The 57,671-nt window shown below is 74.9% G+C and carries 47 protein-coding genes and 2 pseudogenes (1 of these 49 running past the window's edge); 29 read left to right on the top strand and 20 right to left on the bottom strand.

Annotated elements, in window-relative coordinates:
• Both CUT44_RS23170 and CUT44_RS23175 read right to left on the bottom strand, forming a co-directional pair.
• Positions 1-1,620, bottom strand: a 1,620-nt coding sequence (locus CUT44_RS23170; RefSeq protein ID WP_158239653.1) for a PAS domain-containing protein, incomplete at its 3' end; no start/stop codon positions are given.
• 191 nt (positions 1,621-1,811) lie between these two features.
• Positions 1,812-3,305, bottom strand: a complete 1,494-nt coding sequence (locus CUT44_RS23175) for a GntP family permease (RefSeq protein WP_100203878.1) — start codon at positions 3,303-3,305, stop codon at positions 1,812-1,814.
• A 982-nt stretch (positions 3,306-4,287) separates the two neighbouring features.
• Between CUT44_RS23175 and CUT44_RS23180 the strand changes: the two genes are divergently transcribed.
• Together CUT44_RS23180 and CUT44_RS23185 are read left to right on the top strand one after the other, a co-directional pair.
• Positions 4,288-5,280 carry a glycoside hydrolase family 6 protein gene (locus tag CUT44_RS23180; RefSeq protein ID WP_100203879.1) on the top strand — a complete coding sequence of 331 codons (993 nt, stop codon included), beginning with the start codon at positions 4,288-4,290 and terminating at the stop codon, positions 5,278-5,280.
• Positions 5,281-5,324: 44 nt separating this feature from the next.
• Entirely contained in the window at positions 5,325-5,768 is a 444-nt protein-coding gene (locus tag CUT44_RS23185) for a DoxX family protein (protein ID WP_100203880.1), read from the top strand.
• Between the two features lie 89 nt (positions 5,769-5,857).
• On the opposite strand, the gene CUT44_RS23190 is transcribed toward CUT44_RS23185, so the two are convergent.
• The gene (locus CUT44_RS23190; RefSeq protein WP_100203881.1) at positions 5,858-7,141 is read right to left on the bottom strand and encodes an ROK family transcriptional regulator; all 1,284 of its coding nucleotides are present in this window, start codon (positions 7,139-7,141) and stop codon (positions 5,858-5,860) included.
• A gap of 371 nt (positions 7,142-7,512) precedes the next feature.
• Between CUT44_RS23190 and CUT44_RS23195 the strand changes: the two genes are divergently transcribed.
• The 4 genes from CUT44_RS23195 to CUT44_RS23210 all read left to right on the top strand — a co-directional run bounded on the left by CUT44_RS23195 (position 7,513) and on the right by CUT44_RS23210 (position 13,296).
• Positions 7,513-9,195 carry an ABC transporter substrate-binding protein gene (locus CUT44_RS23195; RefSeq protein ID WP_100203882.1) on the top strand — a complete coding sequence of 561 codons (1,683 nt, stop codon included), beginning with the start codon at positions 7,513-7,515 and terminating at the stop codon, positions 9,193-9,195.
• A gap of 85 nt (positions 9,196-9,280) precedes the next feature.
• A complete protein-coding gene (locus CUT44_RS23200; RefSeq protein WP_100203883.1) occupies positions 9,281-10,270 on the top strand; it encodes an ABC transporter permease in 990 nt (329 codons plus the stop codon).
• Positions 10,271-10,300: 30 nt separating this feature from the next.
• Positions 10,301-12,238: a dipeptide/oligopeptide/nickel ABC transporter permease/ATP-binding protein gene (locus tag CUT44_RS34930; RefSeq protein WP_408646782.1), complete on the top strand. Its 1,938-nt coding sequence runs from the start codon at positions 10,301-10,303 to the stop codon at positions 12,236-12,238.
• Positions 12,235-13,296 carry an ABC transporter ATP-binding protein gene (locus tag CUT44_RS23210; RefSeq protein ID WP_100203884.1) on the top strand — a complete coding sequence of 354 codons (1,062 nt, stop codon included), beginning with the start codon at positions 12,235-12,237 and terminating at the stop codon, positions 13,294-13,296. Before CUT44_RS34930 ends, CUT44_RS23210 begins: the two co-directional genes overlap by 4 nt.
• A gap of 115 nt (positions 13,297-13,411) precedes the next feature.
• Here CUT44_RS23210 and CUT44_RS23215 read toward each other — a convergent pair whose 3' ends face one another.
• Positions 13,412-15,568: an alpha-galactosidase gene (locus tag CUT44_RS23215; RefSeq protein ID WP_100203885.1), complete on the bottom strand. Its 2,157-nt coding sequence runs from the start codon at positions 15,566-15,568 to the stop codon at positions 13,412-13,414.
• A gap of 356 nt (positions 15,569-15,924) precedes the next feature.
• Between CUT44_RS23215 and CUT44_RS34585 the strand changes: the two genes are divergently transcribed.
• The 4 genes from CUT44_RS34585 to CUT44_RS23235 all read left to right on the top strand — a co-directional run bounded on the left by CUT44_RS34585 (position 15,925) and on the right by CUT44_RS23235 (position 21,379).
• Positions 15,925-18,426, top strand: coding sequence for a glycoside hydrolase family 2 protein (locus CUT44_RS34585; protein WP_100203886.1), 2,502 nt, complete (start codon positions 15,925-15,927; stop codon positions 18,424-18,426).
• Between the two features lie 104 nt (positions 18,427-18,530).
• Complete coding sequence (locus CUT44_RS23225) at positions 18,531-19,427, top strand: LacI family DNA-binding transcriptional regulator (RefSeq protein ID WP_100203887.1); 897 nt, start codon at positions 18,531-18,533, stop codon at positions 19,425-19,427.
• 193 nt (positions 19,428-19,620) lie between these two features.
• The gene (locus tag CUT44_RS23230; RefSeq protein WP_100203888.1) at positions 19,621-20,430 is read left to right on the top strand and encodes an SDR family oxidoreductase; all 810 of its coding nucleotides are present in this window, start codon (positions 19,621-19,623) and stop codon (positions 20,428-20,430) included.
• A 160-nt stretch (positions 20,431-20,590) separates the two neighbouring features.
• Positions 20,591-21,379, top strand: a complete 789-nt coding sequence (locus CUT44_RS23235; RefSeq protein WP_233221593.1) for a VOC family protein — start codon at positions 20,591-20,593, stop codon at positions 21,377-21,379.
• A 238-nt stretch (positions 21,380-21,617) separates the two neighbouring features.
• On the opposite strand, the gene CUT44_RS23240 is transcribed toward CUT44_RS23235, so the two are convergent.
• The 6 genes from CUT44_RS23240 to CUT44_RS23265 form a co-directional block, all read right to left on the bottom strand.
• Positions 21,618-23,378 (bottom strand): RecQ family ATP-dependent DNA helicase, encoded by a 1,761-nt coding sequence (locus CUT44_RS23240; RefSeq protein WP_269846212.1) that lies wholly within the window; start codon positions 23,376-23,378, stop codon positions 21,618-21,620.
• A 125-nt stretch (positions 23,379-23,503) separates the two neighbouring features.
• Positions 23,504-24,277, bottom strand: a complete 774-nt coding sequence (locus CUT44_RS23245; protein ID WP_100203889.1) for a metallophosphoesterase family protein — start codon at positions 24,275-24,277, stop codon at positions 23,504-23,506.
• Positions 24,274-24,579: a BON domain-containing protein gene (locus CUT44_RS23250; RefSeq protein WP_233221594.1), complete on the bottom strand. Its 306-nt coding sequence runs from the start codon at positions 24,577-24,579 to the stop codon at positions 24,274-24,276. Before CUT44_RS23250 ends, CUT44_RS23245 begins: the two co-directional genes overlap by 4 nt.
• Positions 24,566-25,276, bottom strand: coding sequence for a nucleotidyltransferase family protein (locus CUT44_RS23255; RefSeq protein WP_408646786.1), 711 nt, complete (start codon positions 25,274-25,276; stop codon positions 24,566-24,568). Before CUT44_RS23255 ends, CUT44_RS23250 begins: the two co-directional genes overlap by 14 nt.
• 549 nt (positions 25,277-25,825) lie before the next feature.
• Entirely contained in the window at positions 25,826-26,506 is a 681-nt protein-coding gene (locus CUT44_RS23260; RefSeq protein WP_100203891.1) for a DUF4360 domain-containing protein, read from the bottom strand.
• A 479-nt stretch (positions 26,507-26,985) separates the two neighbouring features.
• Complete coding sequence (locus tag CUT44_RS23265) at positions 26,986-27,639, bottom strand: DUF4360 domain-containing protein (RefSeq protein WP_100203892.1); 654 nt, start codon at positions 27,637-27,639, stop codon at positions 26,986-26,988.
• A gap of 1,130 nt (positions 27,640-28,769) precedes the next feature.
• Here CUT44_RS23265 and CUT44_RS23270 point away from each other — a divergent pair.
• The 3 genes from CUT44_RS23270 to CUT44_RS23280 all read left to right on the top strand — a co-directional run bounded on the left by CUT44_RS23270 (position 28,770) and on the right by CUT44_RS23280 (position 31,338).
• Positions 28,770-29,459: a DUF4230 domain-containing protein gene (locus CUT44_RS23270; RefSeq protein ID WP_100203893.1), complete on the top strand. Its 690-nt coding sequence runs from the start codon at positions 28,770-28,772 to the stop codon at positions 29,457-29,459.
• 193 nt (positions 29,460-29,652) lie between these two features.
• The gene (locus CUT44_RS23275) at positions 29,653-30,477 is read left to right on the top strand and encodes a MerR family transcriptional regulator (RefSeq protein WP_100203894.1); all 825 of its coding nucleotides are present in this window, start codon (positions 29,653-29,655) and stop codon (positions 30,475-30,477) included.
• 324 nt (positions 30,478-30,801) lie between these two features.
• Positions 30,802-31,338 carry an STAS domain-containing protein gene (locus CUT44_RS23280; protein WP_100203895.1) on the top strand — a complete coding sequence of 179 codons (537 nt, stop codon included), beginning with the start codon at positions 30,802-30,804 and terminating at the stop codon, positions 31,336-31,338.
• On the opposite strand, the gene CUT44_RS23285 is transcribed toward CUT44_RS23280, so the two are convergent.
• Both CUT44_RS23285 and CUT44_RS23290 read right to left on the bottom strand, forming a co-directional pair.
• Positions 31,246-32,253, bottom strand: a complete 1,008-nt coding sequence (locus tag CUT44_RS23285; RefSeq protein WP_100203896.1) for a sigma-70 family RNA polymerase sigma factor — start codon at positions 32,251-32,253, stop codon at positions 31,246-31,248. The genes CUT44_RS23280 and CUT44_RS23285 overlap by 93 nt on opposite strands.
• Before the next feature lie 154 nt (positions 32,254-32,407).
• Positions 32,408-33,655 (bottom strand): FUSC family protein, encoded by a 1,248-nt coding sequence (locus CUT44_RS23290; protein WP_100203897.1) that lies wholly within the window; start codon positions 33,653-33,655, stop codon positions 32,408-32,410.
• 221 nt (positions 33,656-33,876) lie between these two features.
• On the opposite strand from CUT44_RS23290, the gene CUT44_RS23295 reads away from it, so the two are divergent.
• From CUT44_RS23295 to CUT44_RS23350, 12 genes are all read left to right on the top strand, one after another.
• Positions 33,877-34,692, top strand: coding sequence for an SAM-dependent methyltransferase (locus CUT44_RS23295; RefSeq protein WP_100203898.1), 816 nt, complete (start codon positions 33,877-33,879; stop codon positions 34,690-34,692).
• A 226-nt stretch (positions 34,693-34,918) separates the two neighbouring features.
• Positions 34,919-36,787 carry a GAF domain-containing SpoIIE family protein phosphatase gene (locus CUT44_RS23300; protein WP_100203899.1) on the top strand — a complete coding sequence of 623 codons (1,869 nt, stop codon included), beginning with the start codon at positions 34,919-34,921 and terminating at the stop codon, positions 36,785-36,787.
• A gap of 205 nt (positions 36,788-36,992) precedes the next feature.
• A complete protein-coding gene (locus tag CUT44_RS23305) occupies positions 36,993-37,547 on the top strand; it encodes a hypothetical protein (protein ID WP_100203900.1) in 555 nt (184 codons plus the stop codon).
• An 80-nt stretch (positions 37,548-37,627) separates the two neighbouring features.
• Positions 37,628-38,848 (top strand): inositol-3-phosphate synthase, encoded by a 1,221-nt coding sequence (locus CUT44_RS23310; protein ID WP_100203901.1) that lies wholly within the window; start codon positions 37,628-37,630, stop codon positions 38,846-38,848.
• Complete coding sequence (locus CUT44_RS23315; protein ID WP_199185809.1) at positions 38,845-39,858, top strand: HD domain-containing protein; 1,014 nt, start codon at positions 38,845-38,847, stop codon at positions 39,856-39,858. Before CUT44_RS23310 ends, CUT44_RS23315 begins: the two co-directional genes overlap by 4 nt.
• Entirely contained in the window at positions 39,855-41,093 is a 1,239-nt protein-coding gene (locus CUT44_RS23320) for a class I SAM-dependent methyltransferase (RefSeq protein ID WP_107488063.1), read from the top strand. Before CUT44_RS23315 ends, CUT44_RS23320 begins: the two co-directional genes overlap by 4 nt.
• Positions 41,090-42,289 carry a Gfo/Idh/MocA family protein gene (locus CUT44_RS23325; RefSeq protein WP_199185810.1) on the top strand — a complete coding sequence of 400 codons (1,200 nt, stop codon included), beginning with the start codon at positions 41,090-41,092 and terminating at the stop codon, positions 42,287-42,289. Before CUT44_RS23320 ends, CUT44_RS23325 begins: the two co-directional genes overlap by 4 nt.
• The gene (locus CUT44_RS23330) at positions 42,286-43,116 is read left to right on the top strand and encodes an MBL fold metallo-hydrolase (RefSeq protein ID WP_100203902.1); all 831 of its coding nucleotides are present in this window, start codon (positions 42,286-42,288) and stop codon (positions 43,114-43,116) included. The genes CUT44_RS23325 and CUT44_RS23330 overlap by 4 nt, the downstream gene beginning before the upstream one ends.
• Entirely contained in the window at positions 43,113-44,645 is a 1,533-nt protein-coding gene (locus CUT44_RS23335) for a YcaO-like family protein (RefSeq protein ID WP_100203903.1), read from the top strand. The genes CUT44_RS23330 and CUT44_RS23335 overlap by 4 nt, the downstream gene beginning before the upstream one ends.
• On the top strand, positions 44,642-45,589 hold the full coding sequence (locus CUT44_RS23340; RefSeq protein ID WP_233221595.1) for a sugar phosphate isomerase/epimerase family protein: 948 nt from the start codon (positions 44,642-44,644) through the stop codon (positions 45,587-45,589). Before CUT44_RS23335 ends, CUT44_RS23340 begins: the two co-directional genes overlap by 4 nt.
• Entirely contained in the window at positions 45,586-46,863 is a 1,278-nt protein-coding gene (locus tag CUT44_RS23345; protein WP_100203904.1) for a glycosyltransferase family 4 protein, read from the top strand. Before CUT44_RS23340 ends, CUT44_RS23345 begins: the two co-directional genes overlap by 4 nt.
• A gap of 26 nt (positions 46,864-46,889) precedes the next feature.
• Complete coding sequence (locus CUT44_RS23350; RefSeq protein ID WP_199185811.1) at positions 46,890-47,771, top strand: PIG-L deacetylase family protein; 882 nt, start codon at positions 46,890-46,892, stop codon at positions 47,769-47,771.
• A gap of 208 nt (positions 47,772-47,979) precedes the next feature.
• On the opposite strand, the gene CUT44_RS23355 is transcribed toward CUT44_RS23350, so the two are convergent.
• The 3 genes from CUT44_RS23355 to CUT44_RS23365 all read right to left on the bottom strand — a co-directional run bounded on the left by CUT44_RS23355 (position 47,980) and on the right by CUT44_RS23365 (position 51,473).
• The gene (locus CUT44_RS23355; RefSeq protein ID WP_100203905.1) at positions 47,980-49,092 is read right to left on the bottom strand and encodes a cobalamin B12-binding domain-containing protein; all 1,113 of its coding nucleotides are present in this window, start codon (positions 49,090-49,092) and stop codon (positions 47,980-47,982) included.
• Positions 49,089-50,852, bottom strand: coding sequence for a SpoIIE family protein phosphatase (locus tag CUT44_RS23360; protein ID WP_100203906.1), 1,764 nt, complete (start codon positions 50,850-50,852; stop codon positions 49,089-49,091). Before CUT44_RS23360 ends, CUT44_RS23355 begins: the two co-directional genes overlap by 4 nt.
• Positions 50,853-50,987: 135 nt before the next feature.
• On the bottom strand, positions 50,988-51,473 hold the full coding sequence (locus tag CUT44_RS23365; RefSeq protein ID WP_100204057.1) for an MSMEG_6728 family protein: 486 nt from the start codon (positions 51,471-51,473) through the stop codon (positions 50,988-50,990).
• 207 nt (positions 51,474-51,680) lie between these two features.
• Here CUT44_RS23365 and CUT44_RS23370 point away from each other — a divergent pair.
• Together CUT44_RS23370 and CUT44_RS23375 are read left to right on the top strand one after the other, a co-directional pair.
• Positions 51,681-52,340, top strand: a pseudogene (locus CUT44_RS23370) (3-hydroxyacyl-CoA dehydrogenase family protein); the annotation flags it as partial.
• Positions 52,341-52,497: 157 nt separating this feature from the next.
• Positions 52,498-52,695, top strand: a pseudogene (locus tag CUT44_RS23375) (3-hydroxyacyl-CoA dehydrogenase family protein); the annotation flags it as partial.
• A 55-nt stretch (positions 52,696-52,750) separates the two neighbouring features.
• On the opposite strand, the gene CUT44_RS23380 reads toward CUT44_RS23375, so the two are convergent.
• The 4 genes from CUT44_RS23380 to CUT44_RS23395 all read right to left on the bottom strand — a co-directional run bounded on the left by CUT44_RS23380 (position 52,751) and on the right by CUT44_RS23395 (position 55,501).
• Positions 52,751-53,176: an OsmC family protein gene (locus CUT44_RS23380; RefSeq protein ID WP_100203907.1), complete on the bottom strand. Its 426-nt coding sequence runs from the start codon at positions 53,174-53,176 to the stop codon at positions 52,751-52,753.
• An 83-nt stretch (positions 53,177-53,259) separates the two neighbouring features.
• Positions 53,260-53,670 carry an SRPBCC family protein gene (locus CUT44_RS23385; RefSeq protein WP_100203908.1) on the bottom strand — a complete coding sequence of 137 codons (411 nt, stop codon included), beginning with the start codon at positions 53,668-53,670 and terminating at the stop codon, positions 53,260-53,262.
• A 121-nt stretch (positions 53,671-53,791) separates the two neighbouring features.
• The gene (locus CUT44_RS23390) at positions 53,792-55,135 is read right to left on the bottom strand and encodes a 6-phospho-beta-glucosidase (RefSeq protein WP_100204058.1); all 1,344 of its coding nucleotides are present in this window, start codon (positions 55,133-55,135) and stop codon (positions 53,792-53,794) included.
• A gap of 129 nt (positions 55,136-55,264) precedes the next feature.
• The gene (locus CUT44_RS23395) at positions 55,265-55,501 is read right to left on the bottom strand and encodes a hypothetical protein (RefSeq protein WP_100203909.1); all 237 of its coding nucleotides are present in this window, start codon (positions 55,499-55,501) and stop codon (positions 55,265-55,267) included.
• A 232-nt stretch (positions 55,502-55,733) separates the two neighbouring features.
• Here CUT44_RS23395 and CUT44_RS23400 point away from each other — a divergent pair, with 232 nt between their 5' ends.
• Complete coding sequence (locus CUT44_RS23400) at positions 55,734-56,186, top strand: RrF2 family transcriptional regulator (protein WP_100203910.1); 453 nt, start codon at positions 55,734-55,736, stop codon at positions 56,184-56,186.
• A gap of 134 nt (positions 56,187-56,320) precedes the next feature.
• Positions 56,321-57,508, top strand: coding sequence for a globin domain-containing protein (locus tag CUT44_RS23405; protein ID WP_100203911.1), 1,188 nt, complete (start codon positions 56,321-56,323; stop codon positions 57,506-57,508).
• Positions 57,509-57,542: 34 nt separating this feature from the next.
• On the opposite strand, the gene CUT44_RS23410 is transcribed toward CUT44_RS23405, so the two are convergent.
• Positions 57,543-57,671, bottom strand: partial view of a phosphoribosyltransferase gene (locus tag CUT44_RS23410; protein ID WP_100203912.1) — the final stretch only. 525 nt of this gene lie beyond the right edge of the window; the window shows 129 of its 654 coding nt (coding positions 526-654); the start codon falls outside the window, past its right edge; its stop codon occupies positions 57,543-57,545.

Here is a 57,671-nt window from a genome sequence, read left to right on the forward strand (position 1 = left end):
CCGGTCCGGCTGCGGTTCGGTGGCGGAGAGGCGGACGACGAGGTCGTCCAGGTGGGTGAGGAGTTCCTCGGGGGAGAGGTCCAGGTCGGCCAGGGTCTGCACGGCGGTGCGCAGCCGGCCCATGGTGGCGGTGGCGGCCAGTCCGTGTCCGGCCACGTCGCCGATGACGAAGGCGACCCGGGCGGAGGACAGCGGGATGACGTCGTACCAGCAGCCGCCCAGTCCCGCCGCGGTGCCGGCCGGGACGTAGCTGCCCGCCGACTCGGCCGCGCCGAGGTCCGCGCCCTCCGGGGGCAGCAGGCTGCGCTGGAGGCTCTCGACGGTGCGCAGCTCGGCGGTGTAGCGCCGGGCGTTCTCCAGGCTCAGCGCGGCCCGGGAGCCGATCTCCTCGGCCAGCGGCACGTCGCTCTCGGCGAAGGGGAGGCGGTCCCGGGTGCGCCACAGGCCCAGCAGGCCCAGCACGTGGCCCCGGGCCCACAGCGGGACGATCAGCGCCGAGGCCGCCGTCTCCGGGAACGCCAGCCGGCGCCAGCTCTCGTCGATGCCGACGATCCGCTCCGCCCGGCGCAGGTCGGGCAGGAGGATGGAGCCCGTGCCGGGCATCAGCCTGTCCTCGGTCTCCCGGGCGGCGAACACCTGCCCGCGCGGGTACATCCCGGCCGGCCAGACGCCGTCGGCCGAGGCCACCGCGGTCCGGCGCTGCCGGATCCCGGCGGCGAAGGGCTTCGGCTCCTGTCCCTGGAACATCGCCTCGACCAGGTCCACGGACGCCAGGTCGGCGAAGTCCGGCACGAGGATCCCCACCAGCTCCTCGGCGTTGCGGGCGAGGTCCAGCGTCTGGCCCAGCCGGGTGGCGGCGGCGTGCAGCAGCGCCAGCCGCCGCCGGGCGGCGAACTGCTCGGTGACGTCGGTGTAGACCACGGCGATCCCGATGACCCGGTCCCGGGAGTCCTGGAGCCGGAAGGCGGACAGGGACAGCACACGCTCCCGCTCGGGGAAGCGCAGCCGCCGTGCCGAGTGCTCCCAGTCGATCAGCGGCTCGCCGGTGTCCAGCACCAGCCGCAGCCGCTCCCGGACCGCCGCGGCGTCCTCCGGAACCAGGGCCTCCTCCAGCGTCACGCGCGGCGGCCGGTCCCCGGGGACGGCCCCGGGGACACCGAAGCACTCGGGGCTGAGGTTGGTGCGGACCGCCACCAGATCGGTGCCGTGGATGCTCAGCCCGATGCGGGACTGGTTGAACAGGGCACGGATCAGCGCCCGGTCCTCGGTCCAGCGCTGTCCGACGACCGAGGGGGCGGCACAGAGCAGGAACCGCGCCTCGGGCCCGTCGGACAGCGGCAGCACCTCGGCGTCCACCTGGACCGGTGTGCCGTTCCGGTGGCGCAGGACGGTGCGGACCGTCCACGGCCCCGCGGGGGCGCCGCCGGGCGGTCTGCTCCACGGTGCCGGGCCGACGACGAGGTCCGCGGCGGGCCCGCCGCGGACCTCGTCGGCGGAGTAACCGGTCAGGTCGAGTACGGTGCCCGTGCACTGCAGCACGGTCCCCTCTCCGTCCAGCACGAACGCGACCGCACCGCCGGGCGAGGGCGCCGGGCCGGAGGGGTGCCTGGTCGGATTCACTCGGTTGCCTCGATCCGGGAAGTGCAACGCTGTTCCCGGTCATTCAACCCCGACCGGAGCCTGTACGCATGGCGGCGCCGAGGGCGTGCCGGGGTCGTACCGGAGAAGAAGCGGGTACCCCCCTCCCCGGGCGGAAACCATGCGGGAGGTCCGGCAGGGCGCTCGGGGTGCCCGGGGCGCCCGGGGAGGGGTCATGCGACCGCCCACAGGCCGAGCGCGATCACGAACGCCGACAGACCGAGGGTCGTCTCCATCACGGTCCAGGTCTTCAGGGTCGTCTTGACGTCCATCCCGAAGAAGCGGCTCACCAGCCAGAACCCCGAGTCGTTCACATGGGACAGCACGGTGGCTCCCGCCGCGATGGCCACCACCAGCAGGGTGAGCTGGAAATCGCTCAGGCCGGCCTCCGCCGCCGAGCCGGCGAGCAGCCCGGACGCGGTGGTCAGGGCGACCGTGGCCGAGCCCTGGGCGACGCGCAGCAGGGTGGCGATCACGAACGCCTGGACGATCAGCGACATGCCCAGGCCGGACAGGGAGTCGCTGAGGGCGGCGCCGATCCCGGAGAGTTCCAGCACACCGCCGAACATGCCGCCCGCGCCGGTGATCAGGATGATGGCGCAGATCGGCCCCAGGGCGCCGTCGACGATGTCGCTGACCCGGCTCATCGAAGTACGGGGCCGCCCCAGCACCAGGATGGCGACGACCACGGTGATCAGCAGGGCCACCGGGGTGAAGCCCAGCAGGCTCAGGAACTCGGCCCAGTCCTCGCCCTCGTCGATGGCGCCGGCGGTGACGAGTGTGCTCAGGACGGTGTCGAAGGAGATCAGGACCAGCGGTACCAGCAGCAGCCCCAGGACCGTGCCGAAGGCCGGGGGCCGGTCACCGAGCCGTTCGCCGGCCTCGACCGCGAGGGCCGCTCCGCTCTGCTCGTTCGCGCCACCGCCACCGTCACCGCTGCCGGCGGTGTCCCCGCGGCCCTCCTGGTCCCCGGCGGCGCGGCCGCGGTCGTCCCGTGCCTCACCGAAGACCAGGTCGGGCAGCGAGACCTGGATGCGGGCGCCGAGGAAGCGGGAGACCAGCAGGACACCGACGTACCACGCCAGCACCGCGACGGGGATGCCGACCAGCAGGGTGAGCCCGATGTCCGCGCCGAGCACCTCGGCGGCGGCGACCGGTCCCGGGTGGGGCGGGACGAGGGCGTGCATGGCCGCGAAGGCACCGGCCGCGGGCAGGGCGTAGAGCAGCAGGGAACCGCCGAAGCGCCGGGCCACGGTCAGGATGATGGGCAGGAACACCACCAGGCCGGCGTCGAAGAAGATCGGGAAGCCGAAGATGAGCGCGGCCACCCCGAGGGCGAGGGGTGCGCGGCGTTCCCCGAACCGGCCGATCAGGGTGTCGGCCAGTACCTGGGCGCCGCCGGTGATCTCCAGCAGGCGGCCGAGCATCACGCCGAACGCGACCAGCAGGGCGACCGATCCGATGGTGTCGGCGAAACCGAACATCAGTACGTCGGGGATGTCGGCCAGCGGGAAGCCGACCACGAGCGCGGTCACCACGCTCACCAGCACCAGCGACACGAAGGCGTGCAGTTTCACCCTGATGATCAGGAACAGCAGCAGAGCCACGGCACCTGCCGCGATCAGCAGCAGTACGGTGGTGCCGTACGCGGGATCGATTGCTTCCACGAATCAACCTCCATGTCCGAGTGTGGTCCCTGTACCCGGAATCGGTGAGAAATCCAGCCGGAAGGCCGGCCGACGGTGACGGCCACCCTGCACCGGCCGTATTCCCATTACAAGGGCGGTGCGGGAAACGCGGCGCGCGGCGCGCGGCCGGTGGCCTCCGCCGCGCCGGTGTCCGCCGGACACCGGGATGTCGGGAAGCGGCAGGCAGGTACGGGTTGTCCGGTGGGAGCGGTCGGCCCGGGGGCGGGGCCCGGCGAGGGCGGCCGGGGAATTCCGCCGCTGCCGGTTCGCCTCTCCCGGGGAACGGCCCGGAGAATCCGAACCACCGGACGACCCGTGATTTCGGGAACGGAATCGAATACCGCGGGTGAACCGGCCTCCGGGCCCGGAGGTCGGTTCACCCGCTCGTGACCGCCGGGGGAGCGGGGAGGTCGTCCCCGCTCCGGCGAGAATTCCCCTCTCCGGTTTCGGGGGTTCCGGGGGTTCCGGGGGTTTCGGGGCGGCGGGTGCGTTCCACGGACTCCCGTGCCCGGCCCGCCCGGTCGGTGCGCTCTTCCCGGGGATCTTTATGGAAGCGCTCCCATGGCCGGACGGGGCTGGAGTCCGCGAGGCGGCTCCCCGGCCGCGGGAGCCCCCGGCGCAGCGAGGCGGCTGTGCGTCAGGACGCCTGCCGTTCATCTACCGGCCGGTTCCTCTTGACGATGCACTCAGCGCGACTACGCTCTATGGGAGCGCTCCCATCATGTGTTCCAGATCACACACTCCGGATCGGTGGTCGGTGGCCGACGGTCGGCGTCCACTGCGGCCCCGCACCACTGGTCCGGCGGGCGTGCCCCCGGGCCTCCCGGTCGCCGCCCCGGCCCTTTGTATGACATGGACACCCCCACTGTCCGTGTCGGTGTGCGAAGGGCCGGGGCGGGGCCCGGAGGCGCGTTGCGTCGCCCTGCGGCGACGTTCAGTGACCCCCCACCGAGGAGTACGCATGCTCCGCAAGATCCTCCCCCGGGCGAGCCGGGTGTTCGCGCTGGCGGCCGCCACCACGGTGGCCGCCGTCGCGGCGACGCTGTTACCGGGAACCGTCGCCCAGGCGGCCGACTCGCCGTACTACGTCAACCCCGACACACAGGCCGCCCGCTGGGCGCTGGCCAACCCCGGCGACTCACGGGCCGACACGATCCGTGGCCGGATCGCCGCCGTGCCCCAGGGACAGTGGTTCACCACGACCAACACCGGTGAGGTCCGTGCCGAGGTGAACGCGCTCGTCACGGCCGCCGCCCAGGCCGGCAAGGTGCCGATCCTGGTGGTCTACAACATGCCCAACCGCGACTGCGGCGGTGCCAGCGGCGGCGGCGCGTCCAGCCACTCCGCGTACCGGCAGTGGATCGACGAACTCGCCGCCGGACTGGAGGGCCGCCCGGCGGCCGTCGTCGTCGAGCCGGACGTGCTGGCGCTGATGTCCAACTGCCAGAGCCCCGACCAGCAGGCCCAGACCCGGGAGTCGATGGCCTACGCGGGCCGGGCCCTCAAGGCCGCCTCCGCCGAGGCGAAGGTGTACTTCGACGCCGCACACTCGCGCTGGCTCCAGCCGGCCGAGATGGCCTCCCGGCTGGTCGCGTCGGGCATCACCGACAGCGCCGACGGCATCTCCACCAACGTCTCCAACTACAACCGCACCGAGGACGAGGTCGCCTACGCCAAGGCGGTCCTGGACGCGATCGGCTCCCCGGAACTGAACGCGGTGGTCGACACCAGCCGCAACGGCAACGGTCCCGCCTTCGACGGGGAGTGGTGCGACCCGCCCGGCCGGGCGATCGGCACCCCCACCACCGACCAGACCGGTGACGACCGGATCGACGCCTTCCTGTGGGTCAAGCTCCCCGGCGAGGCGGACGGCTGCGCGGGGCCGGCCGGGCAGTTCCTGCCGCAGCTCGCCTACGACATGGCGATGGCGGCCCCCGGGGTGAACGCCCGGTGAACAGCGGCACGGGAATCCAGGCAACCGCAGAGAGGGGACACCCCATGGGAACGACTGACAGGTACAAGGACCAGGTGCTCGGTGTCTATCGCATGGTGGTGGGACTGCTGTTCGCCTGCCACGGTGCCGCGACGCTGTTCGACGTGCTCGGTGGCCCGCACGGCGGAGCGGTCCCCGAGGTCGGTCAGTGGCCCGGCTGGTGGGCGGCGGCCATCCAGCTCGTCGGTGGCGTGCTGGTGATGCTCGGCCTCGGCACCCGGACCGCCGCGGTGATCTGCTCCGGCTCGATGGCGTACGCCTATTTCATCGAGCACCAGTCGGAGGCGCTCTTCCCCATCCAGAACGGCGGGGAGGCGGCCGCGATGTTCTCCTGGGCCTTCCTCCTGATCGCCTTCATCGGGCCCGGCGCCTGGGCGCTGGGCTCGCTGTTCGCGCGCACGCCGCAGGGCACGGCCCGCGGCGAGGAGATCAGGGTCACCGCGGTCTGAGGACCGGGGTGACCGTCGGTGCCGGGCCGGCGGGTGCGGGGCGGAAGCCCGTCCCGCCGGGCCGGCCCGGCACCGCGGGGCAGGAGGGGTCAGATGCCCGACGGCTGTACCGGGGCCGGTTCGGCGTCGGCCAGGTTCTCCGGCAGCCGCGGCCCCTGGCGCAGCGGTACGAGTTCCGACTGCAGCACCATGGCCGCACCGCCGATCGCGGGGGCGGTGGCGGCCGACCGGGAGAGCCGGACGGCCACCGGGTGCGTCGCGCGCGAGAAGGCGCGGTCGAGCTCCTCCCGTACCACCGGCAGGTACACCGAGCCCGCGATCGCCAGGCTGGGACCGGTGAGGACCAGCAGTTCGAGGTCCATGACGTTGGCGAGTGTGCGCGCGGCCGCCGCGAGGCAGCGCGCCGAACGCTCCAGCAGGGCGCGGGCCCCCGGTTCGCCGCGCCGCGCGGCCCGGGTGACCGCCGCGAAGTCCGCGATCACGGACGGCGGGCGGCCGGCGGGGGAGTCGGCGGCCAGCCCGGCCGCGCGGGCGAGTCCCGCGTCGGCGCGGGCGGCGGCCACGACCGCGGCGGGACCGGCCAGCGCCTCGACACAGCCGCGGGCCCCGCACCAGCACTCGGGGCCCTCCATGTCCAGACAGCTGTGGCCGATCTCGCCCGCGTTCCCGCCGGCGCCGCGATAGGGGATGCCGTTGATCAGCAGTCCGGAGCCGATTCCGGTCCCCATGTACAGGGCCGCGAGGGCCGAGGGGCCGCCGGTCCCGCCGGACCAGTGCTCGCCCAGGGCCGCGGCCGTGGCGTCGTTGTCGGAGATCACCGGCAGCCCGGTGGCCTCCTGCAGGGCGCGGTCGAGCGGGAAGTCTCCCCAGTGCCGCATCAGGGGCGGGGTCAGCCGCATCCCGCTGGCGGGGGAGAGGGGGCCGGGGGAGACCAGGCCCAGGCCGAGCACCCGCCCGCGCCGGACGCCGGCGCCGTCGATGAGCGCGTCCACCTCGCCGGCCATGCGCGTGACGACCGCGGAAGGGGCCTCGGCCCCCGCGCCCGCCCTGGTCATCCGGGCCAGCACCGAACCGCCCAGATTGGTCAGGACGTAGGTGAGTCCGGCGTGATCGAGATGGACTCCGACCGCGTACCGGGACGACTGGTCGAGCTGGAGCAGCACCCGGCGCTTTCCGCCGGTGGACTCCGCGCGCCCCGTCTCCACCACGAGACCGTCGTCGATCAGGCGGCGCACCACGGTCGAGATCGTCGCACCGGTGAACCCGGTCGCGTTGACGAGGCCGACCCGGCTGATGGTGCCCGCCGCGCGGATCACGTCGAGCACGGCCGCCCTGCTGTTCGCGTGAGCCGTGGCCCGTGCCGGTCCGCTCACTGGTCCCTCCGCCCGTGCCCCGCCGGGGCGTCCGCGCCGTCGCCGCGGTCCGTGCCGCACCCACCCGGAACTCAGTCTATTCGGCCGCCGAAGCCGGGCGGGCTCCCGCCGCCGTGCGGTGGCGGAGCCCCGGGACGGGCCCGGCCGCCACCGGTCCGGCGTGCTCTCCACCGCGCTCCGGCACGGACCCGGGCCGCTGTTTCCCCGGGGCACGGTCCCTCCTGTGCGGCTGTGGTGAGGGGCCGGCAGAAGTATTGACTTCCTTTCTTCGGTGACTTAACAATCACCCCCACGTCAGCGAACCCACCCGCCGGAAGGCGGGCGAACGGCACACCGACGCGCCCCTCCAGCCACGAGAGGATCCCCCCATCATGTTCCTGCAAGCAAGACGCCGCCGCGCGCGTGCGGCCGCGTCCGGGGCGGCCGTGATCGCGCTGTTAGCCACGGCCTGCTCCGGGTCGGGCGGCGGCAGTGGCGCCCAGGACGAGACCTTGGTGGTCTTCTCGGGGCAGGCGGGCGACTACCAGCGGAACTTCAACCCGTTCTCGCCGACCATGAACGAGGGACAGGGCACGATCTTCGAGTCGCTGTTCTACTTCAACCAGGTGCGCGACGAGCCCGCCAAGCCGCTGCTGGGCACCGAGTACGCCTGGAACGACGACGGCACCGAGCTGTCGGTCACCCTTCGGGACGACGTCACATGGTCGGACGGCGAGAAGTTCACCGCGGACGACGTGGTGTTCACGCTGGACATGGTCTCCCGGCACAAGACGCTCAACAACACGGGCTACAAGGGCAGGGCCGAGGCGGTCGACGACACCCACGTCAGGATCACCTTCCCGGAGCCGGCCTACATGGAGGGCCCGCAGGTCCTCGGTGAGATCTCCGTCGTCCCGGAGCACATCTGGAAGGACATCGAGAACCCCGCCAAGGACACCGTCCAGAACCCGGTGGGCACCGGTCCCTTCACGCTGGAGGAGTTCAAGCCGCAGGCCTTCACGCTCCGGGCCAACCCCGGCTACTGGGACGGTGAACCGGAGCTCAAGCAGGTCCGCTACGTATCCCTCTCGGGCAACCAGGCCGGCGCGAACGCGCTGGCGGCCGGGAAGATCGACTGGCAGACCGGCCCGGTCCCGGACATCAAGAACGTCGAGAAGAACTACCCCGGCTACCAGGCCGTCACGGTCCCGCTCAATCAGAACGTCCTGATCACCTGCGCCGACACCGAGCTGGGCTGCGAGGGACCGCAGACCGACCCGGCGGTGCGCCGGGCGATCTACTACGGCATGGACCGCGCCCAGCTCAACTCGCTGGCGTACCAGGACACCTTCAGCCAGATCTCGCCCGGTTTCGCCTCGGTGGAGAGCGCCGAGGACCTCGTTTCCGAGAAGCTCCGGGAGGCCCTGGCACCGATGGAGCCCGACACCGCGGAGGCGGCGCGGATCCTCGAGGGCGCCGGCTACGCCAAGGGCTCCGACGGCATCTACGCCAAGGACGGCCGGAAGCTGTCCATGACCGTCCACGTGGTCTCCGGCTGGACCGACTACATCACCGCGGTCGACACCCTGGCCGAGCAGATGAAGGCGATCGGCATCGAGCTGACGGCCCGGCAGTCCTCCTGGAACGAGTGGTCCGAGGCCCGCGGCCGGGGCGAGTACCAGCTGCTGATCGACGCGCTGTACCCGGGCCCGACACCCGACCCCTTCTACCTCTACAGCTACTTCTTCAGCACCGAGACGACCGCGAGGGTCGGCGAGACGGCCAACCCCAACTTCGCCCGGTACAGCGACGAGGGGGTGGACAAGGCGCTGCGGGCCCTCAAGGGGATCGCCCCGGAGGAGACCGAGCAGCGGCAGAAGCACTACGACGCGATCCAGACCCGGATCGAGGCGGACATGCCCTACATCCCGATCCTCACGGCCGGGGTGACCAGCGAGTACCACGACGCCAAGTTCGAGGGCTGGCCGACGGAGTACCACCTCTACGCCGTTCCCGCGGTCTGGAGCCGTCCCGACCAGGCGCAGATCTTCAAGGCGCTGAAGCCGGCGGGCTGACGGCCCGGCGGGGCGGCGGCGCGGCGCGGGACGGCGGCACGGTGGACGGTTCCGGGAAGGGGCGGACAGTGGCGGGCGGACAACGGTGAGGTACTACACCCGGAAGCTCGGGTTCTACCTGGTCGCCCTCTGGGCGGCACTGACCCTGAACTTCTTCATCCCGAGGATGATGCCGGGCAACCCGGTGGACACCCTCATGGCGAAGCTGCAGCAGCGCGGCGGCGCGGCCGACCCGTCGGTCCGCAGGTCCTACGAGCTCCTCCTCGGGACCGACACCGGGGACCCGCTGGTCAGCCAGTACCTCTCGTACCTGGCCGGCCTGCTCCGCGGCGACCTGGGCGTCTCGGTCAGCGTCTTCCCGACGGCGGTCTCCGAGGTCATCTCCGAGGCGCTGCCCTGGACAATCGTGCTGGTGGGCATCGCGACCCTGCTGTCGTTCCTGCTCGGAGTCGGTCTGGGCACCGTCGTCGGCTGGCGGCGCGGCTCGTGGCTCGACTCGCTCGTCCCGGCCACCACCGTCCTGGCGGCGGTGCCCTACTTCTGGCTGGCGCTGATCCTGGTCGCGGTCTTCGCCTCGGCCCTGCGCTGGTTCCCCGTCAACGGCGGCTACGACGTGATCCTCGACCCCGGCTGGAACGGCGAGTTCATCGCCTCCGCCGCCTACCACGGCGTCCTTCCCGCCCTGACCATCGTGATCTCCTCGGTCGGCGGCTGGCTGCTGGGCATGCGGAACATGATGGTCTCCACGATGTCGGAGGACTACGTCCTCACCGCCCGGGCCAAGGGGCTGCGCGAGGGCCGCGTCATGACCCGCTACGCCGCCCGCAACGCGGTCCTGCCGTCGGTCGCCGGCTTCGCGATCTCCCTGGGCTTCGTGGTCTCCGGCTCGGTCATCACCGAGCAGGTCTTCTCCTACCCGGGCATCGGCATGAGGCTGCTGCAGGCCGTGGAGAACAACGACTACGCCCTGATGCAGGGGATCTTCCTGGTCATCACGGTGGCGGTGCTGGGCGCCAACCTGGTCGTGGACCTGCTGTACGGCCTCATCGACCCCCGTACCCGCGCCGGCCACTGACGGCGCCGCCGACAGCGAGGAACCGACACCGTGACCAACATCGACCCGCCACCCGGAGCCGTCCCGGACGGCCCGGCGGTGGACACCCCCGTCGGGACCACCGGTGCCGGGGCCGCGCCCCGGCGCACCGGGGGCGGCGGCCGGCGCTCCCTGCTGCCGCGCCGGTCGCCCGAGCTGGGCACCGGCCTCGGCCTGGTCGCCGCCATCGTCCTCTTCGGGATCCTCGGGCCGCCGCTCACGGGTGACCCCGGCACGGTCCGCGACATCGGCATGACGGCCCCCGGCGGGGAGTTCTGGCTGGGCACCACCCAGACCGGCCAGGACGTGTTCGCCCAACTGGCACACTCCACCCGGGGCTCCCTGCAGATCGGCCTGCTGGTGGGCGTCCTGGCCACCGCGCTCTCCGCGCTCTTCGGCGTCGTCGGCGGCTATGCCGGCGGAGCGGTGGACGAGGGCTTCTCCCTGTTCTCCAACGTCATGCTGGTGATCCCCGGACTGCCGCTGGTGATCGTCATCGCCGGCTTCGTGCCCGTCCGGCAGCGCGGCTGGTGGACGATCGCGGTGGTGCTGGCGATCACCGGCTGGGCGGCCTCCGCCCGGGTGCTGCGCGCCCAGACCCTCTCGCTGCGCAACCGTGACTACGTCGCCGCGGCGCGGGTGGCCGGCGAGAAACCGTGGCGAATCGTTTCTGTGGAGATCTTCCCCAACCTGCTGCCGCTGCTGGCCTCGCAGTTCGTGTTCGCCGTCATCCTGGCCGTCCTCAGCGAGGCCGGACTGTCCTTCCTGGGGCTGGGCGCATCCAACTCCGAGACGCTCGGCAAGATGCTCTTCCACGCCCAGAACGGCTTCGCGCTCCAGCACGAGGCATGGTGGTGGTTCGGCCCGCCGGGACTGGTCATCGCACTGTTCGGCTGCGGTCTGGCCCTGATCAACTTCAGCATCGACGAGATCATCGACCCCAGGCTGCGCACCGCTCCCGCCCCGCCCCGCCGCACCCGCCGCACCCGCCGGGACGACACACCGGCCCGCCGGAGGCGCGAACGGGCCGCGCTCCGGCGTGACGCCGCCGGCCGTGACGCCGTCCTGACCGTCGAGGGCCTCAACGTGGTCTACGGGGGCGAGCCGCCCACCCACGCCGTCAGGGACGTCTCGCTGACGCTGGGCCGCGGCGAGATCCTCGGTCTCGCCGGCGAGTCCGGCTGCGGCAAGACCACCCTCGCGTACGCGGTCAACCGGCTCCACCGGCCGCCGGCCGAGGTGACCGGTGGCTCGGTCGTCTTCCACGACCGCGACGGCACGGACATCGACCTGCTCTCCCTGGGGGACGAGGAACTGCGGGCCTTCCGCTGGTCGAAGCTGTCGATGGTCTTCCAGGGCGCGATGAACGCCCTGAACCCGGTGAGCTCCGTCCGCGCCCAGCTCGAGGACGTCCTCACCACGCACCGGCCCGGGACGTCCGCGGTGGAGCGCGAGGAGCGGTGCGCCGAGGTGCTGCGCCTGGTGGGCGTCGACCCGCGGCGGCTGGACTCCTTCCCGCACGAGCTCTCCGGCGGCATGCGCCAGCGCGTCATGATCGCCATGGCGCTGCTGCTCGACCCCCAGGTGATGATCATGGACGAGCCCACCACGGCCCTCGACGTGGTCGTCCAGCGCGGCATCCTCGGGGAGATCCTGCGCCTGCGGGACGAGCTCGGCTTCGCCGTCGTCCTGATCACCCACGACCTGCCGCTGCTGCTGGAACTGAGCGACCGGATCGCCGTCATGCGGGACGGCGAGGTGGTCGAGTACGCCGCCGCCGAGGAGCTCCACCGGCAGCCGCGGCACCCGTACACCCGCGAGCTGCTCGACTCCTTCCCCAGCCTCACCGGCGAGCGGGGCGCGTTCGTCCGCACCGGGGAGGCCAGTGCCCGCGGACACACCGGGACGACAGTGACCGGGACGACAGCGAAGGAGGCGGGTCCGCGATGACGAGGCTTCAGGTCCGCGGTCTGGTGAAGGACTTCCCCCTGCGCTCCGGCCTGCGCCGGTCCCGGCTCCGGGCGGTTGACAACGTTTCCTTCACCCTGACACCCGGCCGGACCGTCGCCCTGGTCGGCGAGTCCGGGTCGGGCAAGTCCACGGTCGCGAGGATGATCGCCCGGCTGGAGAGACCCACCGCCGGGGAGATCACCGCCACCGCGCCCGACGGCGGCCGGGTGGGCGACCGCGCCTACCGCGACCATGTGCAGATGGTCTTCCAGGACCCGTTCGCCTCCCTCAACCCCTTCCACACCGTCGAGCACCATCTGGCCCGCCCGCTGAGACTGCACGGCCGGGCGAGGGGCGGGGAGGAGACCCGCCGCCTGGTCGAGCGGCTCCTGGAGCGCGTCAGCCTCACCCCGGCCCCCGACATCGCGCGGCGCCGCCCCCACGAACTCTCCGGCGGCCAGCGCCAGCGGGTGGCGATCGCCCGCGCCCTGGCACCGGGCGCCCAGGTCGTCATCGCCGACGAGCCGGTGTCCATGCTGGACGTCTCCATCCGGCTGGGCGTGCTCAACCTGCTCGCCCGCCTCCAGCGCGAGGACGACCTCGCGGTCCTCTACATCACCCACGACCTCGCCACCGCCCGGCACTTCTCCGACGACATCCTGGTGATGTACCGCGGGCGCGTGGTCGAGCGGGGACCGGCGGACGAGGTGATCCTCGGTCCCCGGCACCCGTACACCAGGATCCTGGCGGCCGCCGCGCCCGACCCGGAGGCCCGCGGCCGCGACCGGACCGGCGGGGCGCCGGTGCCGGAACCGGCGGGCGGCCCCGTCCTCCCCGGCAACGACCCCGGATGCACCTTCCGGGACCGGTGCCCGGCGGCGACGGAGATCTGCGTACGGATGCCGGAGGACTTCGCGGTGGGCCACGACCACTACGCCAAGTGCTGGCTGTACGCCGGGGATTCCGGGGCCGCCGGGGACTCCCGGGACGCCGGGCACGGCCGGACCGCGGGACCGCGGACCGGAGCCGGGGACACGGCCGCCGACCCCGCCCCTTGACCGCCGGCCACCTCCCCGCACCCCGGAGGAGGCCGGAAGCCCGGACGTCCCATCCCGGCCGGGCGCGGCGGTGGCCGCGTCCGGCCGGGGCACCCGGCGGCCCGGGCACCGGGGATCAGACCCGGGTCGCGCGCAGCAGCACCAGCCGCTCGGGGTGGAGCACCGGCGCCTGGAGGCCGGCGGCGGCCAGCACCCGGCCCGGCAGGCGTACGCCCTCGGGCGTCCACCACGGCAGGGGCACGCCCCAGTGGTGGGGGTTGCCGTCGGGCAGGTCGCCGGGGGGCTGCGGCCGTACGCGGTACACCGCGCCGGGGTCGAGCCCGGGCAGCCGGACCGGCCCGGGCGGATACAGCTCCGAGGTGGCCGTGGCGACGAGGGCGTACAGCGCGTCGGAGCCGTCGGCGGCGACCACGCCGTGCAGCCGGAGGGCGGGGTCCGGATGATCGGCGTGGACGGCCGTGCCGGTGTGGAGCAGGCCGCGCACCTCCTTGTACAGGGCCACCCACTCGCCCAGCCGGGCCAGTTCCCCCGGGGACGCCGCGGTCAGGTCCCACTCGATGCCGAAGTGGCCGAACAGGGCCGTGCCCGCCCGGAAGTCGAGCGGATGGCGGCGCCCGGTGGTGTGCGCGGTGCCGGCGCCCACATGGGTGCCCATCAGTTCCAGCGGGATCAGCGCGTTCGTCCAGCGCTGGATGCTCTGCCGCTCCAGGGCGTCGATGCAGTCCGAGACCCACACCCGGTCGGTGCGCCGGAGGATCTCCAGGTCCACCCGTCCGCCCCCGGAGGAGCAGGACTCGATCTCCACCCCCGGATGGCGGCGGCGCAGTTCGTCCAGCAGCCGGTAGGCCGCCAGCGTCTGGCCGTGCACGCCCGCGCGGCCGGTGGGCCGGTGCCCGGCCTCCACCAGGTCGCGGTTGTGGTCCCACTTGAGGTAGGAGACCGGGTACGTGCCCAGCAGCTCGTCCAGACGCGCCAGGAGGTGCGCGTACGCCTCGGGGCGGGCCAGGTCGAGCACCTGCTGGTGGCGGGCCGCGCGGGGCAGCCGCCCGCCGGTGGCCATGATCCAGTCGGGGTGGGCGCGGGCGAGGTCGGAGTCCTCACTGATCATCTCCGGCTCCACCCAGATGCCGAACTGCAGGCCCAGCCCGGTCACATGGTCGGTCAGCGGTCGCAGGCCGCCGGGCCACACCTCGTCCGAGACGTACCAGTCGCCCAGCGCGCGCCGGTCGTCGCGGCGCGCGCCGAACCAGCCGTCGTCCAGGACGAAGCGCTCCGCCCCCACCGCCACCGCGGCGTCGGCCAGGGCGCGCAGCCGCGTCAGGTCGTGGTCGAAGTAGACGGCCTCCCAGGTGTTGAGCGTGACCGGCCGCGGAGCCGCGGGATGGCGCGGCCGGGCGCGCAGCAGGCGGTGGAAGCGGGCGGACACCTCGTCCAGGCCCCTCCCGTACGAGCCGTACTGCCACGGGGAGGCGTAGGACTCGCCCGGTGCCAGTTCCACCTCGCCGGAGAGCAGCAGTTCGCCGGAGCCCAGCAGCGAGACGGAGTGGAAGGTGCGCTCGGCGAAGGTGCGGTGGTTGCCGGACCAGGCGGTGTGCACCGCCCACACCTCGCCCGAGCGGCTGCCGAAGCCGGCGGTGCCCGCCGCGAGGAGGTAGGCGCTGTCGTGACCGGTGCGCCCGGTGCGGTTCTCCCGCGTCCGCAGCCCCTGGGTGAAGGCGGTGCGCTGCGGGCCGCGCTCGCGCAGATGGTGCCCGGTGAAGTCCAGCAGCTCGGTGGCGACGGCGGGCACCGGCAGGGTGAGGTGGAGCGCGTCCAGGGCGAAGGGGGAGGAACCGCGGTTGACGACCGCCGCACGCTGGCGCACCAGCCCGGCGGGGGTCAGCTCGATCAGCAGCTCCAGGTCCAGTCCGGCGGCGGGGTCATGGGCGCGGACGGTGACGCGTCCGCCCTCCCCGGCACCGGGGAGGGCGGGCCCGGCGGCCGTCCGCTCCGTCTCGCGGACGGTGAAGGCCGTGGAGAAGTCCCTCCCGCCGCGGTTGCCGACCAGACCGGGGGTGCCGAGCCAGCCCGCCGACTGCTCGGGCAGCACGGCCACCTCGACGGGGCCGTCCACCGGGAAGCCGACGGGCTGGGGCGCCCGCGCGAGCCGGAGGTCCGCCAGCTCCCCGGGACCGAGACCGCCGAGGTCGGCACCCCAGTGCAGTACCCGGGGAAGGGTGCCGCCGGTCAGGTCGAGCACCAGGCCGACGCCGGCCGCCCGCAACTGTGTCACCTCGGGGGACGCGGCGCCGGAGGAAGCCGGGGGGTCCGGGGAGCCGGAGGAGGGCGGGGGAGCGGGACACGGTGCCACGGTGCGTCTCCGTCCTGGCCGGGCGGGGGCCGGAGGTGCCGTTGACTTACTTTGTTCGGTGGCGTAAGAATCTCGGGCGACGATACCCGGCCCATGGCGGCGAAATCCACCGGCCGTCGGCCGGTACCTCCGGCGAACCGCGGACCGTGATCCCGGTCCTCCCGGCTGTCCCCTCCGTCCCCGCCCTCCCGCTCTGCTCTTCCGCCCCCTTCCCCCTTCCTTTCCCCCGTCCCCGCCCGCCGCTCCGCCCGGCGGAGCCGACCCAGGAGTGAGCGCCGATGATCCGCCGAACCCTGCACGACGGCTGGCAGTTGTCGGCGACCGCCGGGCCGGTTCCCACGGGCGTCGCGGGGCGGACGGTACCGGCCACCGTGCCGGGCAGCGCCCATCTGGACCTGCTGGCGGCCGGCCTGATCCCCGACCCCTACCTGGACCGCACCGAGGAGGAACTGGTCTGGGCGCACCGCACCGACTGGCGGTACGAGCTCGCCTTCGAGGCCGTCCCGCCCGCCCCCGGGGAACGGGTGGACCTCGTCTTCGACGGCCTGGACACCGTGGCGACGGTCGAGCTGGACGGAAGGACGCTCGGCAGCACGGCCAACATGCACCGCGGCTACCGGTTCGACGTCCGCGACGCCCTGCGCGGCGGCGGCTCCCACCGACTGGCCGTCTCCTTCCGCTCCGCCCTGGAGTACGCCGAGGAGACCGAGCGGCGGCTCGGCCGCCGCGCCCATGTCTACCCGCACCCCTTCAACATGGTGCGCAAGATGGCCTGCAGCTTCGGCTGGGACTGGGGCCCGGACCTGCAGACGGCGGGCATCTGGAAGCCGGTGCGCCTGGAGCGCTGGCACACCGCCCGGCTGGCCCGGGTGCGTCCGCTGGTGACGGTGGACGCCGACGGCACCGGCCGCGCCGAGATCCATGTCGACGTCGAACGCTCCGGCCGGGGCGAGGACACCCCGCTGGAACTGGCCGCCGACGTGGCCGGCCGCACCGGAAGCGTCACCGTGCCCGCGGGCGGGACGAGCGCGGTCGTCACCGTCACCGTCCCCGGCGCCCGGCTGTGGTGGCCCGCCGGCCACGGCGACCAGCCCCTGTACGACCTCGCTGTCACCCTCGCCGCCTTCGGGGCGGACGGCCGCACCGGCGCCGGGGAGCCGCTGGACGCCTACGGGCGCCGCGTCGGCTTCCGCACCGTCACCGTGGACACCACCCCCGACGAGATCGGCACCCCCTTCACCGTCACCGTCAACGGCAGGCCGCTCTTCGTCAAGGGCGCCAACTGGATCCCCGACGACCACTTCCTCACCCGCGTCACGCGCGAGCGGATCGAGCACCGGGTGGACCAGGCGGCCGGCGCCCATCTGAACCTGCTGCGGGTGTGGGGCGGCGGCATCTACGAGACCGAGGACTTCTACGACGTCTGCGACGAGCGCGGCATGCTGGTCTGGCAGGACTTCCCCTTCGCCTGCGCCTCCTACCCGGAGGAGGAGCCGCTGTGGAGCGAGGTCGAGGCGGAGGCCCGGGAGAACGTCGCCCGCCTCACCCCGCACCCCTCCCTGGCGCTGTGGAACGGCGCCAACGAGAACATGTGGGGCTTCCGGGACTGGGGCTGGCCCGAGCAGCTCGAGGGCCGCACCTGGGGCCTGCGCTACTACACCGAACTGCTGCCGTCGATCGTGGCCGAGCTCGACCCGACCCGCTTCTACTGCGCCAACAGCCCCTACAGCCCCGGCGCCCCGATCGACGGGCTCCACCCCAACGACCAGGACCACGGCACCCGCCACGAGTGGGAGGTGTGGAACCGCGTCGACTACACCCACTACCGCGACCACATCCCGCGGTTCTGCTCCGAGTTCGGCTTCCAGGGCCCGCCGACCTGGGCGACCCTGACGAAGTGGATCCACGACGAGCCGCCGGCCCCCACCTCGCCCGCCTTCCTGCTCCACCAGAAGGCCGAGGAGGGCAACGCCAAACTGGACCGCGGCATGGCCCCGCACCTGCCCGCCCCCAGGACGTTCGAGGACTGGCACTGGGCCACCCAGCTCAACCAGGCACGCGCGGTCGCCTTCGGCATCGAGCACTTCCGCTCCTGGTGGCCGCGGACCGCGGGTGCGGTCGTCTGGCAGCTCAACGACTGCTGGCCGGTCACCTCCTGGGCCGCGGTGGACGGCGACGGGCGCCCCAAGCCGCTGTGGTACGGCCTGCGGCACGCCTGCGCGCCCCGCCTGCTGACCGTGCAGCCCCGCGACGGCCGCCGGGTCCTGCTCGCGGTCAACGACCACGACGAGCCCTGGACCGGTGAGCTGCGGCTGGAGCGGCAGACCTTCGCGGGCACCGTGCTGCGGAGCACCGTGCTCACCCTGGACGTCCCGGCCCGCTCGGTCGCCCGGACGGACCTGGCCGCGCCGCTGACCGGCCCGGCGGACGCCCGGGAGGAGGTGCTGGTGGCCACCGCGGGCGGCGTACGCGCCGTGCACCTCTTCGTCGGGGACCGTGAGCTGGCGTACGACCCCGAACCGCTCAAGGCGGAGGCCGTCGCGGTGCCCGGCGGTTATCGGGTGGACGTGCACGCCGCGTCGTTCGCGCGCGACGTGGCGATCCTGGCCGACCGGGTCGCGCCCGACGCGGTCGTGGACGAGATGCTGGTGCCGATGCTGGCGGGGGAGCGGCGGTCCTTCACCGTCACCACCGCGGCCGGTGTCGATCCGGCCGCGCTGACGGGGCCGCTGGTCCTCCGTTCCGCCAACGCCCTGAGCGCCCCGGCGGCACGGTCCTGAGCGGCCGCGGGGCGGCGCGGCGGACGGGCGGAGCCGGACCGGGCCGATCGGAGGGGGCCGAGCGGGGACGAGTGAGGCCGAGCGAGGACGAGCGGGGATGAGCGATGGGTAGCACCGGTTTTCCGGGAGCCGTCGGGCTGGTGCTCGCGCGCCCCGCGCGGCTGCTGGGCGCCGAGCCGTTCTTCATGGAGTTCATCGCGGGCATCGAGGAGCGCCTCGCCGAGCGCGGTCTGTCCGTCCTGCTGCACGTCGTGGCCGACGAGGAGGCCGAGATCGCCGCCTACCGTCGCTGGGCGGCACGGGAACTGGTCGAGGCGGTCCTGGTGGTCAACCGCACCGTCGGCGACCGGCGGCCGTCCGTCCTGCGCGAGCTGGGGCTGCCGGCCGTGCTGGTCGGCGAGGGAGGTGCGGACGGGCCGGGCGGTACGGACGGCGGCGGGAGCGGCACGGCCGGGCCGGTGGTCCGCACCGACGACGCCGGCCCGGTGCACGAGGCGCTCGCCCGGCTGCTGGACCTCGGTCACCGGCGCATCGCGCGGGTCGGCGGCCCCGCGAACCTGCTGCACACCCGGGCCCGTACCGCGGCCCTGACCGAGGGCTGCCGGGCGGCCGGCATCGAACCGGTCGTCGTCGAGGGCGACTACTCGGAGGAGGCGGGCGGGCGGCTGACGAAGGCACTGCTGCGCGGGCCGGACGCGCCCACCGCGATCCTCTACGACAACGACGTGATGGCCGTCGCGGGGCTGGCCGCGGCGAAGGAGCTGGGCATCGCGGTACCGGAGCGGCTCAGCCTGGTCGCCTGGGACGACTCGACCATGTGCCGGCTCGCCTCGCCGCCGCTGACCACCATGAGTGTGGACGTGCACCGGTACGGGGTGCTGGTCGCCGAGTCGGCGCTGGAGCTGATCGACGGACGGCCGGTCGCCGAGCGGTGGTCCCCCGCCGCCCGGTACGTGCCGAGGGGGTCCACCGCGCGCTGCGGCGCCGCGTCCACCGCGTAGCGGACGGCGCGCCCCGGGCGGCCGCCGGGCCCGCCCGCCCCGGTCCGCCGCAGCCTGCCGCAATTCACCGCAGCCCGCCTCACCCGTCCCGCCCGTTTCGGCCGCGGGCCCTGGGGTACCGGGGCTGCCGGACCCGGGCCGGGCCGTTCCGCTCCGGCTCCCTCCGGGCCGCCCGACGACCTACGGAGAGCAGATGAGCGCAACCGGCGCATTCACCCCCCGGACCGCCGTGATCACGGGGGCGGACTCGGGAATCGGCCGTGCCACGGCCGTGCGCCTGGCCGAGCGGGGCATGGACGTCGGCATCACCTGGCACACGGACGAGGAGGGTGCCCGGGCCACGGCCGCCGAGGTGCGCGAGAAGGGCCGCCGGGCCGTCGTCGCACGGCTGGACCTCACCGAGCTGCCCGGCGCGGCGGACACCGTCGACCGGCTCGCCGACGAACTGGGCAGGATCGACGTCCTGGTCAACAACGCGGGCACCGGCACCGCCACCCCCTTCCTCGACATCGGCCTCGACACCGTCCGGGAGGTCCTGGACACCGACCTGGTGGGCCCCTTCCTGTGCTCCCAGCGCGCGGCCCGCCGCATGATCGAGCAGGGGGACGGCGGCCGGATCGTCAACGTCACCAGCGTCCACGAGCACCAGCCGCGGGTGGGCGCCGCGCCCTACTGCGCGGCCAAGGGCGGGCTCGGCCTGCTCACCCAGGTCATGGCCCTGGAACTGGCCGCGGCCGGTATCACCGTCAACTCCGTCGCGCCCGGCGAGATCGCCACCCCGATGACCGGCCAGGAGGACACCGACGTGACCACCGAGCCCCGGCCGGGCATCCCCGCCGGGCGGCCGGGTGACGCACGCGAGGTGGCCGCCGTGATCGCCTTCCTCACGGGCCCGGAGGCCGCCTATGTCACCGGGGCCTCCTGGGCTGTCGACGGCGGGATGCTGCGGATGGGGCCGCAGGCCGGTTCCCATCTGCCGGACGACTCCTGGCGCCGCCCCTGACCGGCGGAGGCGTCCGGACTGCTCCGGTTGGTGGACGCCGGTTTTCGCGCGGCGCCGAGAGAGGGCAGCATCGTGTGCCGGGGGCCGCACGGCGGCACGGCGATACGACGGCACGGCGGGATACGGCGGGATACGGCGAGATACGGTGTGGTGATCGGCAGTGACGGAGACCGCGCGCGCCCCCCAGGGCATTCCCTGCTGGGTCACCCTGCTGGTGCCCAGTCTGGAGGCGGCCCAGCACTTCTACGGCGAACTGCTGGGCTGGCGGTACCGCCCCGGCTCGCAGAAGCTCGGCCACTACATGGTCGCGCTGGCCGGGGGTACGGCGGTCGCCGGCCTGGGCGAGGCCCGGGACACCCTGCGGGTCCTCACCGCCTGGACGGCGTACTTCGCCACCGACAGCGTCGACGCGGCCGCCGGCCGGGTGCGGGAGCGCGGTGCCACCGTCGCGGTCGGGCCGGTCGGGTTCGGCTCGGGCCGGGTGGCCTGGGCCGCCGATCCCGCAGGGGCGGTCTTCGGGGTCTGGGAGGGCGGCACCGACCCCGAGTGGCGCGGGGGCGGCCGGCCCGGCGCCCCCGCCTGGCTGGAACTGATCACCCGGGACGCCTTCGCCGCCGCCCTCTTCTACGGGGAGGTCTTCGGCTGGGACCGGGCCGACCCCGAACGCTACGACATCCGCTACGAACACGACCGGGTGCTCCTGCGCGTCGACGGGCGCACCGTGGCGGGCATCAGCGGCGGAGCGGTGGAGGACGCCCCGGACCCGCGCGTACGGCCGCACTGGCACGTCCACTTCCGGGTCCACGACGTCGACGCGACGGCGGAGAAGGCGCGGGCCCTGGGAGCCGAGGTGGTCGAGGGCCCCGCCCGGACACCGACGGGGCGGCTGGCGGTCATCCGGGATCCGCAGGGCGCGGTGTTCTCCGTCGAGACCTCCGTGTCCCGGTGACCGGCGCCGGGGAACACCGGGACGGCAACCGGCGCCGGTGCCGCGACCGCAACCGCAACCGCCCGCACTGTCCGGCGGCTGCCGGCCGAGCGGCCGAAGGGGCGGATCGCCGGGCGGCCACGCCGACCGCCTCGTCGCCCGGACCGGCAGCCCGGCGACGCGCCGCTCTTCAGGACTCGGGCGGGTTCACGCCGCGTCCGCCGCCCGGTGCGGCCGGCGGGCACCCGGTGGTGCCGCGCTACCGGTCGTTCCCGGTGGCCGGGTCCTCGACGAGGGTGAGCAGTTCCTGTCCGGTCACGGCGGTCAGGGACAGGGTGCGGTAGCCCACCGAGTCGAACAGGACGGTGACCCGGTCCTCCTCCTCGCTCATCACCAGGCCCTCGCCCCATTCCCGGTGGTGCACCCGTGCCCCGGTGCGGAAGCGTGCCCCGTGCGGCCGGGGCGGTTCCCCCGCACGCTCGCCGTGTTCCCGCTCCCGCTCCTGCTCCAGCCGCTCGAACCCCTGCCGCTCCCGCTTCCGCTCCTGCTCCAGCAGGCAGTTGTCGCAGTTGCCGCACGGCGGCTCGTAGTCCTCGCCGAAGTAGCCCAGCAGGAAGCGGCGCCGGCATCCGGTGGTCTCGGCGTAACCGCGCATCATCTCCACCCGGGACCGTTCCAGCCTCCGCCGGGCCTCGGCGACCTCGGCCGCGCGGTCGGCGGCCTCGCGCGGCGAGTCGTTCCCGGCGGGCAGCAGCTCGCCACCGGGGGCGGTGGTCACCGCTCCGGCCTCCTCCAGCAGGTTGACGGCCGCGGTGAGGCGGGCGGACGACAGACCGGTCCGCCCGCGCAGGCGCGCGGCGGGCAGCGGGCCGCCGTGCCGCCGGATCCGGGCGGCGACATCGGCCAGTACCCGGGGGTCGGGGCTCCCGGCGGAGAAGAACCGCCGCAGCCCCAGGTCCTCGGGCCGGTAGTACAGCACGGCCGACGCGGGGGCGCCGTCCCGGCCCGCCCGGCCGATCTCCTGGTAGTAGGCGTCGGGGGAGCCGGGTACGGAGGCGTGCAGCACGAACCGCACGTCGGGCTTGTCGATGCCCATTCCGAAGGCGGAGGTGGCGGCCACCACGTCCAGCTCGCCGCCGAGGAACGCGTCGTGCACCCGGGCGCGCTCGCTCGCGCGCATGCCCGCGTGGTACGCGACGGCGGACAGTCCGAGATCCACCAGCCGGGCCGCGCAGTCCTCCGCCTCCCTGCGGGTGGCCGTGTAGACGATGCCGGGGCCCGGCTCCGCGGCGGCCCGCTCCGCCACGGCTCGCCGCTTGTCCTCGTCGTCGGTGAAGCGGTGTCCCTCCAGCCGGAGGTTCGGCCGGTCGAAACCGGCGACGATCCGCGCCGGGTCGACCATGCCCAGACGGTCGGCGATCTCCTCCCGGACGGGCGGGGCCGCCGTGGCGGTCAGGGCGAGGACGGTGGGATGGCCCAGCCGCCGCACCACATGCCCCAGACGCAGATAGTCCGGACGGAAGTCGTGACCCCAGGAGGAGATGCACTGGGCCTCGTCGACGACGAACAGGGAGGGGGAGAGCCGGGCCAGCCGCTCCACCACCTCGTCCTTGGCGAGCTGCTCGGGGGAGAGCAGGAGGTACTCGGCGTCCCCCCGGCGGACGGCCCGCCAGGCGTCGGCGGTCTCACCGGCGGCCTGGTCGGAGTTGATCGCGACCGCGTCGGGGGCGTCGCTCCCCCGCAGGCCCTCGGTCTGGTCCCGCTGGAGGGCGATGAGCGGGGAGACCACCACGGTGGGACCGGGCAGCAGCACCGCGGGCACCTGGTAGACGGCGGACTTCCCCGCCCCGGTGGGCATCACCACCAGGGTGTCCCGCCCCCGCAGCACCTCCGCCATGGCACCGGCCTGGCCGGGGCGCAGCTCGGACCAGCCGAAGACGTCGGCGGCGACCCGCCTGAGCCGGGCACCGGCCTCTCCGTCCGGAGAACCGGTTCCGGTGCTTCCCGTGACGCCGGACACGGGCCGCTCCTTCCTCTCCACCCCGCTTCCCCGCCCACTCCCCTCCTCACCTTCCCGGGCCCCGGCCCCTCCCGGCCCGGTTCCGAAGGCCGAAGGCCGAGGGCACCCGAGCCCCCTTCAGCGCCTCAGTGGGCGGCCCGGGCCAGGGACTCGGCGTCGCGGCCCTCCCGCACCGTGCCGGACTCCAGGTGGTACACGGCGAAGGCCCGGCGGATGACCGGCTGGGCGACGTTGCGCACCTTCACCCCGCCGCTGGTGAGGCCGTGCTCGGTACCCGCGTGGGCGTGCCCGTGGACGGCCAGGTCGGCACCGGCGGTGTCCACCGCCTCGGCCAGCAGGTAGCTGCCCAGGAAGGGGTAGATCTCCAGCGGTTCCCCGGCGAGCGTGTCGGGCACCGGGGAGAAGTGCGTCAGGGCGACGCGTACGGCGCAGCCCTGTCGTCCCAGGTCCTCCAGCGCGGTCCGCAGGCCGTCCGCGCAGCCGCGGGTGTAGCGGATGAAGTCCTTCATGGCCCGCTCGCCGAACTCGCTGCCGCAGCGCCCGGCGAACCCGCCGCCGAAGCCCTTGGTGCCCGCGACGCCGACCCGTGTCCCGCGCACGTCGACGACCGTTCCCCCGCCCTCCAGGACGGTCACGCCCGACTCCCGCAGCAGGGCGGTGACCTCCTCCGGACGCTCGTCGTGGTGGTCGTGGTTGCCCAGTACGGCGATCACCGGCACACCCAGGCCGGAGACCTCCTCGGCCACCACCCGGGTCTCCTCCAGGGTGCCGTGCCGGGTCAGGTCACCGGCGAGGAGCAGGAGGTCGGCACATTCGGGCAGGGTCTCGAAGGCCGGGCGGAGCACTCCGGCGCTGTCCGGTCCCATGTGGATGTCACCGACGGCTGCTATGCGGATCATGCGAGTTCCTCCGGGCGGTCGGGGGCGGTGGCGTCGGCCACGACGATGTCGGTCCGTACCGGCACACCGGCCAGCTCCTCCCGGGCGACGCGCTCGACGGTCTCCCGGCACTCGGCGGTGGGGACGGTACCGGTGACCACGACGGCGTCGCCGCGGGACTCGATACGCATGCCCAGCTCGGCGATCTCCTCGCGGACGAGCCGCTCCTGCAGATGGGCGATGCGGTACTCGGTGTTCCCGGCACCGGCACCGGAGCCTTCCCCGGCCCCGGAGCCGGTCCGGCGGGCGTCACGGTCCATCATGGGAGTCCTCCTCCGGTTTGACGACCTGCAGGCGTTCCAGCAGGTAGAGGAAGGCGTCCGGCATCGGATCCGCGCCGCACTCGCGCCGCACCCGGGACCAGTCGACCTTCTCCCGCAGCGCACGGGCGATCGGCAGAACGGCGCCGAAGTCGCAGTGGTGCTCGGTGAAGGCGGTCAGCAGGCTGGCGACCAGGTCGGTCACCGACAGCACGGGCATGTGCACCGACTCCACGGACAGCCGATCGGCCCGGTCCAGCAGTTCGCGGGTCACCGGCTGCCGTGCCAGCCGGAAGATCAGGTCGATGTCCTGTCCCAGGCAGCGTGCCTTGAGCAGCCAGTCCTCCGGAGGTGTGTACACCTTGAGACCGGCGTCGCGCAGCGTGGCGGCCACCGCGTCGGCGTCCTCGGGCAGGACGCAGAAGTCGGCGTCGTGCTGGAGGTTGTCGGGTCCGCCGTGCGCGTACACGGCGACACTGCCCGCCAGCGCGAAGGGGTGCCCCGCGCCCTTGAGCAGGGTGGCCACCTGCTTGGTGGCCTCCAGGATGGCCTGGGTGCGGTTGGGGGGCAGCTCCCCGGGCTCCTCGTGATGGTCCCGGGGCCCCGGGCGCTCCCACTCGCCGCCGGGACCGGACACCGGGCGTGGGCGGGGCGGTGCGTCCCGTCCCGCCGGAGCCTGGCCGCCCGGATACTCCGTCACAGTCACTCCGATCTCCACGTCTCTCGTCGTTTCCCGCGGCCGCGGTGCTTCGCGGCGTACCGCCGGTGGCACCGCTGCGCGGACGCCGGTCGGGCCCTGCCGGTGTCCGGCCGGGGCCCGAGAGCCTTCCACGAGTGCACCGGTACCCGCCGTCGTCCGTTCGATACCGGTTGACACCGGTGGTGAGGAGGTGCCCGGAGGCGGTGCGCGCCCCACGGGACGGCCGGGGGCGGAGCGGGAGAGCACCGGGGGCACGACCGGGAGGGGCGAGACCGAGGAGCGGCGGACGGGTGAGGACGGGTGAGGCTGAGAGAGCTGAGAAAACGGAGAGGGGTCCGGAACGTCCCGGGCGGACGTCCGGACCCCTGTGCGGACCGGGGACGGGCCGGTCCGGCTGTCATCCGGTGAGCCGGTGCCGGCGGCGGCCGCCGCCGGTGGGGGTGCGGCACCGGGCCGGGCGCCGCACCCCGCTGTCAGTCCGGGAGCCCCTCCGGGCACTTCCCGGACCTCGGTCCGGACCTCGGTCCGGATGGTGGCCAGGGGGGAGGATCAGTCCTCTCCCTCGTCACCGCCGCCCTCGTCGCACTCCTTCCATGCGAGCTGGTACGTGGTGTTGACGGAACCGTCGGTGGAGTCCATCGCGATGAGGCTGGTGGTCTCGGCGGTGTTCGAACTGCCACCGCTGACCCGCAGTTCGGTGTTGATGTTGAAGTTCCGCAGTTCGCCGCAGGGCGCCCAGGCCAGCGAGCCGACGGGAACCTCGTCGGTCGACTGCCAGTTGTCGTCGTACGGACCCGCGAGCTGGTGGGTCCCCGACCGGGTCTCCGCCTGGCCCTGGAAGAAGTACTGCGCCTTCTGCGTTGCGGTGGCGCCCTTCTCCAGGTAGGCGTACCCGCGGTAGTTCACGCTCGCGATGGCGTAGGTGAAGCCCTGGGGGACCCGGACGGCCAGGTTGAGCTGGCAGTTCTTCCGGAAGTCCATGGGCTTCGAGCCCACGCCGACCGAGGCGATGTAGTCGCTGTAGGTCACGGTGAAGGCCGTGTTGTCGGGAGCGACGGCCACGGCCGCGGTGCCGAGCGGGCAGCCCGACCCGTTGACCGTGAGGACCTCGATCACCATTCTGTCGGTCGGCGCGTCCTCGAAGTAGGGAGGAGTCGCGACGACGTTCGACGAGAACGACGAGGCGAATAACGCCGCGATCGCGCCGCCGGCAACAAGTGCTCCGGACATGGTTCTCCAATCAATCGTCTGTGAAGCGCGACGGGGCAGAGAGGCCCGACGCGTTTGCCGAGTGAAATCGCCGATTCGCGTCATACCGCGTCTTTGGCGGGCATCGTCCGCCGACTGTGGGCACCACGGCTTCAGGAAAGGAGCGAGAGATTGCGGACACCTCGTTCCCCCGGCGTACAGAAAGCTTTCTCCGATTCCCGCGGGCACTGGTGGGCACCCCGCCGTCCCAGCGATGGAAGTGGCTGGGACGGCGGGACACCGGTCCGCGCGGTTCGGCTCTCCGTACCTCCGCCGACGGGTTTCCCGGTTCTCCGGCACAGCGGGGCGCCGGGCTGGGCGCCGTGCTGTGCGGTACCGGTCACCGCCCCGGTGTGCCCGTGACGGACACGGCCGGTTCGGGGTGACCTTCCCTCGGGGTCCTGTCTTTTCCGCTCGCGGCCGAGCCGGACGCGGTTACGCGTGGACCTTGCGTGTGCGGATCAGCTCTCGCACTTCTTCCAGGCGATGTGGTAGACGGTGCTCACGGCACCGTCGGTGGAGTCCATGGCCACGAAGCTGGTGGTCTCCTTGAGGTTGGAACTGCCGCCGTCGACCCGGAGCTCGGAGTTGATGTTGAAGTTCCGCTCCACGCCGCAGGGCGCCCAGACCATCTCGCCGACCTCGGCCTCGTCCGTGTGCTGCCAGTTGTTGTCGTACGGGCCGTCGATCTTGTGCGTGGCGGACTTGGTCTCGGCCGAGCCCTGGTGGAAGTACTGCGCCTTCTGCAGCGCGGTGGCGCCCTTCTCCAGGTAGGCGTACCCGCGGTAGTTCACGCTCGCGATGGCGTAGGTGAAGCCGTGCGGGACCTTCACGCCCAGGTTGAGCTGGCAGTTCTTCCTGAAGTCGGTCGGGTGCGAGCCCACGCCCACCGAGGCGAGGTAGTTGCTGTAGGTCACGGTGAAGGCGGTGTTGTCGGGGGAGACGGCCACGGCCGCCGTCCCCGCCGGGCAACCCGACCCGTTGACCGTGTTGACGCCGATCTGGATCTTCTCGGCGGGAACCGTGGAAACCGGCTCCGTGCCCATGCTGGTGCCGGCCAGCGCCGAGGCGAATAACGCCGCGGCCGCTCCACCGGCGAGGAAGACTCCGGACATGACTCTCCAATCGATCGTCGCGAACGCGTCGCAACCGGGGGAAACCGGCTCCGTCGGCCCGCGCGGGGGGTGTGCGGGTGTTGCCATCCGGACTCCCGAGAGCTCCCCTTCCGGGACCGGCGCCGGCGGCACGGTCCGGCGTCCGCGGGCAGCCTCCGACAAGGGGCGGTCGTCGGTGCCCGGTGTCCGCGGGGCACGACTCCGGCCGGGGTGCGGCCGGAGCGGTCCACGTACCCGCGCGGACTGTTGCGAACGATGCGGAGCGTGCGGCTGGACGCTGGAGGGCGAGACGGCATCGCGCGACCGGGGAGGTCGCCCATGATCTGGCCTCCGGCTGTCCCGTGGGGGGAGAAGTGGGAGCGCTCCCACAGTAGGGAAGGACAGGCGGCCGGGCAAGGGTGCGTACGTCGTCCGGGAAACACGGCCGAAAGAACGCCCCGCGGAGTGTTCCCGGCGTGATCCCCGCTCCCGCCGCCGGCGAGAGGGGAGTTCCTCCGCGGCGGGAGCGGCGTGCGGCGGACTGTTCTTTCCGGTGGCTTCCGGTGGGTTTTCACCGGAACGGCCCCGATGTTCTGATGATGTTGTCCGATATCCAGTGCACCGGGTGCCGGAGGGTGCTTCCGGCTCACTGTCCCACGAAGGCTTCGCCCTGCCTTTCGACCGCTAATTTCCGCCACCGGGCGCCTTGCTGGAGTTAACCGCCCGGAGGTGATTGTACGGGCGTGCTTGTTTCTGTTATCAGCGGCCCCTCCCTACCGGTCGGCCGTACTGCCGGTTAACCGGGCATTTGCCACTGGGACGTTGTTGGGATTCGCTTCCTCCTGTCCGGGAGGTGGAGAGGCGAACCGGCGGAAGGCGGGCCTCCGCGGTGTGGGGCTCCCCGGCCCGCGGTGGGCGTCCGTACCGCTTCCCCGGACAGCGGGCGGCGGGCGGCGGGCGGCGGGCGGCGGGCGAACAGGGAGAACGGGACCGCCGGGAGCGCGGGGAAGCCGCCGGCCGAGGGCCTGCGCGCGTCCGGGCGCGCAGGCGCGCCGATGCGCCGGTGCGCGGCCCGGTGGCGCCATGAGAAGGCGGATTCCGGGAAGACGGTGGAGGCAGGTTCTTCCCGCCGACCCGGAGGTGTTCACCGGATGGCCCGGTCCGCCAGGTTCTCGCCCGCCCCGCGCCGGCTGCCCTCCGCGCGGTGGCTCGTCCCACCGCTGTTCCTGGTCCTCCTGCTCGCCGGATTCCTGCTGGCCGGGCAGCTTCGCCTGCTCCCGGACCTGAGCAACCCCTTCACCACCGAGACCAAGGACCGCACGGGTCCCGCGGTGCTGAAGTCCCTGCGGGACATGAGCCGTTACGAGGGCGCCTCCGGCACCTTCCAGGTCGTCGTCGATCTGGAGAAGGACGCGAAGTTCCTGCCGGACGCGGTGCGCGGCAGCCGGACCCTGTTCATCGGCACCGGCAGCGTCGGCGCCTATGTGGACCTCGGCGGCCTCGGCAAGGAGGCCGTCACGGTCACCGAGGACCGTGAGGGGGCGACGGTACGACTGCCGCACGCCCGGCTGGAGAAACCCGCGCTGGACGTCGAGCGTTCGTACGCGGTGATGAAGGAGCGCGGGCTGCTCGACCGGCTCGGCGACCTCTTCTCCGACAACCCGGGTGACGAGAGGGAAGTGCACAAGCTGGCGGTGGGGCGCATCGGCGAGGCCGCGAAGGAGAGCGGTCTGACGGCACGCGCCGAGCGGAACACCGAGGACATGCTGGAGAACCTGCTGCGCTCGCTGGGCTTTGAACGGGTCACCGTGTCCTTCGGCGAGCCGGGCGGACGCGGCTGAGCGCGGGCAGCCCGCCCGCCGTCGTCCGGCGCGTCCCGGCCCGCCGCCTCCGTCCGGAGGCGGCGGGCCGGTTACCGTACGGCGACCGGTGACCGCGTCCGGAGTGGCACGCGCCGGAGGGCACCGGTTCGTGTTCAGTTCCGGCCGCGGGCTTGACCATGACACCGTGTGAGGCCCTGAAGTGTGAGGCACCATGTTCACCATCGGAGACTTCGCCAAGCACGGCAGGGTGTCGGTCCGCATGCTGCGGCACTACGACGCGATCGGACTGCTCCGCCCCGCCCGTACCGACCCGGCCAGCGGCTACCGCCACTACGAGGCGGGCCAGCTCGCCCGGCTCAACCGCGTCATCGCGCTGAAGGACCTCGGCCTCACCCTCCAGCAGGTGAAGTCGGTCCTCGACGAGCGGGTGAGCACGGAGGAGCTGCGCGGGATGCTCAGGCTGCGGCGGGCGGAACTTGAGGCCGCGATGGCCGAGGCCGCCGCGCGGCTGGCCCGGGTCGAGGCGAGGCTCCGGACGATCGAGAGCGAGGGACACATGCCCGCCCACGACATCGTGGTCAAAAGCGTTCCCCCCGTCCGGGTGGCCGAGCTGAGCGGCATCGCCGACAGCTACGAACCCGAGGACATCACCCCGGTCATCCAGCCGCTCTACGAGGAGCTGTACCGCCGCCTGGAGCGTGCGGGCATCACCCCCTCCGGGCCGGGCATCGCCTACTACGAGAGTGCCCCGGACCGGGAGGGGGCGGTGGTCGTGCACGCCGGCCTGACGGTCACGGCGGCTCTCGGCGGCGGCCACGACTTCGAGATCGTGGACCTGCCCGGCATCGAGCGTGCCGCCACCGTCGTCCACCGCGGCTCCATGGACGACGTCCTGCCCACCGCCCAGGCGCTGGCCCGCTGGGTGGAGGGGAACGGCTACCGCTCGGCCGGCTACGCGCGGGAGCTGTACCTGGAGGTCCCCGAGGACAAGGGTAAGTGGGTGACCGAGCTCCAGGAGCCGATCGTCCCGGCCTGACCGCCCGGCGCCGCGGCGTGCCGTCCGGGGACCTGCCACCGGGCAGGTCCCCGGACGGCACCGGGCGCCCGTCCGGCGGCGCTCTCGCGGCAGGTACCGGACCGGGCGGCCATCCGACCGCGCAAAGCCGCCTCCCGCTCCGGGGGCGGAACGGTGGTGCGGGGATCACACCGGTGGGGAGCGCGTCACCGCTCTCCGGGGCGCCACCGCACATACCGAGGCAGTCATCCCCGGGGGCCGGGCCGGGACGGCGCCGGGAGACGATGACTTTTCCCTGCCCGGCCGGTCTGCCCCGGTGGAACCCCCTATGACAGGAGGCGGGCCTTGGCGAGGCGTGACGAACAGCGGGCCGGGCGGCGGACCGGACCATGGACCGGGCGGCGTGGGCACCGGGCGGGACGCGCCGGGCCGGAGCCGGCCGTACTCGTGCTCGCGGCCGACCGGCCCGTCACCCGTGCCGACATACCCCGGCTGTGCGAGCGGCTGCACCGGCTGCTGGAGGGCACCCGTACCGGCCCCGTCACCGTCGAGGCGGGCGAGCACTGTGCGGCGGATCTGGTCACGGTCGAGGCACTGGCCCGGCTGCGGCTCACCGCCCAGCGGCTCGGCCGCGGTCTCCGGCTGGCCCACGCCGACGGCGCGCTGTGGTCCCTCCTGGCCTGGGCGGGCCTGGAGGGGCAGCTGTCCGGCCTCCCGGCGGAGGCTCCGCGCGGGGCTCCGGGCGGGGCTCCGGACAGGGCTCCGGACGGGCGGCCGGGACCGGGCGGCTCAGCGGGGGCCGAGCCGCGGCGGCAGGCCGAACAGCGGGAACAGCCTGGCGGTGTCCAGGAACGAGTTGAGCGCGGTGACCCGCCCCCCTGACACCTCGACCACCTGGAGGGCCCAGGGGGTGAAGCCGCCGTCGGGGGCGGGCCGGTACTGCCCAAACCCCTGGCAGCCGTTCGCCGCGACCGGGACCAGCCGTGACCCGCGGCAGCCCGCGCCGTGCCCGACCAGCCACGCCCGTATGTCGGCATGGCCGCGCAGCCACAGCTCGTAGGGGGGCATCGACAGCGTCGCGTCGTCGTGCAGCACCGCGGTGAGCGCGTCGAGGTCGTACTCCTCGAAGGCGCGGACGTAGCGGGCCAGCAGGGCGCGCCGCTCCTCGTCCATCTCCTCCGCCCCGCCGGTGGGGGTGGCTTCGCCCGCGGCGAGAGTCGCCCGCGCCCGCTGGAGCGCGCTGTTGACCGAGGCGACCGTGGTGTCCAGCAGCTCGGCGACCTCGCTCGCCTTCCAGCTCAGCACCTCGCGCAGGATCAGCACCGCCCGCTGGCGGGGCGCCAGGCGCTGCAGCGCGGCGACGAGCGCCAGCCGCACCGACTCCCGTGCCACCGCCGTCTCGGCCGGGTCGCCCGTCCCCGGCAGGATCCGGCCGTCGGGCATCGGCTCGATCCAGGTGGCCTCCGGCAGTGCCGGGCCGGGCGGCAGCTCCGCGCTTCCGGGGGACGACAGGTCCATGGGCCGGGCGCGCCGCTGGCCGCTGCCGAGCATGTCCAGGCAGACGTTGGTGGCGATGCGGTACAGCCAGGACCGCAGCGAGGAGCGTCCTTCGAAGCGGTCCAGGGCCCGCCAGGCCCGCACCATCGTCTCCTGCACGGCGTCCTCCGACTCGAAGGCCGAGCCCAGCATCCGGTAGCAGTAGCCGGTCAGCTCCCGGCGGTACGGCTCCAGCCGCTCCGCGGCGGGCTCGCCCGCCGCCGCGCGCCCGGTGTCCTGTGTCGTCGCGACGTGACTCATGGAGGCCCCCTGTCGACCCTGAAACGCGCCCGGCCGGATCGGTGACGGCACGGGCGGCACACCTTCTCCGGACCCGCCGGCCGCCGGGGCGGCCGACACTGCCCAGCAAACCACCGGCCACTGACAATCGCCCCCGGAGCGGGATTCCGGCCGGTCAGACCTCCGCCCGGGCGGCCGCGGAGCGCCGCCGCCGACGGCGGCGGCGGGGCACCCGGAGGCGGCGCTTGAGCTCGTACAGCACCGGATGCCGGTCCCGCTCCTCCCGGGTGTAGCGGTCGAGCTCCTCCGCCAGGCGTGTGGAGCGCTTCTCCACGTCCAGTTCGTCGAGCATCCGGTCGGCCTCGGCCAGCAGGGCGCCCTGCAGATGCCACTGGCGCGGGTGCTCCTGGGTGCGGGCGAGCAGCAGGTGCGCGACCTTCTCCCGGCTGGTGCGGCCCGCCTCCATCGCCTCGGCCAGCCGGTTCTCCGCCTCCTCGGAGCTGCTGCTGAGCGGGCTGGTGACCAGGACGGCGAAGTTGTGCACCGCGTCGGCCAGGTGGTCGAACAGCTCCTCGGTCGCCGCGGCGACGTCGGGCGGGAACAGCGGTTCGTCCCTGCGGTGCGCGGCCAGGTCGGTCAGGGTCCGCGACATCGCCCTCGTCACGGCGGTGCAGATCTCCAGGGTGTCCAGACCGGTCCGCAGCACGACCCGGGACAGCAGTCCCTCCTTCACCCGGGGGTTGAGCCGCAGGCTCTCCTCGGCCTGCACGAGCGCGTCGTCGACCCGGGTGATGTCGTTGTCCAGCCGGCGCGCCTCGTGGAGCCGGGCGGCGGCGCGGTGCACCGGGACCGGGGAGCCCAGCGGCTCGCGCATGCGCAGCAGCAGCCCGCGCACCCGTCCGGCGAGGTCCTGCAGTGCCTCCTCGGCGGGCTGCACCCACACCGGGGGTACGAACAGCAGGTTGAACAGCAGGCCGACCGCGGCGCCGATCAGGGTCTCCAGCACCCGGCTCAGGGCCAGGTCGGTGGCCCGGGTGACCCCCAGCACCAGCATGGCGCTGATCGCGACCTCGTTGATGAAGTCGCCCGCCCGCACCAGGTGGCCGACGACCAGTGCGGTGAGGATGAGCAGGCCCAGGCTCCACCAGCTCAGCCCCACCAGGGCGCTGAAGCCCACGGCGACCGTGACGCCCGCGACCACGGCGTTGACGCGGGTGATGCCGCTGGTGATCGTGGCGTACAGGGTGACCTGGACGACCAGCAGCGCGGTCAGCGGGGCGAGCAGCGGGGCGCGGGCGTCGGTCAGCCACAGCGCGGCCGCGTAGGCGATGGTGGCGGCGGCGGTGGAGCGCAGGGTCTGCACCACCACGGGCTCCCTGCGCCGCTTGACCAGTTCGATCACGGGTCCGGGAACATCGGGCACACTTACGGCCTTTCCCGTCCGGGGAAGATCGACACGGGCCGTTTGTCCGTCTTTCCCGACGTACCGGCCCCGTCCGCCGCCGCGGGTGCCGGCCGGCGGGCGTGTGCGGTGGCGAAGGCACTGGTCACCCGCGCCGCACCGTTCTAGGTTGGCCCCTGGTACCCGTATCCGCACGACAAGTGCCCGCAGCCGGGCACGACGCACGGCAGGAGCAACCTCACATGGCAGACGTCTCGCCCGCCTCCGACAGGCGGGTGCCGCCGCAGATCGACACCACCGTGCCGCACTCGGCCCGGATCTGGAACTACTGGCTGGGCGGCAAGGACTACTACGAGGTCGACCGGTCGGCGGGCGACCAGTTCGCCGCCCACTTCCCCGCCATCGCCGACACCGCCCGGGCGTTCCGGGAGTTCCTGGGCCGTGCCATCCACCATCTGGCCGGTGAGGTGGGCGTCCGGCAGTTCCTGGACGTCGGCACCGGGCTGCCGACCGCCGACAACACCCACGAGGTCGCCCAGCGCGCCGCGCCCGGTGCCCGGATCGTCTACGTGGACAACGACCCCCTCGTCCTGGCCCACGCCCGCGCCCTGCTCACCTCCACCCCCGAGGGCGCCACCGACTACGTCCACGCCGACCTGCACGACACCGACCGCATCCTGGCCGAGGCCGCCCGCACCCTGGACCTCGACGAGCCCGTCGCCCTGATCCTCAGCGGCATCCTCGGCCACCTCGCCGACCATGAGGAGGCGCTGGCGATCGTGCGGCGGCTGCTGGACCCCCTGCCGCCGGGCAGCCATCTGGTGGTCTGCGACGGCACGGACACCGACGAGGTGCTCAACGAGGCGCAGGAGCAGCACAACGAGGGCGGCGCGTCCCAGTACCACCTGCGCAGCCCCGAGCAGATCGCCGGTTACTTCGGCGGCCTGGAACTGCTGGAGCCCGGTGTGGTGCCGTGCTCGCGGTGGCGTCCGGAGACCAGCACCACCGGAGTCCTGACCGAGGCACACGCCTACAGCGGCGTGGGCCGCAAGCCGTAGCGGACGCCCGTCGCCGCCGGCCGACCGCCGGCCGACCGCCGTCCGGCACCGCCGCGGCCCCCGGCGGCCTCCCGGACGTCCGGCGGGACCGGCCCGGCCGCCCGTACGGCCCGCGCCGGATGTCTGCGAGGCCGGGAAAGGGGTACCCGGCGGTGCCGGACGGCGGTCGGCCGGCGGCGTCCGGCACCGCCGGAGACCGGCCCAGGCGGTGAGAGGACAGCGAGGGATGAACGCGACCGGCCGGACGCAGGAGCCCGGTGTCCTCCTGCGGGCGGTCTTCGAGGACCTGGGCGCCGGGGTGATCGCCGCGGACGCCACCGGCGGGGTGATCGCCGCCAATCCCCGCGCGGAGCAGCTCGTGGCCCGTCCGGCGCCGGAGATGCTCGGCCGCAACCTGCACGACCTGCTGCACCGCAACGCGGACGGCAGCGGGATCCCCCGCGAGCGGTGCCGGATGCTGCGGGTGCTCGCCGACGGCAGACCGGCCGAGGGCAGCGACGAGTACCTGCTGCGGGGCGACGGCGTCACCGTGCCGATCATCTGGTCCGCCTCCCGGCTGCGGCTGGCCGGCGAGCCGGACGGGCTCGTGCTCGTCTTCCACGACTTCAGCGTCCGCCGGGCCGCGGAGGAGCAGACGGCGGCCCACCTGGCGGCGCTGGAGACCCTGACCGCGCGGCTGACGCTGGTGGCCGAGGTCTCCAGCGTCCTCATCTCCAGCCTGGACGTCCCCGCGGTGCTGCGGCGGGTGGGACGGCTGCTGGTGCCGGAACTCGCCGACTGGACGGCGGTGGACGTCCACACCGGCCAGCCGGGCGAGGTGCGCCGGGTCGCCGTCCACAGCGGCACCGACCCGGTGTCCGCCGGGGAGCTGGAGGGCTCGCTGCCGCTCCTGCCGGAGGCGTCCGGCGCGCCCCTGGCCCGCGCGCTGCGCGGCACCCGGCCGGTCCCGGTGAGCGCCGCGGACACCGGCGGTTCCGTACGGGAGCCCGACACCCCGTTCACGGCCGCCCACCGGCAGCTCTTCGAACGGCTCGGCGGGCACAGCGCGGTCGTGGTGCCGCTGCACAGCCGCAGGCAGGTCTACGGGGCCCTGACGGCGGCCCGTACCGGGGACTCCCCGCCCTACAGCGAGGACGAGACGATGCTCCTCGCCGACATCGGCCGCCGGGCCGGGCTGGCGATGGACAACGCCCGCCTCTTCGACCAGCAGCGCCATGTGGCCGAGGCCATGCAGCGCCATCTCCTGACCCCGCTGCCGCAGGTGGACCACCTGCGGATGGCGGCCCGTTACCGGCCCGCCGAGATGGCCGCCGAGATCGGCGGGGACTGGTACGACGCCTTCCTGCTGGCCGACGGGGCCGTCACCATGGTCATCGGGGACGTGGTGGGGCACGACCTGCAGGCGGCCGCCCACATGGCCGAGGTGCGCAACATGCTGCGTGCCCTGGCCTGGGACCGGCAGGAGCCCCCCAGCCTGGTCATGCGCCGGCTGGACGAGGCCATGACCAACACCAGCGACGCCCCCATGGCCACCGTCGTCTTCGCCCGGGTGGAGGGCGACGAGGGCGGTCCCTGGCAACTGCACTGGGTCAACGCCGGGCACCCTCCGCCGCTGCTGGCCGCCGCCGACGGCCGGACCCGCTGGCTGGAGGGCGGCCACGGCCCGCTGCTGGGCATGAGCGCGACCCTGCGGCTGGGGCTGTCCTGGCCCGACGCCCGCGAGGACCTGCCTCCGGAGTCGACGGTGCTGTTCTACACCGACGGCCTGGTGGAGAGCCGCAACCGGCCGGTCGACACCGGCATGGCCCTGCTGTGCCGGCACGCCGCCGCCCTGGCCCGCAGCGATGTGGAGGACTTCTGCGACGAGCTGCTGGAACGCATGGATCCCCGCGGCGACGACGTGGCCCTGCTCGCCCTGCGGCTGCCGCCGTACGGGGCCGGTGCCCCGGGTGACGACACTCCGCAGCCGGCGCGGGGCAGGCGCGCGCACAGCCCGGCCGACGCCTCCAGGTCGGCCCCCGGGGCCGAGGCGCTGGGCGCCGACGAGGTGCTCGCGGACGCGCCCCGGGGCACCGCCCGGCCGCCCCTGCCCTGACGCCTCCGGCCGCCGGACCGGGCCACGGCGGCCGGAGGCCGGTACGGCATTCGGGTCGTGATGATGCGAGATCCCCGGGCGTGGGTGATGCTGGCATGCGAGCCGGTACATATGAGTCCATATCGGACGAATATGGCTGCCGAGACTCCGGCTCGGTCCGTGCCGGTGAACCGGACGGCGCCACCGACGACCCGTGAGGAACATCGTGTCAGAACGCAACACCTTCGCCCGGAGCCTGCACGACCTCGGCCTGGGGGCCTGGTTCGGCGGATCGCTGATGGGAGTCATCGGCCTCAACGGCGCCGCCGCCGACGAGGACACCGCCGACCGCGACCGGGTCTCCACCAACGGCTGGGCCAAATGGACCCCGGTCAACGCCGCCGCGATCGCCGCCCACCTGATCGGCGGCACCGTCATCCTGGCGGCCAACGCCCGCCGGGTGCAGTACCAGCGCGGCGTCGACGTCTCCACCGCGGCGAAACTCGCCGCCACCGGGGCGGCGATGGCCGCGACCGCCTACACGCGGGTCCTGGGCAAGCGCCTGGAGCGGGCCACCGAGCCGGAGCCCGGCGGCGGCGAGGGCACCGAGGACCTGATGTCCGCCGACGACGCGCGGCGTCAGATGCACATCGCCCAGTGGGCGGTCCCCGCGCTGACCGGTGTCGTGATGGTGCTCAACTCCCTCCACGGCGAGCAGCAGCGCCCGGAGGAGCAGCGGCGGGGGATCCTGCAGCGGGTCACCGGGCGCGATGTCCCCTGACCCGCTCCCGTTCCGTACGTCCGGCGGCGGTACCGCCGCGGCGCGGTACCGCCGGATGCCGATCCGCAGGGAGGCGAACCATGCACGAGCCGGCCGGTGACGGACCCGCGCGGCGGCTGGGAGCGGCCGTCGTGGGACTGGGCGGCGCGGTGGCCACGACGGCCGTGGCCGGCGTCGAACTGCTCAGGCTCGGCAGCTGCGGACCGGAGGGTCTGCCCCTGGCGGCGCGCGGCGACCTGGTGCCCTACGACGCCCTGGTCTTCGGCGGCTGGGACGTGTCCGCCGACGACCTGGCGAAGGCGGCCCACCTGCACGGCGTCCTGGACCCGGCCCAGATCGAGGCCGTGGCCCCCCGGATGCAGCAGCTGCGCCCCTGGCCGGCCGTCGCGGACCCGGCGTACTGCCGCGGGGTGACCGGGGCGAACGTCACGACGGCCGGCACCCCGCGCGAGCGGGCCGAACGGATCCGGGCGGACCTGCGGGGCTTCAGGACCGAGCAGGGCCTGGACACGGTGGTCGTGGTCAACCTGGCCTCCACCGAACGCCGCCCGGACCCGGCCGCGCCGGCGCTCGCCTCCCCCGAGGCGTTCGAGGAGGCGCTCGACCGGGGGGACGAGGCCGTCACCCCGGCCATGGTGTACGCCTACGCGGCCCTGCGGGAGGGCATGCCGTACGTGAACTTCACCCCCAGCGTCGGGGCCGACGCGCCGGCCCTGACCGAGCTGGCCGAGCGGCTGGGGGTGCCGGTCGCCGGCAAGGACGGCAAGACCGGGCAGACCCTGCTCAAGACCGTGCTCGCTCCCGCGCTGCGCTCCCGCGCGCTGCGGGTGGAGGGCTGGTACTCCACCAATCTGCTGGGCAACCGGGACGGCCGGGCGCTGGAGGACCCGGACTCGCTGGCCAGCAAGACGGCCACCAAGGGCGCCGCGCTGGACGCCCTGCTGGGCTACCCGGTCGAGGACCATCTGGTCCGCATCGAGTACTACCGGCCGCGCGGGGACCGGAAGGAGGCGTGGGACAACGTCGATCTGGTGGGCTTCCTCGGCCACCGCATGCAGCTGAAGATCGACTTCCTGTGCCGGGACTCCGTGCTGGCCGCGCCGCTGGTCCTGGAGCTCGTCCGGCTGCTCGCGGAGGCGCGGCGCCGGGGCGAGCGGGGGCCGCAGGAGCAGTTCGGGTTCTTCTTCAAGGCCCCGGCGACCCGCGACGGACGCGTGCCGGAGCACGCCCTGCACCGCCAGGAACGCCGGCTGCTGGAGTGGCTGGACCGCACCGGCGCGCCGGAGGTCGTACGGCCGTGACGCACACCGCATCCCCGGCGGCGCGGGGCGCACCCGGAGAACCTCCCGCGGTGGTGCCGCGGCGGGCGCTGCGCGCCGCGGCACCGCTGTTCCGCGAGCTCGGCGACCTCAAGCGGGTACGCACCGCCGGATGCGCGGGCTCGGTCGCCGAGCGCTCCTTCCTGCGGGCCTGGACGGCGCTGGCCCGGGGCGCCGACCCCGGCGAGGTCGCCGCGGCCGAGTGCGCCGCCGCCGTGGCCGGCGCGCGCCTGGCCGGGGTGGACGGCCCGGTGCTGCGCCGCTGCGGGCTCGGCGAGCGGGAGGCCGCCGACGTGCTGCGGCGCTCGGTGGAGACGCACCGCGGCCGGCTGGAGCCGCGGACCCTGGACCGGCTGGCGGAGGCGCTGCCCGGCCTGGTGGCCGAGCCCTCCGGACCGTCCGGTGCCGACGGGGCGCCGCGGTTCGCGCGGGCCCTGTGCGCCCAGCCCCGGGCCGGCGCCACCTGCCCGGGACGCCCGCGGCTGATGGCCGAACCGGCCGAGAGCCACGGCGACCACTGCTGGGCCACCGCGGTCTGCGCGGCGCTGCTGGCCGACGCGTTCGGCGCCGATCCGGCGGACGCCTTCCTCCTCGGCCTCGCCCACCACCTGCACAACGCCGTCCTGCCCGACGCCGGGTTCGCCGGTGAGGAACTGCTGGGCGAGTATCTGCCCGGTATCACCGCCCGGCTGACCGACCGTGAGCTGGCCGGCCTGCCCCCCTCCCTCGCGGCCCGGCTGACCGCCCTGCTGGACGCCCGCGAGGAGACCGCGCGCCCGGCCTCCCGCGCCTTCCAGGCCGCCGACGTCCTGGACCGGGTGCTCCAGACGCACCACCACGCGCGCGCCGCCGCCTTCACCGCCGAGCAGGCGCTGGGGGAGATGCGCCTGGTGCACGACTCCCCGGTGGCGGACTTCCACCACGCGGTGCTGGCCGCGGCGGGGCCGGGGGAGCCGGTGGGCCCCGGGGCGCCCGGACGGGAGTCCGGATGAGTGACACGGTGCGCGGCGAACCGGCAGCCCGGGAGACCGCCCGGGGGACCGCCCCGGAGACGGCCGGCCTGGTCAGTCCCGTCAACGGGGCGCCGCTGGTCCCCTGCGGTCCGGGCCTGCTGTCCGACGGGGAACGGCGCTGGCCGGTCGTCGCGGGCATCCCCTGGCTGCGCACCGGGCGTGAGGAGCTGCGCGAGCGGGCGGTCGGTCACCTCGCCCGCGGCGACGTCACCGGATCCGCGGTGGCGCTGCTCGCCGACGCCGACGACTGGTGGGACCGCCCGCCGCCGCCCGCCGGGCGGCTGCGCGCCGCGCTGGCCGCGCCCACCCTGCGCGAGGCGGTCCGGCTGCTGGACATGGGCCGGGTGGGGGACTACTTCCTGCACCGGTGGAGCGACCCGACCTGGCTGGCCGTCCTCGCCCTGACGGACCGCCATCCCCCCGGGGAGCTTCCGGTGCTGGAGCCCGCCTGCGGAGCGGGCCACCTGCTGCGCGAGCTGGCGCTGCGCGGGCACCGCGAGGTGACGGGGATCGACGTCGTCTTCGCCAAGCTGTGGCTGGCCCGGCGCTTCGTCGCCCCCACCGCCCGGCTGATCTGCGCGGACCTCACCGCACCCTGGCCGCTCCTGCCGCGCGGCCCGGCGTACGTGGCGTGCCACGACGCGCTGTACTTCCTGCCGGACAAGCACCGGGTCGTCCACCGCGCCTGCCTGCGTGCCGACCGCGACGGCGGCGGCGCCGTCGTCCTGGGGCACTGCCACAACGCCCTGGTACCGGGCCAGGGCGCGGGACTTCCGCTGGACCCGGCCGGCTGGCGGTCGCTGCTGCCGCACGCCCTGTGCTACGACGACGCCGAACTGACCCGGGCCGCGCTGGAGGGAACCGCCCCCGCCCCCCGGTCCGTACGGGAGCTGGCCGGCAGCGCGGCGCTGGCCCTGGTGGACGCCCCGGCCCCGCCGCCCGTCCACCACCGCCCCGGCAGGCTCCTGCGGCCCGTCCCGGGGCGCCCCCTGCGGCTCAACCCCCTCTACCGCGCCGGACGGCGGCACTGGCCGGGGGAGCGCTGGCGGGCCGAGTACGCGGTGGCCTCCCCGGTCGGCGCCGCCGACTACCTGCCCGAGCGCGTACGGCTGTCCGAGGACGTGCTCGCCGACGCCCGGGCCGGCCGTCCGACCCCCGAGGTGCTGGAGTACGCCCGCCGCCGGGTGCTGCTGGACCTGCCGGAGCGGTGGTGAGCGCGGTGCGGCCCGCCGGACGGCGGGCACTGGGGGAGAGCCGACCCGGTCGGGACGACGGGGCCGGCAGGGCCGGCTGCGCCTGGGGAATCGCAGGCTGCGGCTGGGTGGCCCGGGACCACTTCCTGCCCGGACTGCTCCAGGCCGCCCGCAGGCATCCGGCCGCGCCCCCGCGGCTGGTCGCGGCGGCCGACCCCGACCCGGCCGCCGCCGCCCGGCTGGCGCGACGGGCACCCGGCGCGAGCACCGCCGCGGACACCGGGGAGCTGCTGGCCGGGCACCGGCCCGACGCGGTGTACGTCGCCGTGCCCAACCACGCCCACCGCCGGGTCGTCGAGGAGGTCGCCGCCGCCGGGACGCCGGTGCTGTGCGAGAAGCCGCTGGCGGCGGACCTCGCCGACGCCGAGGCGCTGGTCGCGGCCTGCCGCCGGGCGGGCGTGCTCGCGGGCACCGCCTACGACCAGCGCTTCCATCCGGCCCACCGGGCCGCGGCGGACCTGGTGGCCGCCGGGGAGCTGGGCACGGTCACCGCGGTGCGGATCGTCTACGGCTGCTGGCTGCCGCCCGCCTGGTCACCGGACGGCCGCCGGTACGACAACTGGCGCGCGGACCCGGCGCGCGCCGGCGGCGGCGCGCTGCTCGATCTCGCCCCGCACGGCCTGGACCTGGTGGGGGTACTGCTCGGCGGGGACGACGTGGAGCAGCTGGCGGCCGTGACGCAGCGCCGGGTGCACCCCTACCCGGTCGACGACGGAGCCGCACTGGCCGGCCTCACCCGCGGTGGGGTCCTCTTCGGCGCGCATGTCGCCTACAACATCCCCGAGGCCCCCGGCACACCGCCGCGCCGCAGGCTGGAGATCACCGGCACCCGCGGCACACTGACCGCGCTCGACACCCTCGGGCAGGAACCCGGCGGAACGGTGAGGCTGACCGGCGCCCGCGGCGGCCCGCCGGCACCGGTGCGCTTCGACACCTCGCTGTCGCCCTTCACCCGCCAGATCGAGGAGTTCTCGGCGGCCGTGGCGGCCACCGCGGCCGGCGTCCCGCCGGAGCTCGCCTGGCCGTGGCCGCTGGAGCGGGACCTGGCCCTGCACCGCCTGCTGCTCACGGCCCTGGACCGCACGGGCACCGCGCTCCCGCCGCCGGCGCCCGCGGGGCCGGAGCCGCCGCACACCGCCCCGGAGGGCGTCCGATGACCCTGCGCCCGTACGCCTGCGCCGGCTGCGGCCACTGGCAGCGCTGGTTCGCCCCGCCGCCCGACTGCCCCGTCTGCCGCGACGTGCGCAACGCCCTGCCCGCGGACGGCTGGGAGCTGCCGGCGGAGAAGTCGGTGGCCGACCGGCTCGCCACCCGCCGGTACCGGCCGGTGGAGGGGATCACCGGGTTCACCACCGATCCGCCCTTCGGGCTGGGGTCCACCGGCTGGCTGATCGGGACGCCGGAGGGCAACGTCGGCTGGGAGGCCGCGCCGTACTACCCGCCCGACGCGCTGGCCGAGATCCGGGCGCTGGGCGGCATCGCCCGGCTGGGCGCCAGCCATGTGCACGGCTACGGGGCGCTGTGGCAGCTCCAGGAGCGGTTCGACCCGCCCGTCGTCGCCGTCGGGGTGGCGGACCTGGAGTGGACGAAGGCCTTCCGGGTGACCTGGCCCGTGGATGAGGAGCTGGAACTGGCCCGGGGCCTGACGATGTACCGCACCGGCGGTCACTTCCCCGGCCACTGCGTGCTCCACGACGCGGAGCGGGGAATCCTGTTCTGCGGGGACGCGCTCAAGGTCGATCTGGACGGCGGCGGCGCCCCGCGCGCCCTGTCCTGCCACAAGGCCTACCACGCCCGGATCCCGCTCTCGCACGCCGAACTGCGCGTCTACCGGGAGGTGATCGGCCGGCTGGACTTCCACGCGGTGGCCACCCCCTTCGAGTTCGCCGCGCCGGTGACCACCGAGGACGTGCTGCGCCTGTTCGACCGGCAGCTGTCCGGACAGCCCGGCACGGCGCCCGTACCGTTGGAGGACCTGCGGTGAGCACCGAAGCGAACACCGAAGCGAACACCGACACGAGCGCCGAAGCGGGAACCGGGGAGGGCACCGGGCGGAACGCCGCGGTCCGCGCCTACCGCCGGGCCCTGGGCCCCGGCCGCTGCGGCGACTTCGACATCGGCGCCCTGGACCGCACCGGCGTCCCCGTCGTCTCGGCCGACCACACCGACCCCGCGGGGAGGCGCCACGCGGCCTGCGGCTACGGCGCCGCCCCGGAACAGGCCCGCACCGGTGCCTACGGCGAGCTCGCCGAGGAGGTCCTGCCCGCCCGCCGGCTGGCCGCCCTGCCGCGCCGCCTGGCCTCCTACGCGGAGCTGGTGCGCGAACGCGGCCGCGACCGGGTCGCCGACCCCGTCTCCCTGACCCTGCCCGCCGGTGCCGGCTACACCGACGACCGCCCCCTGGAGTGGGTCCCCCTCCGGCGGCTGCGCACCGGCGAGGAGGTGCTGGTGCCCGCCGAGTTCGCCGCCTCCGACCCCGGCGACCTGCCCGGCGGCCCCCCGCCGGGCGGTTGGCTGACCACTCCGGTCACCAACGGGCTGGGCGCCGGCGACACGCGCGAGCGCGCCCTGTCCCACGCCCTGCTGGAGATCCTCCAGCGCGACGGGAACGCCACCGCGCACCGGGCGATGGACCGGGGTGTGGTGATCGAGCCGGACGAGGTGGCCGATCCCGTCACCCGGCGGGTGCTCGACCGGCTGCGGTCGGCGGGTGTGACGGTCCTGCCCAAGCTGGCCTCCACCGCCTTCGGCATGGCCGACGTCCATGTGGTCGGCACCGACGCCGACCCCGCGGCGCCGCCCCTGGTGCTCACCGCCTGCGGCGAGGCCGCCCACCCGGACCGGGAGACGGCGCTGCGCAAGGCGGTGCTGGAGTACGCCTCCTCCCGGGTCCGCAAGATCTTCTTCCACGGTCCGCTGGAGACGGCCGCCCGGGTCGCCCCGCCCGGCTACCTGGAGCGCGAGCTGTCCGCGCCCGTGCCCGCCCAGGAGCCGCGGGCCCTGGCGGCGATGGCGGCCTGGACGGCGATGGACGCCGCGGGGCTGCGGGCCCTGCTGGAGCCGGCCGTGCTGGCACGGCGCTCCACCGTGCCCTTCTCCGCGCTGCCCACCGTGGCGGCGGGCGCCCTGGCGGACCCCGCCGTGCTCCTGGCGGACCTGCTGGAGCGGCTCGCGGACTTCGACGTGCTGGTGCTGGAGACGGGTGGGCCGGAGGCGTGGGCGGTCAAGGTACTGGTGCCCGGCACGGAGGTGGAGACCATGTCGTACGGACGCGTCGGCGAACGCGGTGTGCGGCGGCTGCTGGAGCGCGGGTCGGAGCTGGCCGGGCTGGGCCCGCCACCCGGGCCCGGGGCGCGGCCGGTGCACCTGCGGCCGGAGGCGCGCGAGCGGCTGGGCGGTCCGGCCTGGTTCGACGCGGCGGCCGCCCGGCGGCTGGTGGGGCCGCTGTACCCGCTCTACCGCGAGCCCGCCCGGCACGCGGTGGCCCGGCTGGCGGCCGGAGGCGCGCGGTGAGCGCGGCGGGCGGCCTGCGCTACGCCTACAACACCAACGGGATGACCTCCCACCGGCTGGCGGACGCCCTGGCCCTGCTGGCGGACAGCGGCTACGACGGGGTGGCGCTCACCGTGGACGTGGCCCACCACGACCCCTTCGCCCCCGGCCTGGCCGCCCGTACCGCCGCGCTGGCCCGCCGGCTGGACCGGCTGGGCCTGGCCGTCACCGTGGAGACCGGTGCCCGCTTCCTGCTGGACCCCCGGCGCAAGCACGAGCCGACCCTGGTCACCGCCGACCCCGCGGGACGGGCCCGCCGGCTGGCGTTCCTGCGGCTGTGCGCGGACATCGCCGCGGACCTCGGTGGCGAGGCGGTGTCGTTCTGGGCGGGCGTGCCGGCCCCCGGCACGGACGCGTCCCCGGGCGGGACGGCCTGGCGGCACCTGGTGGAAGGGACGCGCGCGGTCGTCGAGTACGCGGCCGGGCGCGGGGTGACGGCGGCCTTCGAGCCCGAGCCGGGGATGCTGGTGCAGGACTGCGCGGACTGGCACCGGCTGGCCGCCGAGGTGCCCGGGCTGCGGCTGGCCCTGGACACCGGTCACTGCCTGGTGACCGGGGCCCTGTCGCCGCCGGACGCGGTCCGGGCCCACGCCCGCGAGCTGGGCGCGGTCGCCGTGGAGGACATGCCGCGCGGCCGTCACGAGCACCGCGCCCCGGGTGAGGGGGACATGGACCTGCCCGCCGTGCTCGGGGCGCTGCGCGCCGTGGGGTACGGCGGGCTTGTCTCCCTGGAACTGTCCCGCGACGCCCACCGCGCCGACACCCTGGTGCCCGCCGCGCTGGCGGCCCTGCGCCGCGCCGAGGCCCGCGCCCCCGCGCGGACCGGGGCGGACACCGCTCCGGCCGGCACCCCGGACACCGCCCCGGACACCGCCGTGGCCACCGCTCCGGAGGGGGCCCGATGAGGATCTGCTTCGTCTCGCGGCGCTACTGGCCCGCCGTGTCGGGGATGAGCGCCTACGCGGAGAACCTGCTGCGCGCCCTGACCGCCGCCGGACACGAGGTCACCCTGGTGGCCCAGTACCGCGGCGACCGGGCGGGCCGGGCCGTCTACGGCGGCGGCCCGCCACCGCCCGGACGAGTGCCCGAGGGCGTGCGTCTGGTGGCGCTGGAGTCGGTGGGGGAGCAGGCCGTCAACCGCGGCCGACCGGCCGACTTCGAGGCCGATGTGGCGGCCCTGCGCGAGACGGTGGCCGCGCTGCACCAACGGGCCCCGCTGGACGTGGTGCACGCCCAGTACGGCTATCCGCCGGGACTGGCCGCGCTGGAGGCCTCCTACCTGCTGGGCGTCCCGGCCGTGGTCTCCGTCCAGGGCGGTGACGGGCACTGGGTCGGCACCTGCTGCGGCACCCACCGCGCGGCCATCCGGCGGGTCCTGCGCGAGGCCCCGGCCCTGCTGATCGGCTCCCGGTCCTTCGCGGCCGAGGTCGCCGAGCGCCACCGCGTCCCGGCCGGGCGCTTCACCGTGGTGCCCGGCGCCACCGACACCGCTCTCTTCCGCCCCCGGCCCGGCCGGGAGCCGGGCGCGGCGGGCGAGGTGCCGGTGCTGCTGTACCACGGCCGGATCGACGCCCGCAAAGGCGTCTTCGAGCTGCTGGAGGCGGTACGGCTGCTGCTCGCCCGGGGCAGGCGGCTGCGGCTGCTGGTCTCGGGCACCGGCCCGGACGCGGACGCCGTGGCCCGCCGGGCGCGGGAGCCGGAGCTGGCCGCCGCCGTGGAGGTGCTGGGCCCGGCCGGCTACCACGAGGCCCCGGCCGTGTACCACCGGGGAGACGTGTTCGTGAGCCCCACCTGGGCGGAGGGCTTCTCCAACACCATCCTGGAGGCCATGGCCACGGGCCTGCCGGTGGTCTCCACCCGGACGGTCGGGGTGGTGGACTGCGTACGGGACGGTGTGAACGGGCTGCTGGTCCCGCCCCGCGACCCGGCCGCGCTGGCGGACGCCGTCGGCAGGCTGCTCGACGACCCGCCGCTGCGGGGCGCCCTGGCCCGCGCCGCGCTGGACCAGGTGCGGCGGCAGTGGTCCTGGCCGGTGGCCGCGGCGCGCATCGGCGCGGTCTACGAGCGGGTCCTCGGCGACTGGACCCCGCCCCGGCCCCCCGGCGCCGGGATCCCCGCCCGGGTGGTGGGGAGCGCCGACCCGGCCTGCCGGTTCCGCCGGGCCCCGCACCTGCTGTGAGCCCTCCCGTGCCTCCCGTGCCTCCCGTGCCCCCCGCGTCCTGGTCCTCCCGGCCGTCCACCCGCCCGTCCGCCCGTACGGCCGTGGCCGTCAGCCCGCACCTGGACGACGCGGTCTTCTCCGCCGGGGGGACCCTGCTCCTGCTGGTCCGGGCCGGCTGGGCGGTGCGGGTGGTCACCTGCTTCACCGCTTCGGTCGCCGACCCGTGCCCCTTCGCGCTGTCCACCCAGCTCGACAAGGGACTGCCCGCCGACGCCGACTACATGGCACTGCGCCGTGCCGAGGACCGCGCCGCGCAGCGGGCGCTGGGCGCGCTGCCCCCCGAGCACCTGCCGCTGGCCGAGGCCCCGCACCGCGGCTACGACAGCCCGCGGCGGCTGTTCACCGCGCCCCGCGCCGACGACCGGGCCGCGGCCGAACTGCCGCGGCTGCTGCGCCCCCACCTGGCGGCGGCCGACCTCGTCCTCGCCCCGCGGGGGATCGGGGGACATGTCGACCACCTGGTCACGGCCCGGGCCGTCGCCGCCGTCGCGCCGCCCGCGCGCACGGCGTGGTGGCGCGACCTCCCCTACGCCGTCCGCGCCGCCCGCGAGCCGGGCGCGGGGCCCCTCCCACCGCCCGCGGGCACGGCGGAGGTGACGGTCGGCATCGCCGCGGCGCTCACGGGCAAGACCGCGGCGGCCCGGTGCTACACCACCCAGCTGGGCTTCCAGTTCGGCGGCACGGAGCGCGTCGGCACGGTCCTGGCGGCCGCGGCCCGCGGTGAGGCGCGCCGCACGGGCGCGCCCTGCACCCACGGCGAGGCGCTGAGCGCCGGACACCGGGCGCGGCGGCTGCTGGCGGACGCCGTACGGGGCCACGGGGCGGTGGCCCGGACCGCGGGGGAGCGGGCGCCCTTCCGGCCGTGAACGGACCGGCGGGCCCGCCGTCCCGGCCGGCCGCCGCGCCGAGTGCGGGCCCGCGAGCGGATGGGGCGGGTCCCCGGCCCGCCGCGCGGTCCTGGCACGCGGGACGCCGTCCTTCCCCGCGGGCGGGAGGCACTTCGCGGACGTGAGCCCCCGGGACTCCCCGCGGGAGCGGGGGCCGGACCGGGCGGCCCGGCCCGGCCCGGAGCGCTCAGAGCGGGAGGGGCCCCGGCCGCCCGGGGGGTCCGGAGCCCGCGGGCCGGGAGGTGTCCGGCCGGACGAGCACGGCCTGCCCCGCGACGGTGAACGCCGCGGCACGGGGCAGGCCGTCCAGCTTTCCGGCCAGGACGTCCAGTCCGGCGGCCAGGGAGTGGGCGGGCACCCCGCGGGCGGCCAGGATCCGGGCGGTCCAGGCCAGGAAGTCCTCGAACAGGCCGGGATCGTCGACGTACAGGGCGGCGGCCAGGAAGTCGAGGACATGCGCCAGGTCCTCGGCGGTGCGCTCCCGCTGCTGCTCGGTGTAGTCGCGCATGCCCGGGAAGCGCTCGGGCAGCTCCCGGAGGACCTCGGCGACCAGCTGTGAACGGGCCCTGCCGACTTGGGCGTGCTCGTGGTCCGGGGGGACCGGCCGCTCCCGGTCCGCCGGATCGGCGACCCGCGGGGAGGGCAGGCCCGCGGCGAGGCGCTCGGCGGCGGAGCGGGCGTCGGGGGCCCAGACGTCGGCGCCCAGCGTCCGTGCCCACCGGCCGTCCGGCCCGAAGCCCGCGCCGCCCGCCAGCACGGGGACACCGGCGGCCTGGCAGGCGGTGACGGTGGCGTGGGCCACGGGCAGCCGCACCGGCAGGGAGCAGGACAGGGCCACGGCGTCCGGCCCGGTCGAGTGCAGATGCGCCACCAGGTGCCGGACGGGCACATGGGCGCCGAGGAAGTCCACCTGCCAGCCGCGCAGCCGCAGCACCTCGGCCACCAGCCGGGCGGGCAGCGCGTGCCACTCGCCGTCGGTGCAGGTCACCACGGTGTGGCCGAGCCGGGGCACGGCGGTCCGGGCCGCCGGAAGGGCGGCGACCGCGGCGACGGCCCGGCCGCTGATGGCGGTGGCCGCGTGCTCCTGGGCGACCGTGAGAAGGTTGTCCGCCCACCGGGCGCCGACGCGCCGCTGGGCCGCCGCGACGACGTCCAGCAGGACGTCCTCCGGCGGTACGCCCTCCTCCACCGCTCCCACGGCCAGGCCGACGGCGGCGTGCTCGTCGGCGTTCTCCAGCGCGGTCCAGAACTTCTCGGCCAGTTCCCCGAGCTCGGCGGCGGGGACGGTGGGGGGTGTCACGAGAGGTACCTCTCCGGGTCGGGTGTCCCCATCGTGCGCAGCGGCGCGCGGTGGGGCGCGGTGATGGCGACCATGGCGATGTCGTCACGGTCCTCGCGGCCGTCCCGGTCGCCGTGCTCCTGGCCCGCCAGCCACTCGGACGTGAGCATCAGCACCCGCTCGACGACGGCCTCGGCGGGCATGCCCGTGCAGGAGGCCAGCGCGTCGGCGAGCCGCTCCTCACCGAACAGCTCGTCACCGCGGGGGCCGCCCCTGGCCTCGGTGACGCCGTCGGAGTACAGCAGACAGGTCTCGCCCGGCCGGAGCACGGTGGTGTACGTCGTCGCCGACACCTTCGGGAGCACACCCACCAGTGTGCCGTGGGTCGCCGCCGTCTCCACCTCGCCGCCGTCCCGCACGATCAGGGGCGGCGGATGCCCGGCCGAGGTCAGCCGCACCGTGACGCCCGTCCCGGGCCCCTCCCCGGGCCCCGTCACGGCGTCCTTTGCCGAGTCCTCCCCGCCGTTCCCGCCCTCCCCGCTGCCCCCGCCGGCCTCGACCGAGGCGAGGACCAGGGTGGCGAACCGGTTCCCGGTGCGGCCCAGCAGGGCGCTGTTGAGCAGGTCCAGCAGCCGTCCGTGATCGGCCTCGACCAGCCGCAGCGCCGCGAGGGTGTGCCGGATCCGGCCCGTCAGGACCGCCGCCTCCGGCCCCTTGCCGGTCACGTCGCCGAGCACGATGCCGGTCTCCTGGCCGGGCCCGGTGGCCGGGCGGACGTCGTAGAAGTCCCCGCCGACGCGCTGAGCGGACTGCGCCGGGCGGTAGACACCCGCGAGCTGGGCGTACTCCAGCCGGGGCAGGTCGGGCGGCAGCAGCTCCCGCTGGAGCACCCCCACGGTGGTGACCTGCTCCTCATACAGCGCCGCGGCCGAGAGCGCGGCACCGGCGCGGGCGGCGAAGAGCCGGGCGAAGGTGTCCTCCTCCCCGTCGAAGTCCCGTGCGGCGCGCCGCAGCAGCACCAGTGCCCCGGCGGGCGTCCCGCTGCCGGGCAGGGGCACGACCAGCACCGCGCCGGGACGGCCGAACCCGGCGGGCGGCAGCCACTCGGGGAGCCGGTCGGGATCGGCCCGGCGGGACGGGCCGGGCGGGAAGTCCACCAGTGCCTCGGCCAGTCCCGGGACCTTGTCCGGGGCGGCGGTCAGCAACTCCTCCTCGGGCGGACGGCCGGCGGCCACCCGGATCAGCGGCAGCCGGTGCCGCCGGGGCGGGAGGACCACGACGGCGGCGTCGGCGAGTTCGCCGGCCGCCAGCTCGGCGGTCACCACCGCGCACCGGCGCGGGTTCAGCGAGGACTGCAGGCGGGCGGAGGTCCGGACCAGGAAGGCGGTGTGCTCCTCCGCGGAGCGCAGCGACCGCCGCGCGGTCTCCCGGCGGGTGACGTCGGACAGCCACCAGGCGGTGTGCCCGCCCGGCAGCGGAGTGGCGCGGGCGGTGAAGGCACCGTCGCCCACCCGGCCCCGGGCCGCCACCGACCGGCCGGGGCTGCGGCGGGCGTCCGCGTCGGCCAGCCAGCGGGGCACCGCGCCGGCCAGTGGCGCGCCGGCGGCGAGGGACGGGAACAGGGCCCGGGCCGCCGCGTTCACCAGTGACACCTCGCGCCGCGTGTCCACCGCGAACACCGGGACGGGCGCCGACTCGACCATGGCCCGGTGCGTGTCGGCGCCGACGGCGCCGCCGGCCGCCCGATCGTGCGCGTCAGGTGGGGGAGAGTGATCGGTCACTGGGATACGGGGGTGGACGTGTCTCGCGCCTCACCCGGCCACCCCTCCGGCTTCAGGTGCCACTGGACGGTTGTTCTGTGCAACGGTCTCGCGGAGAGGGCGGCATACGCAAGTCCGATTTGCGTACCGGTGGTCTCAACCGGCGCGCGGGGCACCGGTGTCACGGTCGGAGCCGGGCCACATGTACGGCAGGTCGTCCGGGGTCCCGGGGAAGAGCGGGACGTAGTGCTCCGGGTCCTTGCGGACCAGGGCGGACCGGTGGCTGAGGTGGAAGGCGGGATCGCCGAGCCAGGGCGGCAGCTCCCCGGCCCGCGCCAGCTCCTCCTGGGGACGGGGGACCCGGATCCCGGTGGCGTGCCGCAGATCGGTCAGCATCGTGGCCTCGCAGGTGTCGCCGCGCCCCGCCAGGCGCCAGTGGCGGCAGATCTCCATGCCGTAGCGGACCAGGCCCTCCTCGTACCCGGTCCACATCCGGACGGCCGGATGCCGCGCCCAGCCGTAGCCGGGCCGGGTCAGGGCGCGCAGCACCTGGAGGGCCTCGACCCGCTGCTTTCCCAGCCGCCGCGCGTCGAGCACCCGGGCCGTCGCGGCGAAGTCGGGAAGCGGCAGGAACGTCTGCACGGGATGTCCGTCCGATCGTCGTCCGGCCCGGTCGTCCGGTCCGTCCTGTACGACCGTGATCCTGCCGGTCCCGGCCGGCGCGCGCAGCCCGGGCCGGGCCGTACGGGTGCCGCGCCGGTTCTCCACCGACCATTCGGTCGGTACGGTGGGGGCGGCCGCGGAAGCGGCCGGAGAAGGCGGCGGACGGCGACTTGGGAGGACGCGGACATGACGGTGGCACCGGCGGTGGTCGGCGTGGTGGGCGGGGGCCGGATGGGCGCGGGCATCGCCCGGTCGTTCGCGGCGGCGGGCTCCTCGGTGACCGTGGTGGAGAACGGTGCGGAGGCCGCCGCCGCGGCCCTGGACCGGATCGCCGGCGGCCTGCGCCGGGCCGAGGAGCGCGGCAGGTCCGCCGAGCCCGCCGAGCGGGTGCTGGGCCGCGTCACCGCCGCCGCCTCGGTGGACGCCCTGCCGCCCGGCGCGGACCTGGTCGTCGAGGCCGTCCCGGAGGATCCCGCCCTGAAGGTCCGGGTGCTCGCCGCCGCGGAGCGGGCCGTGGGCGGCGGCGCGGTGCTGGCCACCAACACCAGCTCCCTGCCGGTCACCGAACTCGGCTCCGCCCTGACCCGTCCGGAGCGGTTCCTGGGCATGCACTTCTTCAACCCCGTGCCGGCCTCGGCGCTGGTGGAGCTGGTCGTCACCGGGCGGACCGCGCGGGAGACCGTGGACACGGCGCTGGGGTGGGTCCGCGCCCTGGGCAAGCGGGAGGTCGTCGTGGAGGACTCGCCGGGCTTCGCCAGCAGCCGGCTGGGCGTGGCCCTGGGGCTGGAGGCGATCCGGATGGTGGAGGAGGGCGTCGCCGGGCCCGAGGCCATCGACACCGCCATCAGTCTTCTAGCGAGGGAACCACCGGCTTCAGCCGGTGGGGGAATCACTTCCCTGGTATGTGGTAGTTTTTCGTTCGTCCCGAAAGGGATCGGTTCGGGCTGGACCGCAACCTTCGGGTTGGAAGCCCCCCTCCTTCAGGTGGGGGAGCGGAGTCACGACCCTGGGCTACCGGCACCCGATGGGGCCGCTGCGGCTGACCGACCCGGTGGGCCTGGACGTGCGCCTGGCCATCGCCGAGCACCTCCACGCCGCACTGGGCGAGCGGTTCGCGCCCCCGCGGCTGCTGCGCGAGAAGGTCGCCCGGGGCGAGCTGGGCCGCAAGACGGGCCGCGGCTTCTATCTCTGGCAGGACTGAGCCGTCACCGGGGGGAACCGCGCCCGCCGCCGCACGTGCCGCCCGTGGCGGCCTGTCACGCCGGGGGCGGGTCCAGGTGCTCCGCGAGCGGGCAGATGCGCAGCGCGTGCTCGATGACGCGCTCGCGCCGGTCCCCGGCCGACGGCAGGGAGACCTCGGCGGTGGCGGCGAAGGTGTAGCGCTGGGCCCCGCCGTCGCCGAGATGGACCCGGGCGGTCACCTCGCTGTCGGCGGGGTCGACGCCGGTCTCGGTGGCGGCGATCACCACCGCCTGGTGCAGACAGGTGGCCAGGGCCGCCGCGTACAGCTGCTCGGGGTCGTAGCCCTGGCCGGTGCCGCCCAGCTCACGGGGGGCGCCGACGGGAAGCCCGGCCCGCCCGGAGACGTCCACCCGGCCGGTGCCGTGCAGGGAACGGGCCTCGGCGCTGTACAGGTCCCGCGGCGGGTGGGCGGACTGCGGGGATCGCTCGGAAGATGGCATGGGGAGAGCCCTACCCGCGGGCCCGCCGGGGAGGCGCCCCCAAACGGCTGACGCCGCCGGGAGGCGCCGGACGCCGGCGGGTGTCAGTCGGCGTGCTCGGTGCGTGCCCGCACCTGCTCGGCCAGCCGTTCCAGGCTCTGGTCCAGGGCGCCGTTGACGGAGTCCTCCGGAGGGGCGTGCTCCTCGTCGAAGAACGACAGGTGCACGGTCACCTCGCTCGCGCCGCTGCCGATGCCCGCCACCTGCAGCCAGCCCGCGTAGCTGCCCTGGTCCCTGGTGCCCCACTCGGCGCGCATCTGCTCGGGGCGGGCGCGGTACAGGGCCCGGACGTCGTGGCCGGTACGGTCCTCGTGCACGGTCACCGCCGGCGGGTCCTCCACCCGGGCGTGGAGGTCCGCCGGGAGCCAGCGGTTCAGGAACTCGGGATCGGACACCTGGTCGAAGACCAGCTCGGGCAGGACGGGCATGGTGCGGGTGCGCTCGTATTCGCTCACCGGATCTCACTCCCGGAGTAGGGACGTCGGCTGACCCGGGACGACGTACCCCCGATGGGCCGGGGCATCCGTGCCGCCACCCGGCCGCCCGGCGCGGGACCCGGGCGGCGGCCGGTTCCGCTCACGGACCGCCGGCCGCGTCCAGGATCCGTCCGGCCGCCGCCGCCGAGTCCACCAGCGGATGCAGCGCCAGCGCCCGCAGCGCCGCCCGGCGCGAGCCGGTGCGGGCCGCCTCGATCGCGGACCGCTCGACGGCCTTGAGGGTGAGCATCAGCCCGAGCTGGTCCGCGGCCACGGGACCGGTAGCCAGCGGGCGGGCGCCGGCGGCGTCCACCAGGCACGGCACCTCGACCACCGCCTCCTCGTCCAGGCCCGGTACGGCGCCCCGGTTCGGCACGTCCAGGATCAAAGTGGTGCGCTCACCCCGGGCGATCGCCCGCATCAGGGCGAGCGCGACCCGGTCGTAGCCGCCGCCCGCCAGATCGCGGCTGTCGCGCTCCCAGCCGCCGGAGGCCGCGCGGTTCTCGGCCAGATAGGTCTCCTCGCGCTCCAGCCGGGTGCGCTCCCACTCCCGGTACGCCGCCGCCGGGTCGCCGGGCCGGGCCCGCTCGTAGAACCGGGACTGCTGCGCCAGCAGGAACTCACCGCGGGTGGCGGCGGCGGAGCGCACGGCGGCGACCGCCTCGCGGTTGAAGTAGTAGTGGTGCAGGTACTCGTTGGGCAGCGCACCCAGCGCGCGCAGCCACTCGGCGCCGAAGAGCCGGCCCTCCTCGAAGGACTCCAGCGCGGCGGTGTCGGCCAGCAGCGCGGGCAGCAGGTCCCGGCCGTCCACCGTGATCCGGCGCAGCCAGCCCAGATGGTTCAGGCCCACGTAGTCGTACCCGGCCCGGTCGGGGTCGGTGCCCAGGGCGCGTGCCGCGCGACGGCACAGCCCGACCGGGGAGTCGCAGATCCCGATCACCCGGTCGGGCAGGCCGCGCTCCCGCAGGACCCGGCCCATCGCCTCGGTCACCATGCCCGCGGGATTGGTGAAGTTGATCACCCAGGCCCCGGGTGCGAGTTCGGCGATCCGCTCGGCGATCCGCACCGCCACCGGCAGGGTGCGCAGCCCGTAGAGCACTCCGCCCGCGCCCACCGTCTCCTGGCCCAGCACTCCCTCGGCGAGCGGGATCCGCTCGTCGCGGACGCGGCCCGCCGGGCCGCCGACCCGGATCGCGGAGAAGACGAAGTCGGCGCCGCGCAGCGCCTCGTCGAGATCGGTGGTGGCCCGTACCGCGGGGGCCGGGCCGGTGTGCCGCCCGGCCTGGTGGGCGAGCACCGCGCCGATGGCGTCCAGCCGGGCGCGGTCGGTGTCGTACAGGACGAGTTCGGTGACCCGGCCGGCCGGGTCACCCGCGTCCTCGAGCAGTGCCCGGTGCACCAGCGGCACCCGGAATCCTCCGCCGCCCAGCACGGCGAGCCTCATGTCCCGCACCCCCTGCGTCTTCTCCGTACCGCCGTCCGCCGGCCCGCGGGACGCGGCGGGCCGGCAAGGATGGTCGCACACGCCGCGGTCCCGGCGGCCGTCCGCCGGGGCCGGGCGGGCGGCTCCGGTTCAGGCGTGGTCGACCAGTTCCCGGTGCCCCTGCATACGGGCGCAGTGGGCGCAGCAGAAGAACCGTCCGTCGTTCGACTGCACACCGTGGCCCAGGATGCGGCACTCGCAGTTCTCGCAGATCGGGGCCATCCGCTGGGCCGCGCACTCCAGGCTGTCGAAGACGTGGACGGCACCCGCCGCGCGCACCTCGAACGCCATCTCGTAGTCGTTGCCGCACACCTCGCACACGCTCATGAATCGCTCCTCCTCCGTGGGATCCGAGCCGGGTCCCCGCCGGGCCGGCCAGCCGCAAGGATGGGCACGCGGAGCCGTGCGCGGCCCGCGCGGCGCGGCGGCCGGGCCCCGACCGGCGCAGCGCGACCACCCGCCCGGCCGACCGGGGCCGGGGTCGGCCGGGACTGGCCGGAACCGGGCGGACTCCCGTCCCTGAATTCGCATCTCAGATGCGAGTTGATATCGTCGCGGCATGCGGCTGACGAAGTTCACCGATCTGGCGCTGCGTGTCGTGATGCGGCTGGCGGTGCTGGACGAGGCGGAGACGCCCACCTCCCAGGAGGTGGCCGACTCCGTGGCCGCGCCGTACACCCACGTGTCCAAAGTGGTGAGCCGGCTGCGGCACCTGGGCGTACTGGAGGCGAAGCGGGGGAGGGGTGGCGGGCTGCGGCTCACCCCGCTCGGCCGTACCGCCTCGGTCGGCCGGCTGGTACGCGAGCTGGAGGGTGCCGGTGACGTGGTGGGCTGCGAGGACACCGCCGCGCCGTGTCCGCTCCGGGGCGGGTGCCGGCTGCGCGCCGCGCTGCGCGAGGCGCAGGAGGCGTTCTACGCGGCGCTCGACCCGCTGACGGTGCGGGATCTGGTGGGCGGAACCGCCCGGCCCGTGCTGGTCCGGCTGCTCACCGGTCCGCCCCCCGCCACCTAGCTTTCCCTTCCCCCCGGGGTCCTGGGTTCCCGCCCCGCGGACCGCCGGTCCACGCCGCGCCGCGGCGGGACCGCCGCGGGTGGCCCCCGTACGCCCTAAAACTCGCATATGAGATGCATATTCAGGAGGCAGTGATGCTGTCCGAGAAGTCCACCGCCGTCGTGCGGGCCACCCTGCCCGCCGTGGGAGCCGCGGTCACCGACATCACCCCGGTCTTCTACCGGAAGATGTTCGCCGCCCACCCCGAGCTGCTGCGTGACCTGTTCAACCGGGGCAACCAGGCCAACGGCACCCAGAGCCGCGCGCTGGCGGGCTCGATCGCGGCCTTCGCCACCCTGCTGCTGGAGCGTCCCGACGAGCGCCCCGACCGGATGCTGGCCCGCATCGCCCACAAGCACGCCGCCCTGGGCATCACCGCCGAGCAGTACACGATCGTGCACCGCCACCTGTTCGAGGCCATCGCGGAGGTCCTGGGCGACGCCCTGGACGCCGAGGCGGCCGCCGCCTGGGACGAGGTGTACTGGCTGATGGCCGGGGCGCTGATCGCGATGGAGGCGCGGCTGTACGCCGGGGCCGGGCTGGTCGACGGGGACGTCTGGCGGCCCTGGCGGGTGGTCGGCCGGCTGCCGGAGACCCCCGAGGTGGCCACCTTCATGCTGCGTCCCGCCGACGGCGGCCCCGTACCGCCGTTCCGGCCCGGGCAGTACGTCTCCGTGCGCGTGACCCTGCCGGACGGGGCACGGCAGATCCGCCAGTACAGCCTCTCGTGCGCGCCCGACGGCGACGACCGCTGGATCTCCGTCAAGCGGCTCGCCGGCGATCCGGCCGGCGAGGTGTCCAACTGGCTGCACGAGAACGTGCGCGAGGGCGATGTGCTCACCGTCGGCGCGCCCTTCGGCGACGTGGTGCTGGACGACGGCGACGGGCCCGTCCTGCTGGCCTCGGCGGGCATCGGCTGCACCCCGATGGTCAGCATGCTGTCGTACCTGGCCGCCACCGGCTCCACCCGCCCCGTGACCGTGGTGCACGGCGACCGGAGCGAGCGCGCCCACGCCTTCCGCGAGCAGACCGATCTCCTGGTCGGCAAGCTGCCCGAGGCCGTCGCGCACGTCTGGTACGAGCACCCCGAGGGGCCCTGGCCCGCCGAGCGCACCGGATACGTCGACCTGTCCGGCGTCGAGGTGCCCGAGGACGTCCGCGCCTACCTGTGCGGACCGCTGCCGTTCATGCGCTCGGTGCGGAGCCGACTGCTGGCGCGCGGGGTGCCCGCCTCCCGCGTCCACTACGAGTCCTTCGGCCCCGACCTGGGGATCGACGGCTGAGACCGCCGCCGGACGCGTGCCGTCCCGCCGCCGCTCACCGGGCGGCGGCGGAGGCCCGCAGGGTGGCCACCACCTCGTCGTCGTCCAGTTGCGCGAAGTCCTCGTACCACTGGCCGACCCCGTGGAAGGGCACCGGCCGGTCCAGGCACACCAGCCGGTCGGC

Origin of the sequence: Streptomyces carminius (assembly GCF_002794255.1) — a bacterium.
Lineage (GTDB): Bacteria > Actinomycetota > Actinomycetes > Streptomycetales > Streptomycetaceae > Streptomyces > Streptomyces carminius.

Excerpts from the sequence above, each read along its gene's own strand:
- CUT44_RS23180 (WP_100203879.1), top strand. The coding sequence starts at position 4,288 with ATGCTCCGCAAGATCCTCCCCCGGGCGAGCCGGGTGTTCGCGCTGGCG.
- CUT44_RS23185 (WP_100203880.1), top strand. The coding sequence starts at position 5,325 with ATGGGAACGACTGACAGGTACAAGGACCAGGTGCTCGGTGTCTATCGC.
- CUT44_RS23195 (WP_100203882.1), top strand. The coding sequence starts at position 7,513 with ATGTTCCTGCAAGCAAGACGCCGCCGCGCGCGTGCGGCCGCGTCCGGG.
- CUT44_RS23210 (WP_100203884.1), top strand. The coding sequence starts at position 12,235 with ATGACGAGGCTTCAGGTCCGCGGTCTGGTGAAGGACTTCCCCCTGCGC.
- CUT44_RS34585 (WP_100203886.1), top strand. The coding sequence starts at position 15,925 with ATGATCCGCCGAACCCTGCACGACGGCTGGCAGTTGTCGGCGACCGCC.
- CUT44_RS23225 (WP_100203887.1), top strand. The coding sequence starts at position 18,531 with ATGGGTAGCACCGGTTTTCCGGGAGCCGTCGGGCTGGTGCTCGCGCGC.
- CUT44_RS23230 (WP_100203888.1), top strand. The coding sequence starts at position 19,621 with ATGAGCGCAACCGGCGCATTCACCCCCCGGACCGCCGTGATCACGGGG.
- CUT44_RS23245 (WP_100203889.1), bottom strand. The coding sequence starts at position 24,277 with ATGATCCGCATAGCAGCCGTCGGTGACATCCACATGGGACCGGACAGC.
- CUT44_RS23250 (WP_233221594.1), bottom strand. The coding sequence starts at position 24,579 with ATGATGGACCGTGACGCCCGCCGGACCGGCTCCGGGGCCGGGGAAGGC.
- CUT44_RS23260 (WP_100203891.1), bottom strand. The coding sequence starts at position 26,506 with ATGTCCGGAGCACTTGTTGCCGGCGGCGCGATCGCGGCGTTATTCGCC.
- CUT44_RS23265 (WP_100203892.1), bottom strand. The coding sequence starts at position 27,639 with ATGTCCGGAGTCTTCCTCGCCGGTGGAGCGGCCGCGGCGTTATTCGCC.
- CUT44_RS23270 (WP_100203893.1), top strand. The coding sequence starts at position 28,770 with ATGGCCCGGTCCGCCAGGTTCTCGCCCGCCCCGCGCCGGCTGCCCTCC.
- CUT44_RS23275 (WP_100203894.1), top strand. The coding sequence starts at position 29,653 with ATGTTCACCATCGGAGACTTCGCCAAGCACGGCAGGGTGTCGGTCCGC.
- CUT44_RS23285 (WP_100203896.1), bottom strand. The coding sequence starts at position 32,253 with ATGAGTCACGTCGCGACGACACAGGACACCGGGCGCGCGGCGGCGGGC.
- CUT44_RS23295 (WP_100203898.1), top strand. The coding sequence starts at position 33,877 with ATGGCAGACGTCTCGCCCGCCTCCGACAGGCGGGTGCCGCCGCAGATC.
- CUT44_RS23300 (WP_100203899.1), top strand. The coding sequence starts at position 34,919 with ATGAACGCGACCGGCCGGACGCAGGAGCCCGGTGTCCTCCTGCGGGCG.
- CUT44_RS23310 (WP_100203901.1), top strand. The coding sequence starts at position 37,628 with ATGCACGAGCCGGCCGGTGACGGACCCGCGCGGCGGCTGGGAGCGGCC.
- CUT44_RS23320 (WP_107488063.1), top strand. The coding sequence starts at position 39,855 with ATGAGTGACACGGTGCGCGGCGAACCGGCAGCCCGGGAGACCGCCCGG.
- CUT44_RS23330 (WP_100203902.1), top strand. The coding sequence starts at position 42,286 with ATGACCCTGCGCCCGTACGCCTGCGCCGGCTGCGGCCACTGGCAGCGC.
- CUT44_RS23345 (WP_100203904.1), top strand. The coding sequence starts at position 45,586 with ATGAGGATCTGCTTCGTCTCGCGGCGCTACTGGCCCGCCGTGTCGGGG.
- CUT44_RS23380 (WP_100203907.1), bottom strand. The coding sequence starts at position 53,176 with ATGCCATCTTCCGAGCGATCCCCGCAGTCCGCCCACCCGCCGCGGGAC.
- CUT44_RS23390 (WP_100204058.1), bottom strand. The coding sequence starts at position 55,135 with ATGAGGCTCGCCGTGCTGGGCGGCGGAGGATTCCGGGTGCCGCTGGTG.
- CUT44_RS23395 (WP_100203909.1), bottom strand. The coding sequence starts at position 55,501 with ATGAGCGTGTGCGAGGTGTGCGGCAACGACTACGAGATGGCGTTCGAG.
- CUT44_RS23400 (WP_100203910.1), top strand. The coding sequence starts at position 55,734 with ATGCGGCTGACGAAGTTCACCGATCTGGCGCTGCGTGTCGTGATGCGG.
- CUT44_RS23405 (WP_100203911.1), top strand. The coding sequence starts at position 56,321 with ATGCTGTCCGAGAAGTCCACCGCCGTCGTGCGGGCCACCCTGCCCGCC.